Origin of the sequence: Leeuwenhoekiella sp. W20_SRS_FM14 (assembly GCF_052119605.1) — a bacterium.
Lineage (GTDB): Bacteria > Bacteroidota > Bacteroidia > Flavobacteriales > Flavobacteriaceae > Leeuwenhoekiella.
Window position 1 is genome coordinate 461,371 of record NZ_JBGQOK010000001.1, and the last position, 57,671, is coordinate 519,041.

Sequence of the window (57,671 nt, forward strand, 5' to 3'; positions counted from 1 at the left end):
GATCACCTGCGGAACCAATGCTGCGTAAAGACCAAAAACAGGCGGCAGACCTGCAATCATCGCATAGGCCATACCTTGAGGTATGAGCATTACACCTACAGTTATTCCGGCAAAAATATCACCAGATAAATAGGCCTTTTTATAGGCAGGTAACCAACTTAGAATGGGGAAGTACCTTTTCAATGTTTTATTTTAAGGCGTAAATATAAATGGGTTCAATAAATTTTGAAGTAACACGTGTTACAAAGCCTGGTATTAAAAGTACAATTTATGTTTTGCTTATTTTACTTAGATTGTTAATTCATATATGCAATCGCTATTATTTTAGAAACCAATTGATAAGGCGCGTTTCAACAAAGAAAGCCTAAGACATCTCAAAATATTTGAAAGCTGCTGCACGCTAAAATTGTATATTTGACTACTATGTTTCATGCCTTTTTAAAGCACATTACTGCCCGGTTTCCGTTTCTAAAAGAGCGTCCTGTTTTACTTGCTGTTAGCGGTGGGATTGACAGCGTCGTATTAGCACACCTATTAAAACGAGCAGAATTAGATTTTGAAATTGCGCATTGTAATTTTTCGCTACGCGGAAGTGAAAGTGATGCAGATGCAGTCTTTGTTAGGGAGTTGGCTCAACAACTCGATGTAAAATTTCACCTTCAGAAGTTTAATACTAAAGCATTTGCAGCTGCACACAAAGTATCTACACAAATGGCGGCTCGTGAGTTACGGTACGCCTGGTTTAATGAATTGTGTAATCAATTCAATTTAACGCATACCCTTACTGCGCATCACGCTCAGGATGATCTTGAGACGTTTTTAATAAATATAAATCGCGCCAGTGGTCTTGAAGGCTTAAAAGGTATGACCGAAGCGAGCGAACATATACTTAGACCTTTACTTCCTTTTAGCCGCGAAGAAATTCTGGCATACGCAAAAGAAAATAATATAGTCTGGCGTGAAGACAGCAGTAATGAGACTGATAATTACCTGCGCAATCATTTTAGACACCACGCTATACCGGCATTATCTCAAGCAGCACCAGATTTTTTAATTCAGTTTAAAAAAACGCAAAAACACTTACAGCAAGCTGCAGACTTATTAGAAGATTATACGGCTTTCTTATTCTCTAAGATTGTTACAGAATCGTTTCAAGGTTATGAGTTGAGCATAACCCAATTGCGCGAAGTACCTAATACTAAAGCGGTTTTGTATCAACTATTAAAAGGTTTTGGGTTTACGGCCTGGGATGATATTTATGATTTGTTACAGGCACAGTCTGGTAAACAAGTACTTTCAGAAAATTATCGGCTAATTAAAGATCGCGAAGTATTGATTTTAAGTGCACATAAATCACAGCCTAAAGATAAATACATCTTTGATAAGATAGATTCTGAAATTAAACTACCCAATTTTAAATTGCTAAAAGAATCAATTTCTAGCTTAGATATTTTAAAAAAGAACGAAGCCGTTTTTGATGAAGCGCAATTAAAATTTCCGCTTTATGTGCGCAAATGGGAGGAAGGCGATTCTTTTTATCCTTACGGTATGCGTGGTAAAAAGAAAGTGAGTAAATACTTTAAAGATTTAAAATACTCGGCACTAGATAAAGAGGCCGCGTGGTTATTGTGTTCGGGTACAGATATAATATGGATTGTAGGTGAGCGCACAGACAATCGGTACAAAATAAATTCGCAGGCGACTAAGCTTGTTAAAATTACAGCAGTGTATGATTAAATATGGTTTTCTTCTTGTACTTTTTTTATTTACAATTACAGGAAATGCTCAGGTATTCGGGCAATCAGATACAACTAAAAATCCCGTACAGTGGCAAGCCGAAGTACAAAAGCTTGACGATGCGACGTACGCTTTAATTCTTAATGCAGAAATCGAGAAAGACTGGCATGTATACTCTCAATTTACAGATCCTGATGGTTCATTACCTATTGAACTTGAATTTTTAAATACGGGTGAAGATTTTACACTTGAAGGTCCTACTACAGAAAGTGAAACCCATACGGAGTACAGTAATGTTTTTGAAGTTGATGAAACTTTTTTTATAGACAACGCTACGCTTACGCAAAATATTAAAACCACAAAAGAAGATTTAAGTGTGGTTAAATTGATACTCAAGTACCAGGTTTGTAAAGAGGTTTGTATCAACGAAGAAAAGTATATAGTTTTCGATCTTAAAGCGGGTAAGGGATTAGTCCTGGAGGACTTTAATGCATTTAAAGATTATAATACGACTGAAAGAAATATAGAAAAGATAACTCCTGTACAGGAAGAGATTAAACTTGAAGAAAAACAAGATTTATGGACGATTTTCTTTCTTGCTTTTGCTTCAGGATTTCTGGCGCTGTTAACACCTTGCGTTTTCCCAATGATCCCTATGACCGTAAGTTTTTTTACAAAACAGAGTAAAAATGCTGCTATCGGTCGACGCAACGCAATTTTATACGGTTTTTTTATCGTGATTATTTACGTCTTGCTGGGAACACTTGTTACGGCTATTTTTGGTGCAGATGCGTTGAATGCCTTATCAACAAACGTATGGTTTAATATTATTTTCTTCGTCTTACTGGTTGTATTTGCTATTTCTTTTTTTGGTGCTTTTGAAATTATGTTACCCAATTCCTGGGCAAATGCGGTAGATCGTAAAGCAGATAGAGGAGGCGTGGTTGGTATCTTTTTTATGGCATTAGCGCTTGCTATCGTATCCTTTAGTTGTACCGGCCCTATTGTAGGTACGTTATTGGTACAGGCAGCCTCAGAAGGTGGTCTCGCACCTATACTGGGAATGCTAGGATTCTCTCTTGCAATTGCAATTCCATTTGCTTTGTTTGCATTGTTCCCGGGCTTAATGAATTCGCTACCTAAGTCTGGTGGTTGGTTAAATTCGGTTAAAGTGGTTTTAGGATTTCTAGAGCTGGCTTTGGCATTTAAATTTCTTTCAAACGCAGACCTCGTATTGCAAGCGCATTTGTTAGAACGTGAAGTCTTTTTGGCTATTTGGATTGCTATTTTTGGAGCTTTGGCACTGTATTTATTGGGTAAAATACGATTGTCTCACGATACGCCTATAGATCATATTTCTTCGGGAAGATTGGTTTTCGGACTTTTTGTTTTGGCTTTTACAATTTATTTAATTCCCGGTTTATGGGGCGCGCCGCTTAAGTTAATTAGTGGTTTCCCTCCACCTATGAATTATAGCGAATCTCCCTATGGAGTAGGCTATATGAAGGGAGGTACAGGCGCTACAGCTTCTGAAATGCCTGAAGAAGCGGAGTTAGGACCATACCAACTCATAACATTTACAGACTATGATGCAGGTATGGCTTTCGCTAAAGCGAAAAATAAACCCGTACTATTAGATTTTACAGGTAAGGCTTGTGTGAATTGCCGTAAAATGGAGGAGCGCGTTTGGGGTGAACCTCAGGTTTTAAGTAAACTTCAGAATGATGTGGTTCTTATTTCATTGTTTGTAGATTTAAAAGAAAATCTACCCGAAGCAGCACAGTATGTAAGCGAAACCACCGGTAAACGTATTCAAACAGTAGGTAATAAATGGAGCGATTTTCAGATTGAAAAATACCAGATAAACGCTCAGCCTTATTACGTTTTACTTACACCAGACGGAAACGAATTAAATACCCCTGTAGGGTATACGCCAGAGGTTGAAGAATTTGAAGCCTGGCTCGAAGAAGGCATAACGGCCTTTAATAAATAAACTTTATTAAATTTAAAGAACATTAATATTTGCCTTAACACTAATTTAAATCCTAAATGAAACACTTTAAAATTGCCTTAGTTTGTTTGTTCTTGTTGCTGGTTTCCGGCTTACAGGCACAAACAGAAGAATACGTAAAAGAGCATTACGATAAACAGGAAGTGAAAATTAAAATGCGTGATGGTATTCTATTGCACACCACAATTTATTCTCCTAAAGACAAATCGCAGAAATACCCTATGCTAATGATGCGTACGCCATATAGCTGCGCTCCTTACGGAGAGGAAAATTTTAAAGGTAGAATAGGTCCTAATCAGTATCTGGTTGAAGAAGGCAATATTTTTGTACACCAGGATGTGCGTGGGCGCTGGAATAGTGAAGGGGTTTATGATAATATGCGGGCTTATATTCCGAATAAAAAGAAAAAACAGGTAGATGAAGCCAGTGATACCTATGATACGATAGACTGGCTTGTAAAAAATGTGGCTAATAATAACGGTAATGTAGGAACTTGGGGAATATCGTATCCCGGTTTTTATGCAACTTATTCCTTACTGAGCGAACATCCTGCGTTAAAAGCCGTTTCTCCTCAAGCCTGTATTTCAGATTTCTTCTTTGATGATTTTCACCATAATGGGGCTTTTTTAGAAAGTTACTGGAGAGCAATTTCGGTTTTTGGGTACATGAAAACCGAGCCTACAACAGAAGCATGGTATAAATTTCCCGAATTACCTTCAGAAGATCAATACCAGTTTTTCTTAGATCAAGGCCCTTTGACTAATCTAGATACGTATTATAAGGAAGATAATGTATTCTGGGAGCAGTTTAAAGAGCATCCTAACTACGACGAGTTTTGGAAAAGCCGCGGAATTCTTCAGCATTTAAAAAATATTAAACCGGCGGTTATGGTTGTAGGTGGTCTTTTTGACGCCGAAGATTTATACGGTCCGTTTAATACTTATAAGGAAATTGAGCAAAATAGTGACAATTACAATATTGTGGTTTTTGGTCCCTGGAGTCACGGCGACTGGGCCCGTCAAACAGAACGCCAGGCAATAGGGAATGTTTATTTTGGAGATAATTTATCACGTGATTTTCAAAAGAATTACGAGACGGTGTTTTTCAATCATTTCTTAAAAAATAATGGTAAAGGAGAACTTAATCTTCCCGAAGCTTCAATGTATGATAGTGGAGCTCGTGAATGGAATTCTTACACAAGCTGGCCGGCAAAAGAAGCGCAGCAAAAGAGTTTTTACTTAGGCGCAAATCAAAAGCTAACAGAAGTTGCAGCACCAGAATTAAAAAATACATTCATTAGTGATCCACAAAAACCGGTACCGTATTCTGAAGATATTAAAATGGTGTTTACACCTCGTAAATATATGACAGACGATCAGCGTTTTGCTGCGAGAAGACCAGACGTATTAGTTTATGAAACAGCTGTTTTAACCGAAGATATGACCTTAAGCGGCGAAATCCTGGCTAAGTTGCAAGTAGCAACAACAGGTACAGCTGCAGACTGGGTTGTAAAAGTGATCGATGTGTATCCTCCAGATGCACAAGATTATCCAGAAACACAGGCCTATCTTAAAATGGGTAATTATCATATGATGGTGCGTAGTGAGGTAATGCGTGGTCGTTTTCGCGACAGCTTCAGTGATCCTAAACCATTTGAAGCTAATACAAAAACCGAAGTAGATCTTACCTTACAGGGAATAAATCATACATTTTTAAAGGGACACAAACTTCAAATTCAAATACAAAGCACATGGTTTCCGTTTATAGATCGCAATCCGCAAACGTATGTGCCAAACATATACAAGGCAAAGGCCGAAGATTTTACTAAAGAAACCCATACCGTTTATGGCGATTCAGAAATTCAATTTACAGTTATAAAATAGGATATATGAAGATTAAATTGAGTCTGATACTTTTCAGCATCTTTATAATTACAAGTTCGTGTAAAAACGAAACTGATGAATCTTTTAGTGAGGCCCAAATAGCTGAAGCAAGCGCAGCGTTGAATACCTGGTTTGAAAAGCAGTTTGAAGCAGACGTAGCAATGTCTCCGCAATGGCAAACAGATTTAGGTTATAAAACGAATTATGATAAATGGGATGATATATCTTCAGACCAGATGCTCATAAATTTTAATAATGCAAAAGAGCGATTAAACTATTTAGAGCAGGAAGTGAATGTAGCAGCTTTAGACTCTGTAACAGCTATAAGTTACGCACTTTATAAACTGAATATGAAAAACGAAATCGAAGATTACGAGTATCGTTTTTACAATTACCCGGTTAATCAAATGTTTGGCTTACACGCAAGTGTTCCCGCATTTTTAATTAATAAGCATCGTATAGACAGCGTTGCAGATGCCGAAGCATATATTGCTCGCATACGTGGTGTAAAACCTTTATTTACTGAGCTGAGAAACCAGTTGGGTATTCGGGAGAGCAATCAGATTATCGCACCTAAATTTGTCTTAGATCGTGTTTTAGATGATAGTAGAAATATCTTAAAAGGAAGCCCTTTTGACGATTCTCAAGAACAAATGCCGATTTTAGCAGATTTTGAGTCGAAGCTTAATAAACTGAAATTAGATACAGCAGTACAAGAAAAATTAATGGCAGATGCTACAAAAGCCCTTGTAGATAGTTTACAACCTGCATACAATGAATTGATAAGTTTTGTTGAAAACCAAAAAATACGAGCTACAACAGACGATGGGGTGTGGAAATTTCCCAGAGGTGATGCTTTTTATGCTATTGCTTTAAATAGAGCGACCACAACTTCGATGACGGCAGAAGAGATTCACAAATTAGGCCTTAATGAAGTTGAACGTATTCACGGTGAGATGAAGGAGATTATGAAACAAGTAAAATTTGAAGGCAGTTTGCAAGACTTCTTTGAGTTTATGCGTGTTGATAATCAGTTTTATTATGAAGATTCTGATGAAGGTCGTGCTGCTTATATGAAAGAAGCTAAGGCTATTATAGATAATATGCGTGGTCATCTTGACGAACTTTTTATTACTAAGCCTAAAGCGGAAATTGTTGTTAAACAGGTTGAAGCTTTTAGAGAAAAAAGTGCCGGAAAGGCTTTTTATAATTCTCCGGCTCCAGATGGCTCTAGACCTGGTATTTATTATGCAAACTTGTTTGACATTAAGGCCATGCCAAAATATCAAATGCAGGCATTAGCTTATCATGAGGGAATACCCGGTCACCATATGCAACTTGCAATAGCTCAGGAACTAGACAGTTTACCCAAGTTTAGAAAATTTGGTGGTTACACTCCTTATATCGAGGGCTGGGGGTTGTATTGTGAGTATGTGCCTAAAGAAATGGGAATGTATAAAGACCCGTATTCAGACTTCGGAAGATTAGCAATGGAGCTTTGGCGTGCGTGTAGACTGGTTGTTGATACCGGTATTCACGATAAAAAATGGACACGCGAAGAGGGCGTTGCTTATTATAAAGAAAACACACCGAATGCCGAGAGTGATTGCATTAAAATGGTAGAACGACATATAGTAATGCCGGGGCAGGCAACAGCTTATAAAGTAGGTATGAATAAAATTTTAGAACTACGCGCCAAGGCAGAAACTGCATTAGGAGATAGCTTTGATATTAAAGAATTTCACGAGGTTATTTTAGGGCAGGGTGCTTTACCACTTTCCGTTTTAGAAGAACAGGTGAGCAATTATATTGCAGCTCAGAACAAATAACTACTTCGCCAGGTATCTAGAAAAGCAGACTTTTTAAGGTCTGCTTTTTTTATTTCAATAGATTCGTTTACGGTTAGCGAAGTGTTGCTTTGTACTTGGTATGGAATGAGTTATTGAATCTTATAAAGATATTTCGTGGATCTTAGGCTATTTAATAAAGTATAGTATGTATAAAATGGAGTGTTTAGTTATAAATCAATTTTCAATACGGAAGAGACATTTTTAATATTAAAAAAATTTTAGATTTATTTAGCTGAAACTTTCTGTCCTATCAGGCTTTAATTAGTAATTTTAGGGATTAATAGTCCGTATAAATTCCAAAAAATCTTGATTTACTTACGCATTCTTTTTATCGTATTACTACTCCTTGAATTACGATATCAAAAATTTAAATCAACTAAAGAATTGTTTATGTGGCTTTTTATAGTTGGTATTTTTAGCTGGCTGGGCTACCTTATTTTTTTACTATTTAGAAAGCGCGTCTTAATACGAAGAGATCGTTTTAATCTTGACTTCAAACAACCCAATAAAAACACTCTAGAATAAAAATTTGCTCTTCAAAACGTGCGAGATGTATTTGAAATGCATAGACTTTCAAGACTAAAAAGATTAAATTTTTTACATATTAAGAAGTTTTTACAGAGCTCTTTAAAAAAGAAAAACACCTTGCTTGCGCAAAGTGCCTTTCACCCCTAAATTATTAATGACAACGTAAATTTACGATTTAATTAACAATATTTCAGACAAAAATTGAAGTAAATCTAAATATTACCTTCATTTAATTACAGATATGTATAAAAAAGAAAAACACCTTGCTTTCGCAAAGTGCCTTTCACCCCTAAATCATTAATACATTTTAAATTTAATTCCCCTATTAATTAAATAAAAAACGGTATAAATCATTGATTAATACATAGTAAAACTATCCAAAAGTAGACTTACTCAAAAGGGGAAAAACACCTTTTTTTATCATAAGCCTAACTAAATAACTGATTTTCAGCATAAAAAACATTTTATATAATACAAGTATAATTATCAATTAACTATATCATAAGAGGATATATAATTACCAGGTTTCAATTTAGTTTCCGTGCAAAACTTTATTATTTAACAAGCAGTTTTAAAGTTTGAGAAGCTGTTCCTCTTCTCGTTTTTACAAGATATAAGCCCGTATTCAAATCGCTAACATCTACTTCCTGGTTATCAGAATCTTTAAAGATTAGCTTTTTAATGAGCGTACCATCAATTGAATAAACAGAAACTGAATCTACCCGTTGAGTTAATTTAAAATGCTGAGTGGCAGGATTAGGATATACGGTGAGTTGATTTTGAGTATCAAAAGATTTTAAAGAAAGATTAGCACTTTTGTTGGCAAAAATCCTGAAATCACCAGGCTCGAGACTTATAGGGGCTGTAGTACTACTTACTTCATAACTTTCATTATTCATTAAATTATACCACGTACCGGTCTCCTGAAAATCTGGAATCATAGTTTGTACTGTAAGTCCAAAATTTGCAAGTACAGTCACAAAATTAATTTCACCTTCAGCGGCTGTAGTGCTGGTAAGATGTATCTTTTTAGTAAGATTGGTTGCTCCTGCTTCAACCGTAAAAGTAGAGGTTTCAAAAATAGGCAGGTTCTTTTTAAGCTGAATCATTTGCATCCAACTATTATGTAATTCAAGACGCTGTGCATTATTTAATAAATCCCATCCGTCTGGTTTTGGACTTAGTTTGCAACTATCGTCACCGGGATTACTGCCGTCTTCACACGTAAATATACTGGTGTCATAACCCAGTTCTCCAAACTGACAGATCATTTTAGGCCCCGGAATCGTAAAAAATACTGCTCCGGCTGCTTTCATTCGGTTTAATGCGGTAGTTAAATCTTTAATAGAATAGGATCCGCTGGTATTGCCAAAGGCCAAATTCTTATACATTAAGCGTTCTTCATCGTGACTTTCCATATAGGTTACAGCAGCAGGATTGTCAAAACCTTTTTGTCTATAGGATGCCCCGTTAAAGTTTGATTCTGAGCTGTAGCCCATCGTGGTTTGGTTATACGCGTTTGTTTGTTTATTCCAAAGCATAATTCCTTTGCCCTCATTTAAACGGTAATCTGCCCATTGCTTTTCTTCGGCGATACCGCCTAAATGTTCAAAAATGATCATAAAATCAGGATCTGCTGCCCATTGCATATCTGCATATTCCTTAAGAACAGTTACTCGATCTTGTTGAAAAGCGTTTGTACAAGACTCATCAGCAGCGGTACAGTTTTGTGTAAAGCCTTTAGTTAGATCCCAACGGAAGCCATCAATTTTAAATTCATCTATCCAATATTCGACAGTGCGCTTTACGTAATTCTTAGTAGCTTCTTTATTGTGATTAAAATCATTAAAAACGCTATAAGAATGTGTAGCCGTTTGATTAAAAAACGGACTATCTGCACTTGCCTGACCACCGGTGCCGCCATTGCTGGTGTTGTACATGCGATAATAGGGATTTTGACCGCTGGCGTGGTTGTAAACTACATCTATAATGACAGCGATACCTTTGGCGTGTGCTGCATCTATTAGGGCTTTAAAAGCATTACGCGTACCGTAATATTTATCTAAAGCCATATGAAAAGCAGGGTTGTAACCCCAGCTTACATTACCATCAAATTCCTGAACGGGCATAAACTCAATAGTGTTAATTCCTAATTCTTGTAAATAATCCAGACGATCTATTACACTTTGAAAACTATGTGCATCATCAAAATCACGAATTAGTATTTCGTAGATTACTAAATCCTCACGTTTAGCCGGCTTAAAATTTGTAATCTTCCAATTATAATCACTTTCATTTAACTGAATATAAGAAATCGCATTAGAAGTCTTTCCCGAAGGATAAGGCGGTATGTTAGAAAAGGTAGCTGATTCAATATATTGATCATTAAACTCATCTAAAATGAGCGTAGAGTAGGGGTCTGCTACAGTTATCGCATATTCTACTACATATTGATACAGTAAATCTGTTTTTGGGGTATTTGTAAGATTTAATTTAATCCAGTGGCGGTCTGCAGCGGCATCATAATTCATTAAATACGTATTGTCAAGTGACCAGTTATTTGCATTAAAATTTCCGATAACGTGAATAAAATCTTTACCGGGTGCATATAACACTAAAGTCGCCTCATTAGGCTTTGTTTTATCGTAGTTAAAACCGTCTCTCATACCGGTGGGTACTGCTATAGTTGCTGGAGTAGGTTTAACTAAAGTTTTAAAACTACGCATAACCAGATTAGATGTTCCGGTTTGTATAGCTTCTAAGCGATAGTGGGTATTGAGATTAGGACTGGTCGTAAAAGAATAGGTCGTTTTATTATTTTGAGTATCTATTAGATTTCCATTTGCATATAACCTAAAGTCTGCATATACACTGGCATTAGCAGCAATATCAAAGACAGAGCCACCGGTTATACTGGTGCTTGTGGCAATAGGAGCCGTTAGGTTAAGATTAAATGCTCCTACATTTTTTATTAAATCACTACTTTGTTGCGATCCGTTTTTATTTTTTATTAGTAATCCGATACGGCTTATACCAGTATTGTTGTAAAATTCGGTAGGTTTTAAGGTATAGGAATACGTGCCGTTGCCGTTATCAGTAAAACGGGCACTTTCGGGAGAATTGCTAAAATCTGTTCCTACAGCTTCAGGATTGTTTATTTGAGTCTCAGTAGAATCATAATGCCAGGACCATAGGTAAACACCTGTTGTCCAGGGTACATTAGAGGCGGTAATTGTTATTGTTTCCGCTTCAGCAAAAGGATCTGGAGTAATGGTAATAGTTTGCGCTATAAATCTTATAGGCAAAGCGAGGAGAAAAAGTAGGAGTAGTTTTGTTTTCATTCTCAGATTTTAAAGATTAAAAAAGGCCGTGCGAGCACGGCCTTAGAGGTAATTGATGGTGTTTTATTCGTTAGGAATAAGAATATATCCTGCGGTTAAATCATTAAACCAAATATCATAGGTTCCTGCAGACACCGGGATATTAGATGAATCCCGAACTCCAAAACCACTGATTTCGGTAGTTCCTCCCCAGTTAACTCCCCAGGAGTCGTTTGCTCTAAATTTTAATTCGCCGTCAAATAAGGTTACCTTATTTGCATACCAGATATGCGGGTCAAAAGTAGATTGCGTAAGGTTTGCATCGGGCTCATTCCAGCCGTCACCATTACCGGTACGTGAAGATCCAATGTATCCTATAGTTGTGTAGCTTGGGGCAGCGCTCGCATCATATGGAGTTATGCTGTAAGCACCAGTTTTTGTATTTACATCAAGTTTGTAATAACCTGTAGTGGCTACGCTTAGAACACCCGGCTCCTGACCCAGTATTTCGTTATTCACAAAAACATTATTTGTAACTCCCCACTGCGGTTGCCATTGACCTCGTTTTTCTAACAATTTAAAAGCGAAATCGCCTCCTCCTAAAAATTTAGCAGTGTACGAGTACACATTCTTGTTATTAGGATCCCGAATGATAGGAGCATTATTGTTGTTGTTATTCCATTCTGCAGCTGTTGCACTACCCACTAAAAATAAATTAGTTACGGCAGTACTATAGGTAGTAACATTAAATGCAACCGGTGTAGAAAGACGTTCATCTACGCCGGTATCACTGGTAATAGTTGCCAGAATACGTGTCTCGAGAGTATAAGAAACTTCTTCTTCTGCGCCTAGTGTTAAGGCCAAAGCGTTAAGTTGTGAGTTTGTTATGGTGTATTCATTTAAGTCTGTTACCTGACCTACAGTCTGAAACGTTTCAAATTCATTTCCTGCTACGGCTAATTGTAAACTGTAAACTACAGAAACGGTAGTGCCTTCTGTAGAAAAATCGGTCCACATCATTTCAAGTGCAGCTGCATCAGGATTTTCGCCATCTAAAACTATACTTGAATTTGCAGCCGGATTTACAATTACGGGAGCATCAACAGCATAGGGCATCACATTATAGCTTAACGCAGAAGTTGCTTGAGTCCCATTATCGATGCGCACATAGATAGGAAACATTTTGTAAGGTTCTGCACCGGCATTTAATAACAGCTGATTTAAAGCAGCGACTGAAATTGTAAAATTAGTGTCATCACTGGTTCCTAGAGCTATTTCATTAGTAAACGCTTCATCAGTTGCCATAACAACTTCATAGGTTGAACCAGCATCCCGCTCATCTTTCCAGCTAATAGTAAGCGCAGCGTTTTCAGGAAACGAAGCGTTTAAAACCAGATTTGAAAAATTAGTGCTGTTTACATCAAAAGATGTTTGCGGCTCTTCTAGTATCAGATCTTCAGTATTATCACAAGCTGTTAGGGTAGCTAAAGCGAAAAGGCTAAAGATTGAATATTTTAATAGTGTGTTCATACTTTTTATTTAGAAAAGTTAAGAGGAATCATTGCGTAGTCGCCGGTGATATCATTAAACCAGATTTCGTAATCATCTTTTACCGGTATCGGAATGTTTCCGCCATCGACAGTAGCTACTCCTGAAAACTCTGTTGAGCCTCCATAAGTTGTACTTCCATTAGCTAAAAAAGAAATAGAACCCGCTTGTAACTGTGTAGAGCGCACATACCAGATGTGTGGGTCAAACGCCAGTGGAGTCAGCTCAACTGTACTACCGCTATCTCCTACAACAGAAACTGAAGAAAAAGCATCGCCAACTGCAGCAACATCTTCAAATGAGAATGCACCCGTTGCAAAATTTACAGTAAATTTTCGGTAACCGGCAGTTTCAGAAGTAATTACCGGAGGATCAGGATCGTCATCTGTAGCTCTTAAAACTAATGAACCACCATCCTGGCCGTATTGCGGAGCCCAGGCGCCACGGTTAATTAATATTTTAAAAGCATCTGCAAGAAATCTACCGGTATAGGTATATTCATTTTCATTAAATGCATTTCTAAATAAAAGCGGATTGTTGTTATCATTATTCCAATCTGCAGCTGTTGCAGCTCCTACCAGATAATAATCGTCATACGGGTAAGAGAAATACGGATTAATGTTAATTTCAATAGGTTCTGAATAACTCACATTTGAAGTTTGCGTGCCTATTGAAGACTTGATGCGTATATAGGCCTGTTGCCACTCAAAAGGAACAAACCCCAGTGCGTTTGCGGTATTGTTTAATGCACTTACAGATAAGGTCGCTTCGGTATTTGAAGTAGTTAACGCATTTACCGGATTTTCAAAAGAATCTTCAGTGGCAAACTCAACAACATACGTTACTAACGTAGGTAAACCATAGCTCGCTTTGTTCCAGCTGAAAGTTACTGCAGGATTCCCCGGGTTTGTCTGATCTAATGCAACACGGTTAATATCGAGTTGAGCAAGAAGCGGAGCATCTTCTACCGCTACGGTTAGTTTCTCATCTTCTTCACTGCAAGCGGCTGCCACAACCACTGCAATTAAGAATACAAACTGTTTAAATTTTGATATCATAGTTTTCGATTTTTAAATTCTAGTAACCTGCGTTTTGAGTCAGGTTAGCATTTGATGATAAACTTTGATTAGGTATAGGAAACAACTTTCTAAATTCAGGAATAGAAGTACCCGCTTGCGGACCACCTTTGTAAGACCATAAATAGTCGCTACCAGTGTATACTCCAAAACGTATAAGGTCTTGTCTTCTGTGACTTTCCCAATACAATTCTCTAGAACGCTCATCTAGTAAAAAGTCTAATGTAAGCTGTGCCTGAGTGATGTTTCCTGAGGTATTGCCAAAAGCGCGTTCTCTTAAATCGTTAACATACTCCAGAGCCAGAGCAGTAGAACCACCGCCACCACGTAGAGTTGCTTCAGCATACATAAGTAATACGTCTGCATATCTAAAAAGTGGGTAATCTGTATCTGTAAAAGTACGGTCACTACCAAAGCCTCCTGTAGAGGTACGGTTTGAGAATTTAGTTATTAAATACCCTTGTGCCGTGTTGCCCACATTATCTATTTCCATCGTACGATCTGCCGTAATTAAGGTATTACGTGCATCATTTTGATAAATAGGATTTGCAGTAAAAAGTCTTGAAAAATCTGGTCGTACTCTAAATAAACCACCAAAACCGGTAGCATTTACACCCAGGCTTTCACCGTTATTTTCTGGGACACCCACTTCTCCTTGAATGATGATTGTAGTACCACCGTAGTTTTGCGTATTAGTACCATCATTAGCAATGGGAAATATAATTTCGTTTTGCGCTCCGTTAGTGTCGTTATCTGCCATAAAATTGAACAGGTAATTAGAAGTCAAACTATAGCCACTGCTTATTAATGTTTCACATACCGAAACACAATCTGCATAACGCGGAGTACCGGTATATACTTCTGCATTTAAATACAGCTTTGCAAGTAACATATTAGCCACACCCTGATCTACACGGGCATATTCATTTTGTCTCGCAGCGATTAGATCGGGTAGTGCAGCAGTAAGTTCAGTTTCAATATAATTGAATAAATCTGCTCCTACTATTTCAGGAACCTGATCAAATCCTACAGCATCGTTTTCTGTTACTGAAGGTGCCTTACCAAACATATCTAACAAATGGTAGTTTGCTAATGCACGCAATACCCGTGCTTCTGCGCGGTACGTTTGTACGGTAGCAACAAGCTCTGTACTTTCGCCTCTTCCGCTTAAAGCCTCAGGAGTAGTTTGTCTTAAAAACTCATTAGCCAGTGCGATCTCATAAGATGCACGTGCAAATACTCCTAAAATTAGTGGGTTGTCTGAGCTCCAGCTGTTACGTTGCATTCCGCGTAAACCCGGGTCATTCTCATACGTCCAGATTACTTCATCTGTAGAAAGGTTTTGAAGATTGAATAACCCACGTATGTATTGACCTGTACCTGCATCAAGACCCGCAATGTTAGAACCTCCCGGATCATTGATACTGGTTAAACTTAAGTTTGCATAAACACCAGCAAGTGCTTGCTTATAGGCTCCTTCATTTTCAAAAAAGCCGTCTGCTAAAAGCTCATCATCATCTTCTGGAGTAACGTCCAGATCAGATTCGCAGGCAATGAATACTCCGCCCAGGAGTAGCATTAAAGCGAATGTTCTTAATTGTAGCATATTTTTAATATTAAAATCCATAATTCAGTCCGAATAAGAAAGTGCGTCCTCTTGGGAAAATTGTATCGTCCACACCATTATTAGTAATTTCAGGGTCAAGACCCGAGTAGTCAGTAATAACAAATACATTCTGAACGCCCGTCCAAAGTCTTAGCGTGCCTTTGCCCAGCTTATCAGCGTCAAAAGTGTAGCCTAAGGTAATGTTATCCATACGTAAGAAATCTGCATCTTCCAGATAATAATCAGATAAAATAACATCTGGTGTGTTTACAAAGTTGGTTTCTAAAACCTGTGTAGGTACGTTGTTTAAAACTGTTCTAAAAACATTACCGTATTGTGCGTTACCTGAATTTACGTTGTTGTAAATGTCATTTCCAAAACTTGCACGCAGGTTAAAACTGAAATCCCAATCTTTATAATTCATAGTAGATTGAAAACCCATTGTAACATCTGCGCGGCCATTACCTGCGATGTATTTATCTGCATCATTAAGAATACCATCACTATTTACATCTACATACGCACCTTCTATAGGAGCACCTGCAGTATCGTATAATTGTCTGTAAACAAAGAATGAGTTAGGAGCAAAACCTTCGCGTTGTACCTGTATTGTATTACCGGTACCACCAGATATACCTTGGGTTAAGATATCCTGACCAAAGGCCAAACGATTTATCTCACGGTCTATGTAAGTTGCATTGTAGTTTACATTCCAGTTAAAATTATCGTTAGAAACGACATTGTAGTCTATCACAAATTCGATACCCTGAGTTGTGAATTTTCCGATATTTTGAAAACCTTGATTGGAAAAGTTCACACCATCTGGCACAGGAGCCGACGAAAGTAAGTCATTAGATTCTTTACGGAAGAAATCAAGTGAACCATTAAGTTTTCCGTTGAAAAAACCATAGTCAAGACCTGCGTTGTATTCTGTAATTTCTTCCCATTTAATACCTGCATTTCTAAAGAAAGGCTGTCCTATCGTAAAAAACTGATTGCCAAACTGATATTGAGATCTGCTATCTCCTAAGCCATAACGAGATAAGTAGTCATATTGAGATGAGATATCCTGTTGACCGGTAATACCATAACCCAAACGTAATTTTAATAAACTTAACGTCTCAGATTCTTTTAAGAAATCTTCATCAGAAATCTGCCAGGCACCAGATACTGCAGGGAAATATCCAAAACGCTCTTCTGGTCCAAAACGAGAAGTACCATCACGACGTATAGAAGCACTTAAGAAATACTTACTCTTGTAATTGAAGTTACCGCGTAAAAAATAAGCTAATAAAACTACATCAGGATCTATGGTGTTTTCTGGAGGGGCCGCATTAGGGTCGCGTACGTTGTTTGTTGTAAAATTTTCATTCTCAAATATTTGGTACGAGTATCCTCCTGTAATTTCTGTGTTGAAATCTCCAAAAGCTTTGGTATGCACTAAATACGCATCAAATAAACGGTTAGAAGATTTAAAATCGGTATCAGAACGTTGTCCTAAGATTTCTCCTTCTTCAGCATTAGTACCTAATGCGCTGTTACGGTCTATTTCAAAGAAACGGTCTGATTGACTTTCATCTAAACCTAAATTTACTACAGCACGTAAAGGCTCATAGAATGGTAGTCTGTAATCAACTTTAAAGTTTCCGTAGTAACGACGCACACTAGCTACATTTTGCGTTTGCATTAATTGTGCAACCGGGTTACGGGGTACATTCCCTAAAATACGACCATTAGCACCTGTGTATTCGTAGAATCCGCCATATTGAGAGTTAGGATCGTAAATAGGTTGAGTAGGGTTAAACTGTAGTGCATTACTTTCTATTTCTGGTGCAAATTGATTACGCTCAAAGTTTAAGTTCGCATTAAAATCGATCTTTAAATCTCCGTCAAAAAAACGTGGGTTTAAAGAAAGAGAAGTAGTTGTACGTTCAAAAGAAGAAGTTTTACGTAAACCTTCCTGATCTGCATAGCCTACAGAAAGACGCGCTGGTAAATTCTCTGCAAGACTCCCACTTACTGATAGGTTGTGCTGTGAAGAAAATGCATCACGATAAATAGCATCTTGCCAGTCTGTATTTGCATTACCTAATAAACCTACACGATCTGGGAAACGCTCTGTAACTAAACTACGGAATTCTGATGCGCTAAAAACGTCAATCTTATCGGTTAGACGTGATACACTTGCCTGGCTGTCAAAGTTTACTTTTAAGCCTTGTTTTCCTTTTTTAGTAGTAATAATAATAACCCCATTTGCACCACGGTTACCATAAATAGCCGCTGCAGAAGCATCTTTTAAAACTGAAAACGATTCTATATCTGCCGGGTTAATCGAGGAAATGATAGATCGTGTACCGTTTGCAACATTGCTTACCGGCAAACCATCAATTACAATTAACGGATCATTAGAAGCATTTAATGATGCTCCTCCACGTATTCTAATTTCAGAGTTAGATCCCGGTGAACCTCCTGTATTTACCGTAAGACCAGCTACTCTACCGTTAAGTAAGTTTTCTGCCGTTACGTTATTACCTTTATTGAAATCATCTTCACCTATAAGAGCTACAGATCCCGTAAGATCTTTTTTAGTGGTAGTACCATACCCTACAACTACCACAGCATCAAGTTCTGAAGCATCCTCAGTAAGCGATACATCTATGGTACCCTGACCCGTAAACGGTATCGTTTGCGTTCTAAAACCCAAATACGAGAAGCTAATTTTGGATCCCTGGTTTACACCAGATAGGGTGAATTTACCATCAAAATCTGTTGTGGTACCATTTGTAGTGCCTTCTACAATGACATTTACACCGGGCACCGGTTGTTGCAGTGTTGCGTCAACTACAGTTCCACTTACTATAGATTGCGCAATCGTTGTAATGGGCAATAATAGTAAGAGAAAAAGTGTTCTTTTAAATAACATTTTCATAAAATTGTTTGAATTGATCTTTAGTTTTTTTGAATAGTGTCTGTTTTACTTTTATTATTTAACACGACAAACTTACCTAAAGTAGAATGTTAATATTGTTGTATGAAATGTTAATGCTGACTACTCTAACGTTTTCGTGTTGACAAGTTTTTTATGCCAAAAATGGTTAACTTTTATTCAGAATTTTAAATAAACCCCATATTTGGGCAGAAGTGATTCTAATATGAAAAGAAAAATAACCCTTAAAGATATTGCTAAAGAACTTGACATTTCTATCTCTACCGTATCAAAAGCGTTAAAAAATAGTTCTGAGATAGGGCAGGATACCCGAGATAAAGTACAGGCTTTTGCAAAACTTTATAATTACAAACCAAATAACATTGCAGTAAGTCTTCAAAATAGCAGAACCAAGCATATAGCTCTTTTTATACCCGAAATCGTACACGATTTTTTTACAACAGTGTTAAAAGGAGTCGAAGAGGTTGCTCATAAGAACGGCTATAATGTATTAGTATGTGTATCTAATGAGTCTTTTGAGAAAGAGGTATTGAGTATGGAAATGTTTGCTCGCGGCGGTATTGTTGACGGCTTTATCATTTCGTTATCTAAAGAAACGCAGCTGAAGGAAGATTACAATCACCTTATTGAAATTGAAAATCAAGGGATGCCGCTGGTTATGATCGATAGAATTACAGATAAAGTAATTTCAGATAAGGTAATTGTTGATGATATGCGGGGGTCGTATACTGCAATAAGTCATTTAATAAATCAAGGGCGTAAGAACATTGCCTTGATCACCACCGAAGATTATATAAGTGTTGGCTCTTTACGCACTAAAGGATATAAAAAAGCTTTGGCAGATCACGATATGGTTTTAGACGATAGTCTTATTTTAACCATAGAAAATATAGATGAAGCGGATACCGTAATTCAGAATTTTATAGACACTACTACATTTGATGCCGTACTTGGTGTCAACGAAATTTTTGCGGTAATTACTATGAAACTGTTACAGAATCAAGGTAAACGTATTCCCGAAGATGTAGCGATAATAGGTTTTTCTGACGGAAAATTATTGCAATATGCAACCCCGGCAATAACGGCGGTAAATCAGCACGGGGATGAGATGGGCAAGGCAGCAGCACAAATGCTTATAGATAGGCTGGAGTGTGATAAGGAGGCAGAAAATTATAAAACAACCGTAATTACAACCACATTAATTGAGCGAGAGTCTACCTAAATTGTAATAAGCTAGGTATTTTATACATAGAACACTCAAAAGAGCCAGACCCACACGCTAATTTCAGTAAAAATGAATTTAAATAGTAGATTATTCTAAAATGATTCGAAATTCACTACTTCTTATACTTATCTTGAACTTATTTTTTAGTTGTAAAACTGAAACTATCGTACAATCTGACGCAACCATGAAAACCCAAAGCACACCTCAAAAAGAAGTTGTTTATCACGTATTTACACGCCTTTTTGGAAATACCAATACCACAAACAAACCGTGGGGAACACTTGAAGAAAACGGGGTAGGGAAGTTTAATGATTTTGATACTAAAGCGCTTAATGAAATAAGGGATCTGGGGGCGACTTATATCTGGTACACCGGAGTACCGCATCACGCGGTAATTACAGATTATACGGCTTATGGTATTTCTAATGATGATCCTGATGTGGTTAAGGGTAGAGCAGGTTCACCTTATGCAGTAAAAGATTATTATCAGGTAGATCCTGATATGGCCGTAAATCCTTTAAAACGATTAGAAGAATTTGAAGCCCTTGTAAAACGTACGCATAAGGCCGGCTTAAAAGTTATCATCGATATCGTTCCCAATCACGTGGCCCGTAAGTACGAAAGTTTAAATACACCGGCCTATACATCAGCTTTTGGGTCTAACGATGATACTAGCATGTCTTACAAACGTGATAATGATTTTTATTATATACCCGGTGAAGATTTTAAAGTCCCTAACTGGCAGCATGGTTACTTGCCTTTAGGTGGCGAGCAACATAGTCTTGCAGATGGGAAATTTAAAGAATCTCCAGCAAAATGGACCGGTAACGGAAGCCGTGCTGCTCAACCCGATCAAAATGATTGGTATGAGACTGTAAAAATTAACTACGGAATTTGGCCCGATGGTGGAATCGATTTTGAACCGCTTCCTGAAGATGCAGGACACTGGGATATCGCTCAACATCAGGAATTCTGGAAAAATAAGGACGTACCTTCTAGCTGGGTTAAATTTAAAGAAATCGCACTTTTTTGGACTGAAAAAGGAATTGATGGGTTTCGGTTTGATATGGCCGAAATGGTACCTGTAGAATTCTGGAGCTATATGAATTCTGCAATAAAAACCAAAAACCCGGATGCATTTCTACTTGCTGAGGTTTATAATCCGTCCTTATACAGAGATTACATTTTTAAAGGAAAAATGGATTACCTCTATGATAAAGTAGAATTGTATGATACGATAAAGCATATTATGCAAGGTCACGGAAGTACAGATCATATTGCACCCATTTTAAATGAGCAGCAAGACATTGCTGTTAACATGTTGCACTTTCTTGAAAACCACGACGAGCAGCGTATTGCAAGTCCTGAGTTTGCAGGTAACGCAGAAAAGGGGAAGCCTGCAATGGTTGTTTCAGCATTGATTAGTACATCACCTACAATGATTTATTTTGGACAGGAACTGGGAGAACCAGCCGCAGAAAATCTAGGTTTTGGTGACCCTTCACGAACTTCAATTTTTGATTATGGAAGCGTACCTTCGGTAGTACGCTGGGTTAACAATAAAAAATTTGATGGTGGCCAATCTACAGATGATGAGCGCCAATTGCGTGATTTTTATAAGCGCCTATTGAATTTCAGTATAACTAATTCTGCTATAACAGGTGAATATGCAGATATTCACGCCCACAACAGACAATATACCGAATGGTACAATGATAGAGTGCATTCATTTGTACGCTGGTCTGATACTGATAAATTGGTTGTGGTAACCAATTTTGATGCTCATGCTAGCTTTGGGTTTGAGCTTCAGCTTCCGAAGTATATTATAGAAATCTGGGGATTAAATGAAGGCGAATATGAGATGACAGATCAACTGTACAGTACGCAAAAAGGGATTTTAAAAGTTACTAATGAGCGTGCAACAATGCGTGTTGATATAAAACCTTTAGAATCGTTTGTTTTTAAGCTAAATTAAAGGGTATTAGGTTGGTCATGTTTCATAATAGGATCAACTACTTTGCAAAAGAATAATGCTGCTGCAGTACTTCCTAAACAGGGAGCGAGTATGTAAACCCAAAAGAATCCAAAGGAATCATCGGGAAATGCTGCATTTCCCCATCCTGTTAAGTACGCTACCATTCGCGGCCCAAAATCACGGGCAGGATTAATTCCTGCTTGTGTTAAATGAGCAATAAGGCATATGATTATGGTAACGGTTAAACCTATAAAAACAGGGGCAAGGGTGTCGTGAGGTCTTCCTATATTTGAACCTTCAGTAAAACCGAATATAAATAACATCAGTAAAAAAGTTCCGAAGCCTTCTGTAAAAATTGCTAAGGGCATACTCACTGTAGCACCACCGGGAACACTATAAAATTCTCCAAACATCTTTGCAGTTTGCCAGCTTTCGGCACTGCCTCGCACAATCGTATTCGCCGCTTCAAAAGTCTCTATAGAGGGATTAAATAACAGAAACAAAACCCAACCTGCTGCAAAAGCACCTAAAACTTGAGCAATTACATAAGGAATAAGTTTTTTTGACGGCATACGCTTACTAATCACCATTGCCAGAGTTACCGCAGGATTTAAGTGCGCATTAGATAAATGTCTGGTTAAGTAAATTGCCAGCATTACTGAAATCCCCCAGGCGATGGCAATTTGTAATATACTTTGATACCCGTTAAAAAGAACAGCCACAGCTACAGACCCAATACCGAATAATACCATTACAAAAGTTCCTAAAACTTCGCCTAAAATTTCTCTTTTATTAATCATCTATTGGTTTGTTGGTTGTATGCAGTTCTAAGAGCTAATTTAATATTAGTTCTTTAAGTCATCGTTTTATTTACGAAAATAATTAGTTAATAGGTTTTTAATTACTTAAAATATTTGAAAATTATCTATAGAACTGAAAATTCTATAAATAATAGAAAAACGGGATTATTAGTAAAATCTTAGCATTAATGACCATTTTCTAGGCCCTAAACCGGTTGATAGTATTGTATTTTTAAGCAATTGCTTTTGCAATTGAAAAGAATTAATGATTTAAACATTTAGCGTGTCAAATATCAAAACTATTGCAATTATAGGAATAGGACCTCGCGGTCTTGCAGCACTTGAAGCCCTATATATTGATAAACAAGAGAAAGCTTTAAAAACTAAACTAAATGTTCTCTTGTTTGAGGAGGCTGCGTATCCCGGCGCCGGTAAAATTTGGAGTCCGCAGCAAGTAGTTACAAATTTATCGAATATAAGTGAAGGCCATCTTAGCGCCGGTTTACAGGGAAGACCAGAGATACGATTTGACAATTTATATATTGCGAGCTTTCCTGGTTATCAGGAATGGATTACCACTGATGCTGATGAAATTAAAACTGCTGCGGTAGATTACTTTCCACCACGTGCGAAGTTAGGTGCTTATTTAAACGCACGTTTTGAGTTGATTAAAAACGCGTTGTTGGGTGCAGATTGTGTCACACTAATCGCTAACAAAGTGACTCACGTAGAAACAACAATAACAGGTTGTTTGATTACCGATGAAACACATAAAAAATACCATGCAGATGAAGTTGTCTTAACTATAGGTCATCAGGCTACACAACTATCAGACCAACTCAATGCCTGGGAAAAGCATACCCAAGAATTTTCTCATTTGAAGTTATATAAAGATCCTTACCCCGTGGGCGCACTAGAAACCGAAACTATAACACCAGATGCGGTTGTAGCGCTTAGAGGTTTTGGGTTGTCTATGGTAGATCAGGTACGGGCATTAACTCTGGGTTTTGAAGGCACCTTTACAATTTCTGAAAATGGTTTGAAATTTAAATATCATCCTTCGGCAACGGCTCCTAAAAAGCTAATTGTATTTTCATTAGATGGATTACCACCGGCACCAAAACCGGTAAATTCTGCCATTGACAGTTGGTTTGAGCCCACTGTTGATGAATTTGCACGTTTTAGAGATGAATTAGATTCTGCCTTAAAAAAGCCAGAACTCATTAAAGATGCTACATTTTTAATAAAAGCTTTAGCAACGCTTACAGCTTCAGTATTTAAACGTTTGGCGCATAAAGCTCGACCTTGTAGTATTGATAAAATTCATTTAGAACAGCTGGTAGAAGCTGTTATACGAAAAACTGAAATTAGTCATTCACTTGTATTAGATCAAAATCTTCCTGTTCTTGATCAAATGGTAATGCTTGTGGAGATGGCTTTTGGTAAACAGAAAATAAGTCTCGATTATTGTTTGGGACAGGTTTGGCGTTATGCTCTAGGCATTTTGTATCACGATTATACGCATCTCGATATTTCTGATGTTGCGATGATAGACATTGTAAGCTATATAGAGGCTAGTAAACGCTATTCTTACGGCCCGCCGGTAGCAAGTTTGCAGCAACTTATAGCTGTGGCAGAGGCTGGAATTTTAGATTTAGATTTTGCAGAAAATCCTGAAATTAAATTGACTCCACAGGGATGGGAATTAATTAAAGATGGTAAAAAAACTACTGCAGGTGTAATGGTAAATTCGGTAATAGATCCACCACAATTAATTGCAGTTAATAGTCCCGTAGTACAACATTTACTAGATGATCATAAAGTAGACGCTGTAAGTTATAAATTAGGTTTGCACACACTTCAAGATGGCAGAATAATTAGTAGTGCAGGAAATTCAAATCAACATATCTCACTTTTAGGAAGACTTGCAAAAGGCAGTGTAATAGGAGTAGATGATCTAATTGAGTGTTTTGGCGAGCCGGCCAAAAAATGGGCTGAGGGCGTTCTAAATCGCACAGCAAAAAAAGAAAATTAAGTTAACAATTTAGATTAGGATTGGGATTGTGTTCTAAAGTTTCCCCATAATGCAAATACCAGTCTATAATCCTATTGGTGATGTAATCATAGGGTGCATCGTGTGTATAAGGAGCCTGGGCATTATTTAATAAATCTAACTCGGCATTGATTCCCTGTATTTTTTCCTCGGAAAAAAGAGTTGGGTCTGTTAATTTACTTCTTAAATAATCAACAAGCAAACCATGACATTGATTATTAAAATTTCCATTTCCGTTGCGCTGTGCTTCATCTCGAAGTTTTTCTATGGCTCGTAATAACTCCCCCTGTACAAATTTTGCCTGCCCCGATTGCGGTACATAATGTTCCCATATGTATTTTCCTTTTTCTGCATACTCAGCTTCTGTTAGTTGTTGCCCATTGCCAGAAAAACTAGAAAAAAGCGAGAATAAAATAAGTGTCGTGAATGTGGCAGGTTGAGTCATTAGAGAAGGCTTTTGGTTAAATTATATATGCTAGTTGGCGAATTCTTAAGATACGTAAAAGTCTTTAATTGTCGTTGATAACTTTATGTATAATAGATTAATGAATTTATAATGTAATTATGAGTTTTATTTCTTTTTTAATTATGCTGAATATTACATAAACTTTATAATTCAGATTTTATTTTGTTGAAAATTAGGTTGGTATAGTTAAAAATTATGTTGTTTCTTTAGAAAACCAACTTAAAGTTATGCTTACAAAGGTTTATGGATCAGCAGTTTTCGGCGTAGAAGCGACAACAATAACGGTCGAGGTACACATAGATAAAGGAATAGGTTATCATCTGGTAGGACTTCCCGATAATGCGATTAAAGAGAGTAATTACCGAATCGCCGCAGCGCTGCAAAACAATAATCTCAAAATTCCCGGAAAGAAAATCACACTCAATATGGCTCCTGCAGATATGCGGAAGGAGGGAAGTGCTTACGATCTTACGTTAGCCATAGGTATTCTTGCGGCCAGCGGACAAATTAATGCTGAACATCTGGATGAATACATTATTATGGGAGAGCTGTCATTAGACGGAAGCTTACAACCCATACGTGGAGCCTTGCCTATTGCGATTAAAGCACAGGAAGAAGGTTTTAAAAAATTTCTTTTACCCAGCCAGAATGCCCGTGAGGCCGCTATCGTTAAAGATCTTGAGGTTTATGGCATCGATTCTATTTCTCAGGTAATAGACCATTTTGATACGGGTGCAGAACTTGAGCGCACTATCGTAGATACCCGCAATGAATTTTTTAATGCCTTAGAACATCCTGACTTTGACTTTGCCGATGTGAAAGGTCAGGAATCAATTAAACGCTGTATGGAAATTGCTGCTGCCGGAGGACATAATATAATTTTAATAGGTCCGCCGGGAGCAGGTAAAACGATGTTGGCAAAACGTTTGCCATCCATATTACCGCCTATGACTTTAAGGGAAGCATTAGAAACAACAAAAATTCATAGCGTTTCCGGAAGAATGCGGGAAAATGTAGGACTTATGGCACAACGGCCGTTTCGCAGTCCGCATCATACGATTTCAGATGTCGCATTAGTAGGTGGTGGAGCCTACCCGCAACCCGGCGAAATTTCCTTATCGCATAATGGTGTTTTGTTTCTTGACGAGTTACCCGAATTTAAACGCACCGTTCTTGAGGTAATGCGACAACCTCTTGAAGACCGTGAAGTCACGATTTCAAGAGCAAAATTTACCGTAACCTATCCCAGTAGTTTTATGCTGGTAGCGAGTATGAACCCAAGTCCGGGAGGGTATTTTAATGATCCCAGTGCACCGGTAACCAGTACTCCCGCAGAAATGCAGCGCTATTTAAGTAAAGTAAGCGGTCCGCTTTTAGACCGTATAGATATTCATATAGAAGTAACACCCGTACCTTTTGATAAACTTTCAGACGAGCGTAGAGCAGAAAGTAGTGTAGATATTAGAAAACGGGTAACCGCAGCACGCGAGTTGCAAACAAAACGGTTTAAAGAGAATAGTAGTGTACATTACAACGCACAAATGAGCGTTAAACAAATAAGAACCTACTGTGCACTTGATGAAAACTCCAAAAATTTACTGAAATCGGCTATGGAAAAACTCAATCTTTCGGCTCGCGCTTATGACCGTATTTTAAAAGTGTCTAGAACAATAGCAGATTTAGAAGCTTCAGAAAATATTGAAAGCCACCATATTAGTGAAGCGATTCAATACAGAAGTTTGGATCGTGAAGGTTGGTTAGGCTAGCAAAAACAGGTTTTTAATTTATCAAAACAAAGTTGTTTTCTCAACCGGTTGTATAGCTTTCGCTACATTGGCATCAATATTCTTTTGATATATCATATTACTTACCGGGTAGGCATCAAATTTTGTTCTGGTAAAGCCATCATTTAATAAATCCTTCAGTGTTTTTTCGTTGTGAGAATCACTTAACCAATCGGTATATAATTCAGAATCTAGCACTAGAGGCATTCTTTTTTTCTTATTGTGTACTTCAGCAAAAAAATCATTCGCTTCAGTTGTCAGGATGGTGCAGCTATAAGAATCATCATCGATTTCAGCATATAGCCCGGCAAACAAGAATAATTTTCGGCCATCATCACCCTCTTCATCAGAGGGTTGATAACAAAAATAGGGAGTAGGCTTTCCGTTAATATGATGAGGTTCAAAAAAACCATCAGCCAGTATTAAACAGCGTTTTTCTAATAGAGAATGTTTGAAGGTATTTGATTTAAATATTGATTCGCTTCTCGCATTAAGCGTATTGTATTTTTTCTGAAATTCAGGGATATTATTTAAACCGTAAGCCGGAATTAAACCCCACATTGCCGGATAAATTTTTTCCTTTTCATCCATCTTAATTATTTGAAGGTTTCCATGACTAAAGCCATTTAAATGATAATAAGGTTGATATTCTAAGGGTATTTCAAATGTTTTATCTAAAACCTCTTCAATACGTTTCTTGGTTTTGGTTAATGCCGAAGCGTTACACATATCACAATATTTTAATCATTTAACGTTTTTAATTGATACAAGTAAATTACAAATCATATAGCAACTTTTAAGATTAAATTTTTTGAATTTAATGATTTAAAGCTCCCATTTTCGCTCAGGAATAATGTATTCTTGCGGCAGACGTCTATAGTTTGATTTTTAAGATTGCCAGAAGGATTAATTGATTAGGAACTTAATATAACAAAGCAATTTAAAAGTACTTTGATGATGAGGCAAGAATAGCGCCGGCAATATGGTTTTGATTTTACATAAAATTTAGTCTTTTTGATACTTTGTTATAAATAGTTTAAGGATTTTGTAACTTAACATCGTTAAATGCGTCATTTATAACAAATTAAAATGATCTCTTTAAATTTTATTAATCAAAAACGAATATCTATGATCAAAACTAAATGGACACCGATAGCATTAATGTTGTCTTTGTTTGTGGTTTCACTTGTTTCCTGCGATGATAAAGCAGAAAAAAATGAGGATATCGCAGAGGCGAAGTTATCTATCGATTATGAGAAGTACGAACTTGAAAATGGCTTAAATGTTGTTTTACATCAAGACACCAGTGATCCCATTGTTTCTGTAGCAATTCAATATGGTGTGGGGTCTAACCGTGAGAAAAAAGGGCGTACCGGTTTTGCTCATTTATTTGAGCATATGCTTTTTCAAGAGTCAGAAAATGTACCTCAGGATCAATTCTTTAAAACTATACAAGATGCCGGAGGTACCCTAAATGGGGGTACCTGGCAAGATGGTACGATTTATTATGAAGTTGTTCCTAACAATGCCTTAGAAACCGTTTTATGGTTAGAATCAGATCGTATGGGATTCTTAATTAATACCGTTACAGAATCTGCATTTGCAAACCAGCAGGAAGTGGTTCAAAACGAAAAGCGTCAGCGCGTTGATAATAACCCCTACGGTCATACGAGTTGGGTAATTGATAAAAATTTATTTCCAGACGGCCACCCATACAGTTGGCAGGTTATTGGTGAACTAGAAGATTTACAAAATGCTACCGTAGCAGATGTTAAAGAGTTTTACGATAAGTATTACGGTCCTAATAATGCCACTTTGGTAATTGCAGGAGATTTTGACAATGCTAAAGCAAAAGAGCTTGTAGAAAAGTATTTTGGGGAAATTAAAAAACGCCAGGAAGTTGCACCTCTAGAAGTTCAAAATGTTTCATTAGCCGTTACAAAACGTTTATATCATGAAGATAATTTTGCAACGGCACCTCAGCTTAATATGGTGTGGCCGGCAGTTGAGCAGTATACAGATGATGCATATGCGCTTGATTTTTTAGGCGAAATATTATCAGACGGAAAAAACGCACCCTTATATCGTGTTTTGGTAGAAGATATGGAGGTGACCTCACAACCTTATGCCTGGAATGGAGCAGACCAAATTGCCGGAAAGTTTAGAATTTCAGTAACTGCTAATTCTAGTGTTGACCTGGATAGTGTAGAAACCGGTATCAATAAAGCTTTTGCTCTGTTTGAAAAAGAAGGAGTTAAAGAAAGTGATATTGAGCGAATTAAAGCAGGGCAGGAAACCGAATTTTATAACGGTATTAGTAGTGTACTGGGTAAATCATTTCAGCTTGCTCAATATGATGTTTTTGCAGGTGATCCTAACTTTATCGAACAAGACATTCAGAATATTAAAGAGGTTACTGCAGCAGATGTAATGCGTGTTTATGAGAAATATATAAAAGGTAAACCATTTATTTTAACCAGTTTTGTTCCTAAAGGCCAACTAGAGCTCATTGCTGAGAATTCTGAAAAAGCTGAAGTTGTCGAGGAAGAAATTACTGAAAATGTAAAGACAGAAATCGTAGAATCTGATAAAGTTATTGAAAAAACACCTTCAAAATTTGATCGATCTGTACCACCGGCAATGGGTGAAACTCCAAAATTAAATATCCCAGATTCCTGGACCGCTAATTTGCCAAACCAGATGGAAGTGTATGGTATTGTTCAAAATGAGTTGCCTCTAGTAAATTTCAGTCTTGTAATAGATGGTGGACACTTACTGGACGATCCTCAAAAGAATGGTGTAGCAAACCTTATGACCGATATTTTAATGGAAGGTACTGCTACTAAAACGCCACTTGAATTAGAAGAAGCGATAGATCGCCTGGGGGCTAGTATTTATATGTACACGACTAATGAATCTATTGTTATACGCGGAAATACATTAGCTCGTAATTATGAGAAAACGATGGCGCTCGTAGAAGAGATTTTATTACAGCCCCGTTGGGATGAGAAAGAATTTGAGCGTATTAAAACAAGCACTATTAATGGGATTAAACGTTCTGATGCAAATCCTGAAGTAATTGCTAACCGTGTATATAATAAAATGCTTTATGGTGAAAATCACCCATTAGCACAACCTACCTCAGGAACAGTGGCATCTGTTGAAACGATTACTATTCAGGATCTTAAGAATTACTATAATGCCTATTTCTCACCTTCGGTTAGTAAATTTCATATTGTAGGTGATATTTCAGAAAATAAGGCACTAGCAGCGCTTGACGGACTTAAGAAAAATTGGGAAGCAAAAGAGGTTACAATTCCAGAATTTCCTATTGCTAATAACAGAGATAAAGCCTCTCTTTATTTTGTAGACGTACCTAATGCTAAGCAATCTGTTATAAATATAGGATACATCACAATGCCGCGTACAGATGCAGATTTTTATGCTGCTGAGGTTATGAATTATAAGCTGGGAGGCTCCTTTTCTGGTAATGTGAACCTTGTTTTACGTGAAGAGAAAGGATACACCTATGGAGCACGTTCGGGCTTTAGCGGAACGAAAATACCGGGAACCTTTACTGCATCATCAAGTGTACGTACTAATACCACCGGAGAGTCTGTAGGTATTTTTAAAGATGAGATTGCCAAGTATAAATCTGGTATTTCTCAAGAAGATCTTGATTTTACTAAAAATGCCCTGATTAAGTCAAATGCGCGTCGTTTTGAAACTCAAGGTTCATTATTAGGAATGTTACAAGAGCGCAGTGCTTATGGTCTAGATGCTAATTATATTGAGAAAGAAGAGTCAACTATTAACAATATGACTTTAGAGCAGCACAAACAATTGGCCAATAAATATCTGGATGAGTCTAAAATGGCTTATCTGGTTGTAGGTGATGCAGCAACACAATACCAGCAATTTAAGAATATGGGTTTTGATGAAGTTGTACTACTTGATAAAGATGGTAAAGAAGTTAAACTTGAAGAAATTAAAAAATAAAAGATCAAAACAGTCTCAACTAAAAACCCGCTAAACAATAAGTTTAGCGGGTTTTTTATGTTTTAAAATCAGATTATCCCTGAGGCCATTCTACGGTAAACTTAATTTCAAGATCTATAGAATCATCCTTAAGTGTAATGACTTTGGGTCGTGTTGTAGCATAGGTTTTAAGATCTACAATCCGATAATCCGGGAAATCAGGAATTAAAGATTGCGCGATATTTCCGCCATCGTCATCAGCAAGACCTATCCTAATTTCTTTATTTAAATCGATGTACAAATTTTCTTCAGTTAAATCAAAAAACAGATTAGATTGATTTTGACGGGATTCTGAAATGTACCACCGGTACATTGTGTAGTCTGTACCTCCAAAGCGGTCGTTAAGTTTTGATTTTAAAAGACCAATCCCTACATCTGCAAGTCTGTTTACATCTGTATCTGCAAACTCTGGGTCCCAGGTTTGATCTTTTTTATAAAACGAAATCACTTCCGCAGAAAGAATACGTACTGCATTGCCACGGGTTACGGTTATGGTTTCACTAAACGGCACCACCTGACCGTAAATGTCTGTGACTTTAAACTCTAATTTACGGGTTCCCAGAGTGGCATAACTGAAATATAATTTTACCTGAGTACCCTGTCCTTCTGGTTCACTAGTTTCTCTTGCCGTATACGAAGCTCCTCCATCATCTGTAACTTCAACTTCTTTGATAGAATTAGAGGTTGTAATTTCAGCTTCGAGTATATAATCTATAAATGGAGTAGCGGTATTAGTAGTTATTTGCACACGGAGTGCAGGATTTTGCGTTTCAGGATTTTCATCATCAGAGCTTGCAGTATCACAGGATGTGATCGCCAAAGGAAGTAAAACAAGAAAATACAATGCTTTTAGGTTCATAATAAGAGGTCTTAAATTTTAGACGAAAAGTACTATTTAAATGCATTCTCTTTTCAGTAGGCATAAAATTTTAAGTTTTATTTGTCACCCATTAAAGCTTCTCCCTTAACCAGCCAGCTAAAGCCAAAGCATTCTACCGCAAGAGCTTCCATCCAGAAGGTAAGTTTATAATTATCGTAAAATTCCTCATTAATTAAATTTAATGTGCCTAGCAAAATAACCACTATAGCTGCCAGCATTAGAATTCCGCAGATGCGATAAACACGGTTGCGACGTACTTTTTCAATACAGCGTTTTCCTTTTGGTGTATCAGATTTTACAAATAGAAATAGCGACATAAAGGCCAGGGAAAGTAAAAAAACAGCAGCAGAAAAATAATGAAACAGGGAGCGCCAGCCTTCGGTCTGTTCTTCAAAATACGTTACTGCATAAGGTATAGTGACATCACAACAGGTTGTTGCCAGGTTTGTAGTAGGAAAAAATGCAACACAGAGTGCAAAAAAACCTGCTATATTAGAAACCCAGAAGTCTATACGCTCTTCACCGCTATAAACGATTAAGAAAATACCTATAAGGCTTACTATTACTGTAAACAGGGTAGAAGCTCTGGTAAAATAATAATGACTAATAGATTCTAAAGGACCGTGAAGTTCAAAAAAGGTTAAGGATATAGCTAGTAATAAAATGGGAAGAAGCATTCCTGCGGTGCCTACAATTTTACGCAAGGTTTTGCCTTGATGCAGCCAGACTCCATTATCAGTATTGTAATTTAAATGGAGTGATTTGTATATTTTATTCGGTTTTCTGGAGTTCATGACGGTATAAATATTAGCTTAACACCTCTAAATTAAGATTTTAATCATTTTAGTTACGCGTATTCTTCAATCTGTTTTTATATCTGTATCGTTTCTTGTAACGCAGCATTATTTTTATATTTAAAACTTACGATTCATTTATGCGAAATCCTTTTAAAAATATAGGACCCGGAGCCTTAATTGCCGCTGCCTTTATAGGTCCCGGTACGGTAACCGTTTGTACACTTGCCGGAGTGCAATTTGGGTTTACGTTATTGTGGGCGATGACGCTTTCTATTGTAGCAACCGTGATCTTGCAGGAAACCGCAGCGCGTATAGGTCTAGTTTCTCAAATGGGACTTTCTCAGGTATTACGTACACAATTACCAGACGGTATACTGCGTAAATTTATTTTAGGTCTCGTATTAGCAGCAATTGTATTAGGTAATGCAGCCTACGAAGGCGGTAATATAAGCGGCGGAGTTTTGGGTTTACAAGCTTTAGGAAAAAGCGGAGTATTTGTTTTAAAAGGAATTTCGGTAAACGGGTATAGTTTTTTAATAGGGGGTATTGCATTTATTTTATTGTATATAGGCAATTATAAAATGCTTGAAAAGGTATTTCTGATATTGGTAATTTTAATGAGCTTATCGTTTGTGATTACTGCAGTTTTAACTAAACCAGACGTTTTTGAATTACTAAAAAATAGTTTTGTTCCTTCATTTCCTGATGGAAGCATTTTAATGATCGTCGCTTTAGTAGGTACTACTGTTGTACCGTATAATTTATTTCTGCACGCCTCGCTGGTAAATCAAAAATGGAAAAGCAAGGCAGACCTTCCTGCAGCCAGAAGAGATACAATAGTAGCTGTAATTTTGGGAGGCTTGGTATCTATGTGCGTGATAATAGCAGCCAGTTCCTTAAGCGGTGAAAATGTAAACAGCGCCACAGGTCTTGCTCAAAGTCTAGAACCTCTTTACGGAAGTGCTGCCCGCTACTGTATTGGATTAGGACTCTTTGCTGCAGGAATCACTTCTGCAATCACTGCACCACTTGCAGCAGCATATGTTGCACAAGGGTGTTTAAACCTGGAAGAAGGGCTTAAATCGCGGTATTTTAGAATAACGTGGATGATTATTTTGATTCTTGGAGTCACTCTGGCCGCATTTGGTATTAAACCCATACAAATCATACAATTTGCACAAATCGCTAATGGTATCTTATTACCCGTAATTGCCGGTATTCTAATCTGGTTGGCAAATCGAAGTGAATTACTGGGATCTTACCGAAATTCAAAATTTAAAAATGCTGTAAGTCTTGTTATACTCTTAATTACTGTCATTTTAGGAACGCGTGCAATTTTAAGTGTCTTCGGAATTTTATGAAATTAGAAACTCATTTTATAGATATTAATTGCGATCTGGGTGAGGGCATAGGTAATGAGGCTGCGTTGATGCCTTATATAAGTTCGTGCAATCTTGCCTGTGGTGCACATGCGGGAGATGTAGAAACCATAAATCGCGTAGTTGCACTTGCAAAAAAGCATAAGGTTGGAGTAGGGGCGCATCCTTCTTTTCCTGATCGGGCTAATTTTGGGAGAACAATTATGCCAATATCTTTTGAAGAATTAGGCATTTCACTACGGAAACAAATAGATAAGGTTGCGATATCTTGCAAAGAACAGGACGTAGCATTGCATCATATCAAAACCCACGGCGCACTTTATAATTTATGTGCAAAAGATAAACGTTATGCTGAATTGGTAACAGATTTAATCGAAGAATTGTACCCTTCAATTCCGGTTTATGCACCTTTTAATTCTATGATTAGTCGCGTTGCAGAAGGAAGAATTAAAGTGATTTATGAAGCTTTTGCAGATCGTAATTATGAGCCCGATGGAAGTCTGGTTTCGAGGTTAAAAAATGATGCTATTATTACAGCAAAAATCGATGTTGTAGAACACGTTTTAAATATGGTTTTAAACCATAAAATAAGAACGTTTTCTGGAGAATTTATAAGCGCAAAGATTGATACTATTTGCGTACACGGTGATACGCCAAAAGCCGTAGAAATCGTAAAGCTTTTAAACGAAGAATTAAATAGGAATGCTATTAAAATACAAACCGTAATTTGAATTTAAAACCTAAAATAAACAGATTTGGAGAGCGTAGTATTTTGCTGCAATGGGATTTTAAAATAGCTCCTGAAAACTTGTTTTGGCTCCTGGGAGTAAAAGATTATTTGGTTGAAAACGTAATTAAATCAACGGTTTATATAAATAATACATATAACTCATTGTTAGTAACTTATGATAATTCAATAGAATATGTCTATGATGATTTAAAAGCGCTGCAGACTTTTAATTTTAGCAGCGTTGAGTCTAAAGTTTATAAAGGAAATTTATATAAAATACCGGTATGTTATGATCTCGAATTTGGCCTTGATCTGGAGGCTTTGTCAGCTCTAAAATCGCTAACAGTAAACGAAGTAATTCAGTTGCATACAGCACCTATTTATACACTCTATTTTATGGGATTTTTGCCCGGTTTTTTATACCTGGGCGGAATGGATAACCGACTCGCTACCTCGCGAAAAAATGAACCTCGAAAAGCGGTATTGAAAGGAGCTGTTGGTATAGCTGAAAATCAAACCGGAATATACCCTAATAGCAGCCCTGCAGGATGGCAAATTATAGGCAATTCACCCATTAATTTATTCGATACAAAAGCTGAAAAGCCAAGCATTTTTGAAGCTGGTGATCGCATTCAGTTTTATGCCATTTCAAAACCGGAATATCACCACATAAAAGATGCAATACGAAGTGGAAACTTTCAGTTAAAATGTGAGATCGATGAATGAAGTACGCGTAATCAAACCGGGATTTTACACGAGTATTCAAGATTTAGGTAGGCGAGGCTTTTCACATTATGGCGTTCCCGTAAGTGGAGTTATGGATAGTCTTTCTGCAGCTCGGGCAAATTTATTGCTCAATAATTCTAAAGATGCGGCAGTTTTAGAAATCACGATGACCGGTCCCGAACTTCACTTTAAAGAGGCAACACAGATTTGTATTTGTGGAGCAGAGTTTGAAGTTTATCTTGAAAATAAGCCTATTTCTAATGCTAAACCATATTATGTGTCAAAGAATGCAATATTAAGTTTTAAGGCTCTTAAAAAAGGCTTTAGAGCGTATTTAGCAGTATGGGGAGGCTTCAAGTCTAAGAAAGTATTAGGAAGTCGTAGCTTTTATGCTGGGATTACAAATACTTCACGTTTGCAAAAAGATGATTTATTGCTATTATCTGCAGCAACTTCAAAAGATAGTGCTGGTGCTCGTGTTGTAGTTGATAGCGAGCAGCTTTTTTCTAAGGAGATACCGGTTTATAAGGGACCGGAATTTGATTTACTTCCTCAAGCTCTACAAGAGCGTTTGCTAACCGAAGATTATACTTTGACTCCTGCCGGTAATAGAATGGCAATTCCATTTAAAGAGCGCCTACCAAATACCTTAAAAGGCATACTTACAGGTCCTGTTCTGCCTGGAACAATTCAACTAACTCCCGGAGGTAACCTTATAGCATTAATGCGAGATTGTCAGGTTACAGGAGGTTACCCCAGAGTCCTACAAATTCAGGAAATAGGTTTATGTAGACTTTCACAGAAAACTCCGGGAATGGGTGTGCGCTTTACGTTAACTTCAGAGTAGCAAAAAATTTTATTATTATTTTAAATTATACTTGTATAATATTTAAAATATTTCTATCACAAGCTAATTTTGCTATAAAGCCCTCATTTTAAGGGGGAATTTCCCCCTATTTACTTTCTTTTTATTTATGTGAGCTTTTAAAGACATACTTTAGAAGTAGGTATTAAAATTATAAATAATGAGAAAGCAGCTATTTAAAATAGGTTTACCAATTACATTTTTATTAGCAATGTATTCAAGTTGCTCAGATAATTCCATGAGTATAGTAAAACCGCCTAGCGGGGTAATTTCAATTGAAGAGGCAAAACTGCTTGATAAAACCTATACCGAAACGCGACAGCGTGTGCTTGAAAATGCTTTAGGGATGGAAGAAAGCAGATCGAGCTGGTGGTCTATAGAAGATATAGAAGCCTATATCGCTTATGCAAAATCTCAGGCTAATGAGAAAGGTATGACAGTACAGGGTTTGCGTATATATCAGGGTGCATATCCTAGTAATTATGGTGATAGAAATCGAGCAGGTTTAGGCACGCTATTTATAGTTCCCACAGGAACGAGTTCGGCAAAAGAAGGAACAATTTTAATAAATCTGGTACCTATACAAGGTGGAGATGATTTAGAAATTGCTCCTCTCAATATGGGCCACGCAAGAACTCCACCGGCATCAAATTACTAAACTAGAATTTGTATGGATGAGTTGGGCTCTTATTCGCAATACCTAGAACTTATAGCTGTAGCTATAGGTATTGTGAAGTACAAAGAATTTAAAAATTTTCAGTTTAAGTATATCTTGTATTTTTTAATTTATGTGGTTTTAAATGAATTTGTAGCAGGCATATCTTATGAGTTCTTTAAAATACCTAATATTCTTTTGTATAATATTTATGTGCTCATACACTTCGCATTTTTCTTAGGTTGGTATCATTATTTATTGATTTCTAAACGCAGGAGGCAAATTGTAAAAGTATTTTTTATCGTTTATGTATTTTTTTGGATCGTTGATGTATCTGTTCTCGAGGGATTGGTTTTAATAAATGCGACTTATTCTTTTGCCTTAGGAACCTTTTTATTAATCATTACCGTGGCATTTTATTTTATAGAATTGCTAAATCGTGAAGTAGTGCTGCATATAACCTTATCGCCTTATTTCTGGGTATCATTCGGTATTCTGGTGTACTGCATTACGTATTTACCATTTTACATCGCACTATTATTTTTGTCTAAGGAAAATCCTATAATACTTAGTGTTATGTTATTTTTAATTAATTGTATACAGTATTGTTGTTTTTCTATCGCTTTTATACGTGCAGACCGAAATGCTATAGAGCATCCAATATCTAAAGAAGGCCATTAAAATATATTGAGACCACCTAAGTTTAGGTTTATTGAATTTTTACTTCAAAAGTCTCATTTGAAGTTGTTTATTTATTTTTACTGGCTTTTTTATTTCTAAATTTATTTCATTTTACGATTGAGTCACTTAATGTAAATCTAATGCAAGTTTTTGAGCAAGAGCAATTTCGCGAGTCCTTTGAAGTACTTATAATTGTGTGCTCTGCCGTATTACTTACACTGTTTATTCTTGTAATTATCCTATTTACATTATTTCAAAAACGAAAAATTAAACTCATTACAGAACGTAATAAAGCCGAATTACAATATCTCGAAGAAGTTGCTCGTACCCAGCTTGAAATTCAAGAAATGACACTTAAAAATGTTAGTTGGGAACTTCACGATAATATAGGACAATTACTATCTGTAGCGAACCTTGAGCTTAATGTATTACTCAAAAAACAGGAGCCAGAAGAGACAGCAATCGTTTCAGAAATACAAAGTTTGGTCGCAAAATCATTACAAGAGATTCGGGAACTTTCACGTAGTCTCAATAAAGAAGTAATTAACCAATTGGGTATTATTAAAAGCACCGAAAACGAACTTACACGCCTTGAAAAATTAGGTATTCTTAAAACCAGCCTCGAAGTTACTGGTGAATGCTGGGATTTACCGCAAGACGATAATTTAATTCTTTTTAGAATTATACAGGAGTTTACAACTAATGTTATTAAACATGCTAAGGCAGACAGTCTAAAATTTATATTTAAATATTTACCGAGTGAGTTACACGTGCAGGCATCAGATAACGGGGTAGGTTTTGATTTGGCAGAAGGGCACACCAGTTCGGGATTAATAAATATGAAAAGCAGAGCAGCTTTACTAAACGCACATTTTGATTTATTTTCAGAAAAAGGAAGTGGTACGATTCTCAATATCAGGTACCTAAAAAAATAATATTCATTTTATTTGCTTAATTTTAAAATTGAAAATTTAACCTATCATATTCCTAAAATTATGAATAACTGTATAGTGGGAGTTGTAGATGACCATATACTTTTTGCCCAATCGCTTCAGGGGTTGATAAATAGTTTTGAAGGTTTTAGCGTTTCTTTTATGGCGCGTAATGGTAATGACCTCATTAATAAACTCGATACGGCAACACAAGATCCAGATATCATATTACTTGATATTAATATGCCGGTAATGAATGGATTTGAAACAATAAATTGGCTTAATGAACATAAACCGAATATCAAGACCATCGCTTTATCTATGGATGATGATGAGGAAACCATCATAAAAATGTTAAAGGCTGGGAGTAAAGGTTATTTGTTAAAAGACATACACCCAGATACGTTGAATCATGCATTAACTGAAGTGGCTAAAAAGGGGCATTATTATACAGATAATGTGACCACAGCGCTCTTAAAAGGATATTCTAACAAGCAAAACGATGATGATCACATTAATTTCTCTGAACGCGAATTGGAGTTTATGATTTTGGCTTGCTCTGATAAAACCTATAAAGAAATCGCGAGTGATATGTGTTTAAGTCCCAAAACCATTGATAATTATCGAGATACTTTATTTAAAAAATTAGAAGTGCGCAGTAGAATAGGGCTTGTCTTATATGCTCTAAAAAACAAAATTGTTAATAATTAAATCCAGTTATTTAATTTCTTGATCCATTTTGTTTTGCCCAAATACGGCGCATACCGAAAGGGTATATCTAACCAGGTACCCCGGGTTACTATAGATTTTTTATGTGAAAAAGTTTCAAATGATCGATATCCGTGATAAGCACCTATACCGCTTTTGCCCACGCCTCCAAAGGGTAATCTGTCGTTTGTAAATTGTATGACTACATCATTTACAGCACCACCTCCAAAAGAGTATGATGTTAAAATATGATTTAGTAATTGATTGTTTTTTGAAAAAATGTAGAGTGCCAGCGGCTTTTCAAATTTTTCAATCCAATCATTAAGCTCTGAAATATTAGAATACCCTATTACAGGCAGCACAGGTCCAAAAATCTCATCTTGCATCGCATTAGGCAGGTCCTGAAGATCTTGATTACTTATTTTTTTACTAAAATCTAAGACGGTAGGCGCAATAAACAAATCTGTTTTATCAACATAGCCACCATGTACAATACAGTCTTTATCTATCAGTTTTTCGAGACGCTCAAAATTAGATTTATTTATTATACGTGGAAAATCTGGAGATTCCTGTGCGTTTTGTCCGTAGGCACGTATGATTTCATCTTTGAGATAGGTTAGAAATTCAGCTTTTACCGTTTCATTTACGAGTAGATAATCTGGAGCTATACACGTTTGACCAGCATTTACAAATTTTCCCCAAACGATACGCTTTGCAGCCAATTTTAAGGGAGTAGTATTATCTACAATACACGGATTTTTACCGCCCAATTCTAAAGTTACAGGAGTGAGGTATTTTGCAGCAGCTTCATACACAATTTGACCCACTTTAGGACTTCCGGTAAAAAAGATATAGTCCCATCTTAGACTCAAAAGTTTTTGAGATTGCTCAACACCACCTTGTACTACAGCCACATATTTGGACTCGAAAACTTCAGAAATTAGTTGAGCTACCAGTTTTGACGTGTTCGGAGTAAGTTCGCTAGGCTTTAAGGTAACCGTATTCCCAGCCGCTACAGCAGCTATTAATGGTGCCATAATAAGTTGAAATGGATAATTCCACGGAGCGATTATGAGTGTATTTCCATAAGGGTCAAAAATAATTTTAGAACGAGATGGAAAGTTTACAATACTTGAGCGAACACGTTTTGGCTTTGTCCAGGTATTGAGCTTATCTAGTGCACGTTTAACTTCACGCAACACTAAAATATATTCGGTTATCTGACTTTCAAATAAAGGCTTCTTAAAGTCTGCATAGAGCGCATCGCAAATTTCAACTTCATATTTTAATAAAATCTCCTTAAGCAATTGCAGTTTCCCACGCCGGGTAGCTATAGAAAGAGTAGACTTAGTCTTATAAAAAAGTTGCTGTGCTTTATGAATTTCTTCAATTTGCTCAACTGAGGTAGGGAACTCGGTTTTAGATATCAAGAATTACGATTTAACAGGGTTATTTAACTGAAAATACGAAATTCTTTATGAATTGGTTTTATTTTATTAAAAGAGAATAATGAGTATAAAACAATGCTACTTACTTTAAAGTTTTTAAAATACTTGTTGTTACCAATAATTGGCCTAAATGCCTTTGGCTGTGTTCTGCAGCGTGAAAAAGAAGACCTAACACTGTTGATGGAAGTTCTTTGCGGCCTACACTTCGCTTTTGAAGTAAATCAACCTCTTTTAATGTACTAAAGTATAAGAATGCCTCATCTAACTTATTAGAATATGCAGCTTTAAGTTGGGATATGGTAACATTGTAATTTTGAATTCCTTCCTGTTTTAAATAGTCAAATTGTACTTGAGATAACTTTTGTGCTTTTGAATAGGTTATCATACGGTCTAAAACACCGGTAATGTGTTGCAAATGAAATCCTACACTTGCTCTACCCACCGGATTTTCCCAGAGGTGTATATCTTCAAAATCTGTTAACCAATAGTCGAGATCTTCCTCAGTTTGTTTTAAAGCATGTGCTGCCGGTTGTAAATAAGGCGGAATATTTTTTAAAGGCCCTCGCAGCCAAACTTCAGGTTGCTGTAGTTTTTTCATTACACACTTATTTAGCAGCCGCATTCCCCATAAATAGAAGAGGTAAATACCGCACCGTCTGGTGCTAATACTGTAAGTACTCCTTCTCTATGGTACAATTCCTGATCTAACTGAATCTCCTGTTCAATGTCAATTTTAATTTGATAATTTTTAGGATCTTTATTTTTAGGGTCTACGGCTATTAGATTTCCATTTACATTAATCATCCCGGGTTCTTCACCATATTTATCAATATAAATAAATTTTTGTGCAGAAAAATCTTCTTCGCTCATTGCATAATAGCAACTACAGCCTATAATTTGAGAAGGAAAACCTTCTATTTTTGAGAGTTTTAATTTTTTGTCTGCTGTGCAACTCAGAACGCCTAGCGATATGCAAAATAATAAAAAGAAGCGCATAAATTTAACGGTTTTACAGAATCTAAATTACAAAGAAATCTGTTCTAAAAACTGAGACCAAAAACAAAAGCTCCTTTTTGATTAGGACCACTAAAAGAGCGCACATAATCAACACGCAGAAACTTTAATTTTCCGAAGCCAAGGTTATCAACACCTATATTAAACTCAGTATAAGGTTTATTTTCTTGTGTTAATAAGGAATGTACACCGGTAACTAGATTGAGATTTAAGGCTCTTATTCCGGGAATTTTTCCTAGAATAAAGCCTTTAAAATTGTGTTCTACATGCGCTTCAAAGAAACTTTCTTTAGTGCTATAATCGTAGTAGGGTAGATTATTAAAACCAGTAAGACGCAGATTTCTAAAATTAACAAAGGTTTGATTTCCATTAAAATGCTGATAGTCTACAAAACTGATGTTGTCTCCATTCAAAAAAGTTCCTCCTGTAAAGCCATATCCAAAGTTTCCTTTATTACCCAAAGTAAGTTCCTGACGCAGTTCTGCATTAAGTTCTGTAAAATTGTAATTAGCATCACTAGCTGCAAAGGTTTGTTCGGCAGTTACATAAAGTGTTGGATATTTAGAATCATCAACTTTAAACTTTCCGTCAGGATAGCTCATATATTTCTGATCAAAATTAATCATTGCCTGTACATTTACTTTTCCCAGATTGTGAGTTTGTATTGCTGCAGTATTAAAATCCTGAGGGTTTAAAGGATTGTTAGAAGTGTAAGCAAAATCTCTATTAAATAGCGTTTGATCTGTGGTATTAAATAGCGGCATTCGTTTCTCATAACCCGCCTGTGCAGTTAGCTGAAACCCATTAAATAGTTCTTGCGAGAACGTCGCTCGCGCAAAATTTAATTCATAGTATTTAGCAAAGTTTTTTTTCCATACGAGAGTTGCCAAGCTGTTTATTATACCAGAAATAGGTTCTTCAGAATTAAATTGCTGCATTTTAGAGCCTCCTTCCAGAATGACTGTTGTATTTTTTATACGGTCAAATCGTTTTGCAATTCTTCCTGTAAAACGTAAACGCTCATCGTCAATCCCATAATTTGCTTTTAAGCTCAGTGTTGTTGCCTGTATATAATCTTCGGTCCATTTAGAATAACTTACTCCTGCCGTTGCATTGAAGCCTTGAACTGTATTATAGGAGATCGTAGGTAAAATTGCATCATAGCTTAAGCGCCACTTATCATAGGTATTTTGATAACTGTATCCCATAAGTACGTCTGTAAATTTAAATGTATTACGTGCATTATCTACTGAATCTTTATAGGGTTTAGAGTCCCGAATTTCTTGTAAACTGTCTTTTCTAATATAATCTGTACGTTCTTCAATAGTAAGCGGAATTGGGCGTATTTGCTGCCAAAACAAACTGTCTTTTTTATTAGCTTCGGGTTTAAAACTTAATACTTCATTTGAAAAACTCTTACGATCAAATTGAGGTTTAAAATCATAATTGCTATACACTGCAGAAAACCTTCCATTACCACCAAAACCAAATAGCTTAAAGCTAAAGTCGATACTTTGAGAAATTTTAACCCAAAGTTTTTGTGTAGCATTGTATTTAAAACTGTGTTTAAATACTAATGAATCTACAAAAGGTACTTGTATCGCAGCACCACTTGTATTTAAATCTGCGCCATAAAGCTGCCAGTCGTCTTCAACAATATATAGTATACCACTAAAAACACGATCATTTTTACGTTTAGGTGTTACCTGTATTTTATTGATGAGTTTATCACCTTCTTTAAACGTACCCACTAATTTATAAGTGTAGTAATTGAAGGCATTATCTGCAATAGGCGAAACAACTTGCGCCTGTATTTCTAAGGTATTATTATAGAATGAAAAATCTGCTTCCTGCGCACTGTTAAAGCTAAATCCATTGCTGTCACCACTAACCTTACTTGCTGTAATAATTTCGTTAAAATCATTAGGTTCCTGATAGGCAATTTTAGAAATCGTCTCACTTAGATATACAATACCGGTTCGAGTAGAATCAAGACCTCCACCTAAATCTCCCAGTTCCTGCCCAAAAAACTTTTCAGGAGCGTTTTCTACACGCCATAAGCCACGAGAATAAAAATCTGCGGTATATGCTTTTTGTTTAGATAAAGTTTGTGGTTTTTCCTTAAGAACTTCTCGTATAATTCGGTCTGCGGGATTTATTTTAGAATCTAAAACCACCTCGTCTAGTGATGTTGTTTCTTCTTCTAAAACAGCATTTAATGTAAATGGAAACTCGGTAATTGTAACTTCTACATTCTTTGTAGTATAACCTAAAAACTGAAAAGTTACCGTATAGGTACCGGTCTTATTAAAATTAAGACTATACAGGCCGTCACCATTTGTAGTCGTGCCGGTTGCTGCATTTTTTAAATAGATATTTACATAGGGTAATGGCTCATTTTGCGCATTAGTAACCGAGCCTGTAATCTGACTCTGTACCTGGATGCAAACCAATACGATAACAGTGAAGAGTATTTTTTTTAGCATGTGGTATAATTTAATTTAAAAGACTTAAATTATTTTCTACCTGTTGCACTAATTATTAAATGCCTTCTTAATTTGTCCTAAACTTTTTTTAGAATCCCGGTCTTTAATAACCTCTCGTTTGTCGTATAATTTTTTACCTTTTGCCAGCGCGATCTGCATTTTTGCCAGTCCTCTCTCATTAATAAATAATCTAAGAGGTACAATAGTTAGACCGCTGTTTTTGACTTCCTTTAAAAGCTTATTGAGTTCTCTACGATTAAGTAATAGCTTGCGACTACTCTTAGGCTGATGGTTAAAATAGGTAGCGTGTGAATATTCTTGAATGGTCATATTTATCACAAAAAGCTCATTACCCTCAAACTCACAAAAACTTTCTGCAATAGATGCTTTTCCTTCGCGTATAGATTTAATTTCGGTACCCGCCAGTTTAATACCGGCTATATATTTATCAAGAATCTCATATTCAAAACGAGCCTTCTTATTTTTAATATTAATTGTATTTTCTTGTTTCATAAGATTGCAAAAGTACTAATTTATCAAATGGACTGCTATTGCCTGTAATTACTTTAATTTTGCAGTTCCTAAATGCTAGATAATGAAAAAAATAGTGCTACTTACATTCCTTTTAATTTGTTTAACAGGATGTAAGAAAGAAATCAAAATTCTCGACTCACAAGCCATTATAGCTCAAGCCATAGCACGTGCTGGCGGTTCAACTATAGATACATCAACAATCACATTTACCTTTAGAGATAAATTTTATCAAGCATCACGTAATTACGGAAATTTCAGTCTGGAACGTTGTTCTGACAAGCCTTGTAAAGATACTTTAGATCAATTAACAAACTCAGATTTTAAACGATTTGTAAAGGGTAAAATCATCAATCTGGAAGATTCTTTGATAAGTAATCTTGCAGGAGGTGTAAACTCGGTACATTATTTTTCGGTGTTGCCGTATGGTTTAAATGCGGAAGCAGTAAAATCTAAAAGGATTGGAGAAGCTACTATTAAAGGAAAAACCTATTATAAGATTGAAGTGCAATTTGCTGAAGAAGGTGGGGGTGAAGATTTTGAAGACAATTATATGTACTGGATCGATACCGAAGATTTTACAGTAGATTATTTAGCATACAATTACCACGTAAATGAAGGCGGTACGCGTTTTAGAGAAGCCTATAATGTTAGAGAGGTAAATGGTGTTCGCTTTGTTGATTATAACAATTATGAGCCTTTAGAGCAGTTTCCACCTTTGCAAAGTCTTGATAGTCTTTTTGAAAATGGCAAACTTAAGTTGTTATCTAAAATTGAATTAGAAAATATTAAAGTTACTGCTTGCTCCAGCTGTTAAAATCTTTTAATTCGGCTTCTGCAACACCATCTTTTACCCGTACAATGTAAAGATTTCCGAAAGTAGAATCATCTATTTCATTGTATTTTTGCTCCCCTAGAACAGCATTAACAAAGGCAGGTATGGTATTACTATGTCCCACTACCAATACATTTTTGCCCACATGATTATCTTTAAAGTTAACATAGAAATCTTCAGAAGGTTCGTAAATTTTAATTTCTAGTTTATTCTGTTTTGCAGTGGGCAGCGCTGTACTGCGCGTTCGCTTAAAATTTGTACTGTAAACGGCGTCAAAATCAACATCTTTTAATTGTTTTGCCCAGAATTTAGCACGAGCCTTACCGTTGGCGTTTAGTGGCGGGTTATCTCCTACATTTGGACCACGTACTTTATCTGCGTGTCTCACAAAATAGTAAGTAGCATCAGTAACACGTGGGGCATCTGCACTTGCCAGAGTTTTAGATTTGTTATTACACGCACTAAAAATGATTAATATAAATAGGGAAAATAGAAGTTTCTGCATTGTTATAAATTTTAAGTAAAATTAACGCTTGCCTTTTAAAGATTAGCGTTTTGTTGGGGTAAATAGTTTATTCTTAGCAGTAATTTTAAATATTACTAATAATCAAAAATCCAAAATTATGAATAATGATCAGATAGAAGGAAAGTGGAAACAAGTTAAAGGTAAATTTAAAGAGGAATATGGTGATCTTACAGATGACGATACCACTCACGCAGAAGGTAAATTTGACCAAATGCTTGGAAAACTTCAAGAAAAAACCGGAAAAACCAAAGAAGAGATTAAAGACTGGATCGATAAACAATAGTTTATCTCTAAATTTATTGAAAACCGTCGATTTTATTGACGGTTTTTTTATGTGCTAAACTGTAATTTTACAAATCTATGCGCATCATAAAATCAAAATCAATTCCAGATAAAACAAATCTCCTAAAGCATTTGTTAGATTGGGCAAAGCCAGATTCTACGAGTTGTTTGCTAACCTCTAATGGGCATACAGATCCTTATGGAAAGTTTGATATTTTGTTAGGTGTAGGTGCCAAAACATCAATTCATATAAAATCAAACCATGCATTTTCTGAACTTTCTAAGTACAGAGCTCAAGTACAGGACTGGTTACTGGGTTTTATGACCTATGATTTAAAAAATGAAGTTGAAAATCTTCAGTCTGCAAACCTTGATGGGTTAGATTTTCCTGATTTGTATTTCTTTCAGCCTTTAAAACTGATACGCATTATAGGTAATACTATAGAATTTTTATACCTCCCTGAAATAGCAGCAGATATTGAGAAGGATTTTGAGTTGATATTTAATTCTTCCGAAGAAAAAATAGTAGTTGAAAACTATACTACACCTAAGGTAAAGGTTCGTTTTAATAAAGATGCGTATTGCGATCAGGTAGATAAAATGCTCGATCACATTCACCGCGGCGATATTTATGAGGCTAATTTTTGCCAGGAATTTTATGCGGAATCTAAAATTGATCCTTTAAAGAGTTTTCTACATTTAAATGAGATTTCAAAAGCTCCGTTTGCAGCATTTTTAAAAATAGGTCCTAAATATGCGCTGTGTTCTTCTCCAGAACGGTATTTGTGTAAGCGGAATACAAAATTGATTAGTCAGCCTATAAAAGGCACAGCCCGCAGAAGCAATAATACTATTGAAGATTTAAAACTTGCCCGGGAACTTGCTCAGGATCCTAAAGAACGCTCAGAAAATATCATGATTACAGACCTCGTGCGTAATGATCTTTCTAAGCTGGCGCTAAAAGGAAGTGTGCAAGTAGAAGAACTATGCAAGGTGTATTCTTTTAAACAGGTACACCAGATGATTTCTACGATTACAGCTAGTGTTGAACCCGATACAGACCCTATATCCTGTATCAAAAATACATATCCTATGGGAAGTATGACTGGGGCGCCAAAGCTTTCAGCAATGCAGATTATTGAAGATTTAGAAAATTCTAAACGCGGTTTGTATAGCGGCTCAATAGGTTATTTTGAACCTAACGGTGATTTTGATTTTAATGTTGTTATACGCAGTTTATTGTATGATGCAGAAAAACCCTATGTGTCTTTTACGGTAGGGAGCGCTATAACAGCTCAGGCGATCCCAGAAAAAGAATATGAAGAATGTTTACTTAAAGCAAAAGCTATGCGAGAAACACTTGAAGCTTAAATTAAATTGAGTAATTCTATTTTATTACGTAAAATCTTAATACGACCTTCTAATTCTAGCTTTTTAAGCAATCTTGAAATAACAACACGAGAGGTATGCATCTCATAGGCAATTTCCTGATGCGTACTTTGAAGTTCGTTGCTTTGAGTAAGTTTTTGCTTATCTCTCAAATACTTGAGCAAACGCTCATCCATACGCATAAAAGCAATGCTATCTAGCGTATCAAGCATTTCCTGTAGTCTATTTTGATAGCTGTCAAAAATAAAATTTCTCCAGGATTTATAGGTTGAGCTCCATTCTTCCATTTTTTGTATGGGAATCATAATGAGAACGGTATCGAGCTCTGCGATGGCACGTATTTCACTTTTACGTTGACCCCGATTAAAAGATAAGGTAAGTGCACAGGTATCTCCTTTTTCTAAAAAATAGAGTAGGAGTTCATTACCTTCAGAATCTTCACGTAATATTTTAATAGCTCCGGAAATAAGTAAGGGCATAGCCGTTATATACTGGCCAATTTCCATAAGTTTATCACCTTCCTTTACTTCTTTTAGAATACCTATTTCTGAAATTTCTTTTAGTAATTCCGCTTCAAAAAGGTGACCGTAGTTTAAGTTTAACAATTCGTTCATAATTCAAAATTAAACTTTAACTACTCAAACAGGTTGATCATTATTTAGATTATTTTGAATATGAATTCGAGATTTAGATAAATGCTGACCGCTATCTACTGTACTTATGTAAGCAATTAATTTTTCCCGAAGTGTACAGTGTAAATCCCAGGTAGAGGAAGCATCTTTGGCACTACATAAAGCGCGTACCTGCATCGTTTTCTCACTCATGTCTACTACCTGTACAACCGGCGAATGATTTTTGTCCCAATTTTCTTCTTGTTCCAGTAATTCGCTAAACTTTTGGCGTATTAAATTAACATCAGTTTGATAATCTACGTGTAAAGTTATGGGTCTTATTTGATGAGCACTGGTCATAGACCAGTTTTCAAAGGTTTTAGATATAATTTCTTTTAAGGGTACGATTAAACGTCGCTCATCCCAGGTGCGTACTACCATATAGGTAAACCGTATATCTTCAACATATCCCCAGTCATCATCAATAATTACGGTGTCTCCTATACGTGCAGGTCTGGTTAAAGCGATTTGAATACCTGCGATAATATTACCCAAAGTACTTTGAGCGGCAACACCCAGAACCACAGTAGCGAGACCGGCAGAGGCTATTAAAGATATTCCTAACTTCTCTAATGATCTAAACTGAGATAGGATTACTGAAAAACCTACTATGATGACTATAAATGTTATAACCCGTCTTGCAACAGAGATATATGTTAACATCATGCGAGCCTCATTATTTTCTTCGGGATTGGTGTCTCCTATTTTTGTTTCGGCAACATAGACCATAAATGAATCTATAAATCGCATAATAAACCACGTAATTGTACCTATAACTGCAATTAATAAGATTGCATAAAGTGTACTTGCAAATGTTCCGCCAAAGGAAATAAGTTTATTCAAAGAGATGTAAAAAAACAATACGCCTATTGCCCAACCCGCAGGGGTTGCTAGCCGTTTTGCTATCGTGTTTACCCAGATTTTATCAGATTTTTTGAATATTTTTCTAAAGAGGTATAAACTGAGTTTTCCTAAAAGATAACTGATAAGGATAAGGAGAAGGGTCCCGATAAATTTCCAAATAGGCATATTTAAAAACTGAATACGTGCCCAATCTGGCATCATTCTATCGAGTTCACGGGGCCCGTAAACCTCATATAGACTATCAATATTTTCTACGGTATTTGCTGAAATAAGCCAAAATGCTCCATAATCTTTGTATTTAATACGTTGCATTCTTAAGACAATATCCCTACCGTCAAGATCTATTTCACCAAAAACGACGCTGCGCATAGGTTTGCCTGCAATTGCCTGATTTGTGCTTGTACTCATGTCAATTTGACCATCTGGCCGGTCTGACAAGCCGCTCCAATCAATTTTTATACGTTGATTTAAAACGAAAAATAATTTTTCTGCAAGGGTAGCGGCCTGTTCTTGAGTAATATCATCAGGCAAGAGATTAAAGTTTAAGGCATAGCTGGCATTTTTAAAATCACCACTACGCGCATTATAGACAAAATGCTCTAAGGTAGCTTGTGGAGATTGAAAATTAAACTCATTTGGTGGCAAGCCGGTAGAGGTATTAAGTCTGCTTAATATGTAGTAAGCTTCGTTATATTCCCGAATTGCATTCGGCATAAAATCGCCGTCTTCTGGAACTGAAGAGTTACTTTCGGGTAAAGAATCGCCTGCCTTACTGGTTGTTAAATCCTGGCAATATACTTGAGTTAAAGTTAATAGAATTACCAGGCTAAAAATGGTGGAGAAGTGGTTAAATCGCATAATTTGAAAAATACGCTCAATAGTTAAGTTTCATTATTATAAAAGCGTTAAATCTGTCCTTAGCAGTTTAATTTTAAGAACTTTTATGAATTTTAAGTGACTCGGAGTTTATTAAACTAACACATCAGATTTATTGAATTATCAATTGTAAATCAAATAATTATATATTATTAAAAATTAAAGGTTCTCTATTATTTGATGCTGAGTTAATGTAGGGTTAATATGAAAAGCAATATTTTTAAATCCCAGTATTAAGCAAATTATGTGTTTAATATCTATCATAAATTTAATTCGGTTTTAAATATTATTTAAGACAATACTATAAATGAAATAGTAATTTGGTTATTTAAAAAGTGAGGTTGTACAGCCTTAGAGTTCACGATATAAAAAGGTTTGATTTAATGATCTCAAACCATTGTTAATTAGAGATGAAAAATTTTTTATTTGTTTCCGCAGAAAATGATGCAATTGCTCATTGTAAAGCAGGGGGAATGGCAGATGTGGTTCGAGATGTGCCAAGACAATTAGCAGCAAATGGTGATCACATTCACGTGATAGTACCCGCTTACAACAGGTTGCATTTAGGGGGAACTTTTATAAGTGATCTAAAAATAAATATACGAGGAGAGGATTCTGTTGCTTATTTATATGAAGTACAGCCTAAAAAACATTTTGAAGGTATTTCGCATTATGTAATTCACCATCCTGAAATTATTGAAGGTAATATTGCTCATATTTATAATGATGATCCTACTGAGCCTTTTTTTACTGATGCTGTAAAGTACTTTATTTTTAATACAGCTGTTGCTCAAGCTATTAAACAAAATTTATTTGATCATGTAGATGTAGTGCATTTACACGATTGGCACACAGCACTTTTGTTGTTTCATAAACAATTTAATCCTGAATACCAGATATTAAGAGAAAGTTGGTTTGTGTATAGTATACACAATCTGAGCTTACAGGGTATCAGACCTTTAAATAATAACTTTGCTTCCGTAAACAATTTTTTCCCCCAATTGGGATATGATTATGAGATGGTCAAAGACGATCGTTATGAAGATTGTATTAATCTAATGGCTTTGGGAATTCGATTAGCAGATCGCGTGCACACCGTGAGTCCGTCATACAAATTAGATATTCTTAAACCCAGTCATAAACCGGAATTTATAGGAGGCGAAAGCTTAGAAGGAGACCTCAATAAAGCCAATGATGCCGGGCGTCTTTTTGGTATTCTTAACGGGGTTAATTACAAAAATATTCGGGTTGCAGAGAAGGGTAATTTATATCCTAATGTATTAAGACAATTGTTTAAATGGATTCAGGAAGAATCTAAAAAATACAAATCAGATATACTCGCCTACACCGGTGAGAAAGTGGTGTGTTTGCTTGAAAACCCACCCAGTTTTGTTGCTTCTAGTGTAGCTCGAATGACCGAGCAGAAATTCTATTTCTTTAAACGAAATCCGCAGGCGCTCAAAGCTATATTACAGAAACTGGAAGCGCGAAATGGTATTTTTATATTACTAGGTACCGGCGAGCCTGAGTACGAGGCGCTAATGCGGGATATTAGCTATGAGCATCCTAATTTTATTTTTATTAACGGCCAGTCTGAAGATATAATAGACTCTATTTATCTGGAGTCAGATTTATATTTTATGCCCAGTTTATTTGAGCCTTGCGGTATTAGTCAAATGCTTGCAATGCGCAATGGGGTATTGTGCCTGGTACACCATACCGGTGGCCTTATAGATACAGTAAAGGCTGGTGTAAATGGTTTTGCTTTTGATGGAACTACCGTTGATGATAAAATTGAAAATATGGTACTTGCATTTGACACTACCTTAGACACTTTTTTCAACGATAAATCAAAATGGAAAAAAATGAGTAAAAAGGCAAAAGCAGCTCGTTTTTCCTGGGAAAATGCTGTGAAAGAGTATTACAAGTATCTCTATACTTACTCTTAACCTTGCAAAACTTATGTTTTAGTACCAAAATTAGATGTCTAAACAGTGTTAATAGTTTATATTAGATTTTAAGAAGAATATTTTTGAAATTCTATAAACAGCCTAGTAACCAATTTCTAAATTTTGGATAAAAAAATAAAGACTCCTTTTAATAAAGTTATCGCAGCTATAGATGCGCTAAATGCACAGGATCCAAATTACGTAATCGTAGATGGAGAGCAATTTCCAAAAGAACTATTGTATTCTCAGCGTATGACGAGACAGTTAGAACGTTTTGAAAACGAAGCTTCTCAAGAACTTAAAATCGCTGCACGTGCACAACATATTTGCAGATGGAAAAGCCCTCGTGAAGATTACCCAATGAATCGTGTAGGCTATTTAAAATGGCGTGAAGACTTAAAAAAAATGCACGCCGAACTCACGGGAACAATTTTAAAAGAATTTCATTACACCGAAACCTTTATAGATCGTGTTCAGTTTTTAATTAAGAAAAAGCTTATTAAAAAAGATTCAGAATCTCAAACGCTGGAAGATGTGATTTGCCTTGTGTTTTTAGAGTTTTATTTTGAAGATTTTGCAGCAAAGCACGAAGAGGAAAAAGTGATAGATATTGTTCAAAAAACCTGGGCTAAGATGTCTGATAAAGGGCACGATGCCGCTTTGACACTTCCTCTTAGCGATACTTCGTTAGAACTTATTAATAAAGCGCTGGCATAAAAATGTTTTAGTTTATAGGGTTGTTTACTTTATTAAAGAAAATAGTTATTTTAGGGGCTTCAAACCGGCTTTCTGAAGCCTTAATTCTCAAGAATGGTAATTTACGGCTGGAAGAATGTCTTCTTAAAATCTATTAAATCAAATAAGGTTATATGTCCTAATTGTTCAGAAAAAGCAACCACACTTTTTAGTGTGTCAAGTCAGCACGCACACGTTTTCTGGATTCCATTATTTCCGTATCGAAAACCCATTTACTCCCTTTGCGAAAATTGCAATCACGCATTGAAGTTTAGAAAAATGCCTGAAGAATTTAAACAGGAGGGAAGGTTGCTTAAAACTGAAGTAAAAGCGCCTATTTGGCAATATAGTGGTTTAGGACTTATCGCTATTTTAATTAGTTGGTTAATCTATTCAGGACAAGAAAATAAGCGTCTTAATTTAGATTACATAACTACTCCACAAGCCGGCGATATCTACGAGTTTAAAACACAATCCAATTTTTATTCTACATTAATGCTGACAGAAATCACTAAAGACTCTGTCATTTTTAGACTGAATGATTATGAAACTCAAAAGATAAGCGGAATACGCGACATTGAAAAAACCGAGAATTACTCCCTTGATGAATACAGCCTATCCCGTGAGGAGATTAAGCGCATGTATGATCAGGGAGAAATAATTGATGTTAACAGGGAGTAAAATACCTGCTACTTATTTTACCCGCCAATAGCAATCATACTGCGGTTGTTGTTATGTAAATCGGGATTGGTAAGTTGGTCAAAATCGCTCATACCAGCGCGTACTGCTTTTTTCTTATTTAAAGCAGCATCAATTAAATCTTCAAGATTTGCACCAGAACGATATCCGGTTAACAGATTTGTTTCCTCATTTGAGAATAGACAATTTTTGAGTTTTCCGTCTGCGGTAAGTCGTACCCGGTTGCAACTGTCGCAAAAGGGGTTTGTAACCGAACTGATGATTCCGAAACTTCCTTTAAATCCTTCAATTCTAAAATTACGCGCTGTAAAATTCGTTTCATTTAGTAGGGGTTTTAACGCTTCAACTCCAAAATGATCAGTAACCCGGTTTAAAATTTCAGCCTGACTTACGAGTTTATTTTTATTCCACTCATTGCCGTCAAAAGGCATAAACTCGATAAAACGTACATTAATATTTTGATCTTTAGTGAGATTTATGAAGTCTGATATTTCATCTTCATTAAAACCTTTCATCAAAACCGCATTAATTTTTACATTAAAGCCTTCAGCGATGAGTTGGTTGATATTATCAAACGCCAGTTTAAACTGATCTCTGCGGGTGATAAACTTAAATTTTTCGGCATCAAGACTGTCTAGACTTACATTAATATCGTGTAAGCCAGACCTTTTGAAATCATCAATAAAACGGTGGGTGAGCAGCGCATTTGTAGTGATGGAGAGCTTAACGGGAAGTTTAGCAAGTTTCTCTAGAATTAAGCTAAAATCTTTACGTACCAGAGGTTCGCCGCCGGTTAACCGTATTTTATCTACGCCATTCTTAACAAATATGGTGGCAATAGCATCAATCTCATCTGCGGTCATTAAATGCGCTCTGGGACTAAGCGCGATTCCGTCGTGAGGCATACAGTAGGTACACCTTAAATTGCATTTTTCACTGAGTGAAATACGCAAATAGTTGTGTTTGCGCTGGTGAGAATCGGTTAATATGTTTGTGACTTTAGTCATTAGCATTGTGTTGAGCGCCTCTTAATATTTTAAAAACGTGTAGTAAATGCGGAAAAACAGCATCTACAGACTCTTTAGCGCCATTTGTAGAACCTGGTAAGGCAAGTATTAGGCAATTGCCTAATGTACCGGCTAAGCTGCGCGAAAGCATTGCGTACGGCATTCGATCCTGACCATAATTGCGTATGGCTTCTTCAACCCCAGGGATGCGACGTTCTAGAATGGGTTCTAGCGCTTCGGGAGTCACATCGCGCATACTGAGTCCGGTTCCTCCGGTATAAATTAAAAGATTTACAGTATCAGACAATTCAAAAGCCTTACTGCGTATAGTTTCCAGATCGTCTGGTATAATCTCGTAACCCTGAATTTGAACATCAAATCCCTGAAGTTTTTCTATAATAGCTTTACCCGCCAGATCTTCTTTTTTTCCTTCGGAAATAGAATCAGAGCATACGATGATATGCGCACTCAATCTCGACGGATTCTGATCTTTAAAACTGCTTTTACCGCCTTTTTTGTTGACTAATTTTACGTTGTTAATCTCAATACCTTTGTCTATAGGTTTAAGCATATCGTACATGGTCAATGCAATCACCGAAGCTCCATGCATCGCCTCAACTTCAACGCCGGTTTTGTAAACCGTTTTTACGGTAATTGCTATATGAACTGAAAGACCATCTATCGTGTACTCTACAGCAGTATATTCGATAGGTAACGGGTGACAATCTGGTATTGTGGTATGTGTGTTTTTTACAGCAAATAGGCCTGCTGTTTTTGCCATTTCAAAAACGTTTCCTTTGGGTACGGTGTTTTTTTGCAATGCCTCAATAGTTTCGGACTTACTCACGGTAACCGTCGCCTGAGCTGTTGCTGTACGTAAGGTTGTTATTTTATGTGTTATATCTACCATATTTAGTATAGGTATTACTTGTATTTATTTAAGACTGAAACCGCCTAACTTAGATTTAAAACTCAATTAACTATTCACTTTCCACTGATGGCTGTCATCTTCAAAAATCTCTTTTCCAAAAATAGGAGTGCGGTCTTTTACCTGATTAACAATCCATTCTGTAGCGGCGTAAACTTCTTTTCTGCGCTTAGCCGAAACAAATACAAAAAAGCAAACTTCGCCAACTTTAATCGTGCCCAAACTGTGGTAAATATGCATACATATTAAATCGAATTTCTCAAAAGCCTCTTCGCGTATTTCATTTAATTTCTCATTAGCTAACTCCTCATAGCAGGTATATTCAATAGCTGTGACCACTTTAGAATCAACTTCATCTGCACGTACCTGACCTAAAAATATATTGTGAGCACCTATGCTTGTTTTGCTTTGATGTTTTGCGATAGCGGTTCCTATAAATTCGCTGCTTATGGGGCCTTCTATAAATACTTTTTTCATTGATTTTTTATTTAGAAACTACGATTTGTTCGATTTTTTTTAAATCCTCAGCTCCTTCCTCGATTGCGCAACTATTTAAAAAACCCAGATTTTTTAATAGTTCTGCCGCAAGTTGAGCACGTTTGCCACTTTGACAAAACAGATAGTAAGTACCTGTCTTATCAAGTTCATCAGATTGTTCTTCTAATTCAGAAAGTGGTATTTCTTTTAAATTCTGAATGTCTAATCTGGGTTGTTCATTCCATTCACGAACGTCTATAAACACGCCGCTTTTAAGCATTTCCCTGTTGAAGGATTCTGTTTTGATTTTAGGTTTTAGATGTGTTTCTTGGTAAAATGTATGCGTTATCACTATGGTTTCATTTTTTTTAAACTGAAACTTTTGCTGACTTGCGGTAAGCGTATTGTTAATAAGTAATTCTCCAGAAAGTACATCACCAATTTCTAAAATCATTTTAATCACTTCCTGCGCCTGCAGCATACCTATAACACCTACGCTGGTTCCTAAAACACCAGCTTCTGCACAACTAGGTACTTCAGTAGCTTTAGGAAACAAACAGCGATAGGTAGGTCCGTTTTTATAATTAAATACAGAAACCTGACCTTCAAAGCGGTGAATACTACCATACACGAAAGGCTTACCAGTTAATACAGCAGCGTCATTAATCAAATACCTAACGTCAATACGGTCTGTAGCATCAACAATTATATCGTAATTCTTAAATAATGAAACTGCATTTGAACCTTTTAAATATTCAGGATAACTATTGATTTGAGCATCGGGTTGCTGCTTATTTAAAAAATCTTGAGTAGCATCTACTTTAAATTTCCCTACAGCATCTGGCGTATATAAAATTTGCCGGTGCAGATTACTTTCTTCAATACGATCACCATCAACAATGCCTAGAGTTCCAATGCCGGAAGCTGTTAGGTAGGGCAGAAGTGCACAGCCCAAACCACCGGCTCCTATTACAAGAACGCGGGCATTTGCCAGTCTTTGCTGACCACTTTCTCCTATTTGAGGTAAAATTATTTGACGTTGATATCTGCTCATAAGTATCAATTAACCTCCTGCAAAAGGAGGGAGTAAAGCGACTACATCACCTTCATTTAGGCTAACGGCTTCATCAGCATCAATTAATTTTTGATTAACTGCTAATTGAAACGGGATATGGCTAATTGCGTGGGTTTCTTTTAAATGTTTTAAAAGCTGCGCCGAATCTTTAAATGAGGTAGTTTGGGTTTCCTCATGAGCGCCTATAACGTCAACAAGTTGGCCAAAATATTTAAGCGTTATTTCCATAATATTTTAAACTGTTTTCGAGTTCTGCCAAAGCTTCGGGTGTATTAATATTTACAAGTGACCGTGCATTTGCAATGGCGATTTGTTTATAATTATGATCTTTTATAAAATCAGTGAGTTTCAGTCTATTTTTTAGTAAAGCATGTTCTATATCTGGTAATAGTGTTCTAGAATAAATTCCTATTAAAGGGTGCCATCTACCTTCTGCAGATGCAAACGTTATCTCATAATTTGTAAAATCGCTGCTTAAAATAGTTTTTAAAGTTTCCAAAGAAAGTAGCGGAATATCACAACTCAGAATTAAAATTTGAGCAGCATTGGTGTCTTTTAGTGCTGCATAAATCCCTCCTAAAGGACCCTTTTCTTTATAGATATCGGGCAGCGTAGGAATATCTAAATAGGTATATGAAGGATTTTCTGTTACTAGAAAAATAGATAATTTTATTTTTTG

Annotated in this window: 48 protein-coding genes (2 of these 48 only partly in view); 23 read left to right on the forward strand and 25 right to left on the reverse strand. The window is 36.4% G+C overall.

What is annotated here, in order from left to right:
* Positions 1-183: the 5' end (the start) of a SulP family inorganic anion transporter gene (locus tag ACEN25_RS01860; RefSeq protein ID WP_441801384.1), read on the reverse strand. 1,533 nt of this gene lie to the left of the window's left edge; only the first 183 of its 1,716 coding nucleotides appear in the window; its start codon is at positions 181-183; the stop codon falls past the left edge of the window.
* Positions 184-423: 240 nt separating this feature from the next.
* On the opposite strand from ACEN25_RS01860, the gene tilS reads away from it, so the two are divergent.
* Genes tilS through ACEN25_RS01880 form a run of 4 tightly spaced genes read left to right on the forward strand, consistent with a single transcriptional unit; the run spans position 424 to position 7,460 of the window.
* Entirely contained in the window at positions 424-1,737 is a 1,314-nt protein-coding gene (gene tilS, locus ACEN25_RS01865) for a tRNA lysidine(34) synthetase TilS (protein WP_441801704.1), read from the forward strand.
* Positions 1,730-3,730: a cytochrome c biogenesis protein CcdA gene (locus ACEN25_RS01870; protein WP_441801385.1), complete on the forward strand. Its 2,001-nt coding sequence runs from the start codon at positions 1,730-1,732 to the stop codon at positions 3,728-3,730. The genes tilS and ACEN25_RS01870 overlap by 8 nt, the downstream gene beginning before the upstream one ends.
* Before the next feature lie 56 nt (positions 3,731-3,786).
* The gene (locus ACEN25_RS01875; protein ID WP_441801386.1) at positions 3,787-5,631 is read left to right on the forward strand and encodes a CocE/NonD family hydrolase; all 1,845 of its coding nucleotides are present in this window, start codon (positions 3,787-3,789) and stop codon (positions 5,629-5,631) included.
* Between the two features lie 5 nt (positions 5,632-5,636).
* Entirely contained in the window at positions 5,637-7,460 is a 1,824-nt protein-coding gene (locus ACEN25_RS01880) for a DUF885 domain-containing protein (protein WP_441801387.1), read from the forward strand.
* A 1,103-nt stretch (positions 7,461-8,563) separates the two neighbouring features.
* On the opposite strand, the gene ACEN25_RS01885 is transcribed toward ACEN25_RS01880, so the two are convergent.
* From ACEN25_RS01885 to ACEN25_RS01905, 5 genes are all read right to left on the reverse strand, one after another.
* Positions 8,564-11,350 carry an alpha-amylase family glycosyl hydrolase gene (locus ACEN25_RS01885; RefSeq protein ID WP_441801388.1) on the reverse strand — a complete coding sequence of 929 codons (2,787 nt, stop codon included), beginning with the start codon at positions 11,348-11,350 and terminating at the stop codon, positions 8,564-8,566.
* A gap of 63 nt (positions 11,351-11,413) precedes the next feature.
* A complete protein-coding gene (locus ACEN25_RS01890; protein ID WP_441801389.1) occupies positions 11,414-12,859 on the reverse strand; it encodes a SusE domain-containing protein in 1,446 nt (481 codons plus the stop codon).
* A gap of 5 nt (positions 12,860-12,864) precedes the next feature.
* Positions 12,865-13,935 (reverse strand): SusE domain-containing protein, encoded by a 1,071-nt coding sequence (locus ACEN25_RS01895; protein WP_441801390.1) that lies wholly within the window; start codon positions 13,933-13,935, stop codon positions 12,865-12,867.
* Positions 13,936-13,954: 19 nt separating this feature from the next.
* A complete protein-coding gene (locus ACEN25_RS01900; RefSeq protein WP_441801391.1) occupies positions 13,955-15,559 on the reverse strand; it encodes a RagB/SusD family nutrient uptake outer membrane protein in 1,605 nt (534 codons plus the stop codon).
* A gap of 10 nt (positions 15,560-15,569) precedes the next feature.
* A complete protein-coding gene (locus ACEN25_RS01905; protein ID WP_441801392.1) occupies positions 15,570-18,488 on the reverse strand; it encodes a SusC/RagA family TonB-linked outer membrane protein in 2,919 nt (972 codons plus the stop codon).
* A gap of 223 nt (positions 18,489-18,711) precedes the next feature.
* Between ACEN25_RS01905 and ACEN25_RS01910 the strand changes: the two genes are divergently transcribed.
* Both ACEN25_RS01910 and ACEN25_RS01915 read left to right on the forward strand, forming a co-directional pair.
* Positions 18,712-19,728: a LacI family DNA-binding transcriptional regulator gene (locus tag ACEN25_RS01910; protein ID WP_441801393.1), complete on the forward strand. Its 1,017-nt coding sequence runs from the start codon at positions 18,712-18,714 to the stop codon at positions 19,726-19,728.
* Between the two features lie 100 nt (positions 19,729-19,828).
* Positions 19,829-21,706, forward strand: coding sequence for an alpha-amylase family protein (locus tag ACEN25_RS01915; RefSeq protein WP_441801394.1), 1,878 nt, complete (start codon positions 19,829-19,831; stop codon positions 21,704-21,706).
* On the opposite strand, the gene ACEN25_RS01920 is transcribed toward ACEN25_RS01915, so the two are convergent.
* Positions 21,703-22,506 carry an MIP/aquaporin family protein gene (locus ACEN25_RS01920; protein WP_441801395.1) on the reverse strand — a complete coding sequence of 268 codons (804 nt, stop codon included), beginning with the start codon at positions 22,504-22,506 and terminating at the stop codon, positions 21,703-21,705. The genes ACEN25_RS01915 and ACEN25_RS01920 overlap by 4 nt on opposite strands.
* A 283-nt stretch (positions 22,507-22,789) precedes the next feature.
* On the opposite strand from ACEN25_RS01920, the gene ACEN25_RS01925 reads away from it, so the two are divergent.
* Positions 22,790-24,541 carry an FAD/NAD(P)-binding protein gene (locus ACEN25_RS01925; protein WP_441801396.1) on the forward strand — a complete coding sequence of 584 codons (1,752 nt, stop codon included), beginning with the start codon at positions 22,790-22,792 and terminating at the stop codon, positions 24,539-24,541.
* A gap of 1 nt (position 24,542) precedes the next feature.
* On the opposite strand, the gene ACEN25_RS01930 is transcribed toward ACEN25_RS01925, so the two are convergent.
* The gene (locus ACEN25_RS01930) at positions 24,543-25,004 is read right to left on the reverse strand and encodes a hypothetical protein (protein ID WP_441801397.1); all 462 of its coding nucleotides are present in this window, start codon (positions 25,002-25,004) and stop codon (positions 24,543-24,545) included.
* Between the two features lie 248 nt (positions 25,005-25,252).
* Here ACEN25_RS01930 and ACEN25_RS01935 point away from each other — a divergent pair, with 248 nt between their 5' ends.
* On the forward strand, positions 25,253-26,791 hold the full coding sequence (locus tag ACEN25_RS01935; RefSeq protein ID WP_441801398.1) for a YifB family Mg chelatase-like AAA ATPase: 1,539 nt from the start codon (positions 25,253-25,255) through the stop codon (positions 26,789-26,791).
* Between the two features lie 21 nt (positions 26,792-26,812).
* On the opposite strand, the gene ACEN25_RS01940 is transcribed toward ACEN25_RS01935, so the two are convergent.
* Positions 26,813-27,538 carry an SOS response-associated peptidase gene (locus ACEN25_RS01940; protein ID WP_441801399.1) on the reverse strand — a complete coding sequence of 242 codons (726 nt, stop codon included), beginning with the start codon at positions 27,536-27,538 and terminating at the stop codon, positions 26,813-26,815.
* A 399-nt stretch (positions 27,539-27,937) separates the two neighbouring features.
* Here ACEN25_RS01940 and ACEN25_RS01945 point away from each other — a divergent pair, with 399 nt between their 5' ends.
* Positions 27,938-30,808: a M16 family metallopeptidase gene (locus ACEN25_RS01945; protein WP_441801400.1), complete on the forward strand. Its 2,871-nt coding sequence runs from the start codon at positions 27,938-27,940 to the stop codon at positions 30,806-30,808.
* Between the two features lie 73 nt (positions 30,809-30,881).
* On the opposite strand, the gene ACEN25_RS01950 is transcribed toward ACEN25_RS01945, so the two are convergent.
* Both ACEN25_RS01950 and ACEN25_RS01955 read right to left on the reverse strand, forming a co-directional pair.
* A complete protein-coding gene (locus ACEN25_RS01950; protein WP_441801401.1) occupies positions 30,882-31,706 on the reverse strand; it encodes a hypothetical protein in 825 nt (274 codons plus the stop codon).
* Between the two features lie 77 nt (positions 31,707-31,783).
* Positions 31,784-32,521 (reverse strand): hypothetical protein, encoded by a 738-nt coding sequence (locus ACEN25_RS01955; RefSeq protein WP_441801402.1) that lies wholly within the window; start codon positions 32,519-32,521, stop codon positions 31,784-31,786.
* Positions 32,522-32,661: 140 nt separating this feature from the next.
* Between ACEN25_RS01955 and ACEN25_RS01960 the strand changes: the two genes are divergently transcribed.
* From ACEN25_RS01960 to ACEN25_RS01995, 8 genes are all read left to right on the forward strand, one after another.
* Positions 32,662-33,885, forward strand: coding sequence for an Nramp family divalent metal transporter (locus ACEN25_RS01960; protein WP_441801403.1), 1,224 nt, complete (start codon positions 32,662-32,664; stop codon positions 33,883-33,885).
* A complete protein-coding gene (gene pxpA / locus ACEN25_RS01965) occupies positions 33,882-34,634 on the forward strand; it encodes a 5-oxoprolinase subunit PxpA (protein WP_441801404.1) in 753 nt (250 codons plus the stop codon). Before ACEN25_RS01960 ends, pxpA begins: the two co-directional genes overlap by 4 nt.
* Complete coding sequence (gene pxpB, locus ACEN25_RS01970) at positions 34,631-35,359, forward strand: 5-oxoprolinase subunit PxpB (protein ID WP_441801405.1); 729 nt, start codon at positions 34,631-34,633, stop codon at positions 35,357-35,359. Before pxpA ends, pxpB begins: the two co-directional genes overlap by 4 nt.
* Entirely contained in the window at positions 35,352-36,206 is an 855-nt protein-coding gene (locus tag ACEN25_RS01975) for a biotin-dependent carboxyltransferase family protein (protein WP_441801406.1), read from the forward strand. The genes pxpB and ACEN25_RS01975 overlap by 8 nt, the downstream gene beginning before the upstream one ends.
* A gap of 178 nt (positions 36,207-36,384) precedes the next feature.
* Positions 36,385-36,882, forward strand: coding sequence for a hypothetical protein (locus ACEN25_RS01980; protein WP_441801407.1), 498 nt, complete (start codon positions 36,385-36,387; stop codon positions 36,880-36,882).
* A 12-nt stretch (positions 36,883-36,894) separates the two neighbouring features.
* Positions 36,895-37,560, forward strand: a complete 666-nt coding sequence (locus ACEN25_RS01985) for a hypothetical protein (protein WP_441801408.1) — start codon at positions 36,895-36,897, stop codon at positions 37,558-37,560.
* 140 nt (positions 37,561-37,700) lie between these two features.
* Positions 37,701-38,495, forward strand: coding sequence for a sensor histidine kinase (locus ACEN25_RS01990; RefSeq protein WP_441801409.1), 795 nt, complete (start codon positions 37,701-37,703; stop codon positions 38,493-38,495).
* Positions 38,496-38,555: 60 nt separating this feature from the next.
* A complete protein-coding gene (locus ACEN25_RS01995) occupies positions 38,556-39,203 on the forward strand; it encodes a response regulator transcription factor (RefSeq protein WP_441801410.1) in 648 nt (215 codons plus the stop codon).
* Here ACEN25_RS01995 and ACEN25_RS02000 read toward each other — a convergent pair.
* The 5 genes from ACEN25_RS02000 to smpB all read right to left on the reverse strand — a co-directional run bounded on the left by ACEN25_RS02000 (position 39,200) and on the right by smpB (position 44,661).
* Complete coding sequence (locus ACEN25_RS02000) at positions 39,200-40,630, reverse strand: aldehyde dehydrogenase (RefSeq protein ID WP_441801411.1); 1,431 nt, start codon at positions 40,628-40,630, stop codon at positions 39,200-39,202. The two genes, ACEN25_RS01995 and ACEN25_RS02000, sit on opposite strands and share 4 nt — an antisense overlap.
* Positions 40,631-40,730: 100 nt before the next feature.
* Positions 40,731-41,246 (reverse strand): DinB family protein, encoded by a 516-nt coding sequence (locus tag ACEN25_RS02005; RefSeq protein ID WP_441801412.1) that lies wholly within the window; start codon positions 41,244-41,246, stop codon positions 40,731-40,733.
* Between the two features lie 11 nt (positions 41,247-41,257).
* A complete protein-coding gene (locus tag ACEN25_RS02010) occupies positions 41,258-41,644 on the reverse strand; it encodes a hypothetical protein (protein ID WP_441801413.1) in 387 nt (128 codons plus the stop codon).
* A 44-nt stretch (positions 41,645-41,688) separates the two neighbouring features.
* Entirely contained in the window at positions 41,689-44,148 is a 2,460-nt protein-coding gene (locus ACEN25_RS02015) for a DUF5686 and carboxypeptidase regulatory-like domain-containing protein (protein WP_441801414.1), read from the reverse strand.
* A gap of 48 nt (positions 44,149-44,196) precedes the next feature.
* Positions 44,197-44,661 (reverse strand): SsrA-binding protein SmpB, encoded by a 465-nt coding sequence (smpB, locus tag ACEN25_RS02020; RefSeq protein WP_441801415.1) that lies wholly within the window; start codon positions 44,659-44,661, stop codon positions 44,197-44,199.
* An 82-nt stretch (positions 44,662-44,743) separates the two neighbouring features.
* On the opposite strand from smpB, the gene ACEN25_RS02025 reads away from it, so the two are divergent.
* Positions 44,744-45,496: a DUF6503 family protein gene (locus ACEN25_RS02025; protein ID WP_441801416.1), complete on the forward strand. Its 753-nt coding sequence runs from the start codon at positions 44,744-44,746 to the stop codon at positions 45,494-45,496.
* Here the strand turns inward: ACEN25_RS02025 and ACEN25_RS02030 are convergent.
* A complete protein-coding gene (locus tag ACEN25_RS02030) occupies positions 45,474-46,019 on the reverse strand; it encodes a histidine phosphatase family protein (protein ID WP_441801417.1) in 546 nt (181 codons plus the stop codon). The two genes, ACEN25_RS02025 and ACEN25_RS02030, sit on opposite strands and share 23 nt — an antisense overlap.
* A 118-nt stretch (positions 46,020-46,137) precedes the next feature.
* Here ACEN25_RS02030 and ACEN25_RS02035 point away from each other — a divergent pair, with 118 nt between their 5' ends.
* Together ACEN25_RS02035 and ACEN25_RS02040 are read left to right on the forward strand one after the other, a co-directional pair.
* Entirely contained in the window at positions 46,138-46,323 is a 186-nt protein-coding gene (locus ACEN25_RS02035) for a CsbD family protein (protein WP_028375474.1), read from the forward strand.
* 77 nt (positions 46,324-46,400) lie between these two features.
* Positions 46,401-47,693, forward strand: a complete 1,293-nt coding sequence (locus ACEN25_RS02040; RefSeq protein ID WP_441801418.1) for an anthranilate synthase component I family protein — start codon at positions 46,401-46,403, stop codon at positions 47,691-47,693.
* Here the strand turns inward: ACEN25_RS02040 and ACEN25_RS02045 are convergent.
* Together ACEN25_RS02045 and ACEN25_RS02050 are read right to left on the reverse strand one after the other, a co-directional pair.
* Positions 47,690-48,325, reverse strand: coding sequence for a Crp/Fnr family transcriptional regulator (locus ACEN25_RS02045; RefSeq protein ID WP_028375472.1), 636 nt, complete (start codon positions 48,323-48,325; stop codon positions 47,690-47,692). The two genes, ACEN25_RS02040 and ACEN25_RS02045, sit on opposite strands and share 4 nt — an antisense overlap.
* 24 nt (positions 48,326-48,349) lie before the next feature.
* Positions 48,350-50,104 (reverse strand): mechanosensitive ion channel family protein, encoded by a 1,755-nt coding sequence (locus ACEN25_RS02050; RefSeq protein ID WP_441801419.1) that lies wholly within the window; start codon positions 50,102-50,104, stop codon positions 48,350-48,352.
* 428 nt (positions 50,105-50,532) lie between these two features.
* Here ACEN25_RS02050 and ACEN25_RS02055 point away from each other — a divergent pair, with 428 nt between their 5' ends.
* The 3 genes from ACEN25_RS02055 (at position 50,533) to ACEN25_RS02065 (ending at position 53,487) form a co-directional block, all read left to right on the forward strand.
* The gene (locus ACEN25_RS02055; RefSeq protein ID WP_441801420.1) at positions 50,533-52,071 is read left to right on the forward strand and encodes a glycogen synthase; all 1,539 of its coding nucleotides are present in this window, start codon (positions 50,533-50,535) and stop codon (positions 52,069-52,071) included.
* 123 nt (positions 52,072-52,194) lie between these two features.
* Positions 52,195-52,788 (forward strand): DUF4202 domain-containing protein, encoded by a 594-nt coding sequence (locus tag ACEN25_RS02060; protein ID WP_441801421.1) that lies wholly within the window; start codon positions 52,195-52,197, stop codon positions 52,786-52,788.
* 93 nt (positions 52,789-52,881) lie between these two features.
* Positions 52,882-53,487 (forward strand): hypothetical protein, encoded by a 606-nt coding sequence (locus ACEN25_RS02065; protein ID WP_441801422.1) that lies wholly within the window; start codon positions 52,882-52,884, stop codon positions 53,485-53,487.
* A gap of 17 nt (positions 53,488-53,504) precedes the next feature.
* Here the strand turns inward: ACEN25_RS02065 and moaA are convergent, their stop codons facing one another.
* The 6 genes from moaA to ACEN25_RS02095 form a co-directional block, all read right to left on the reverse strand.
* Complete coding sequence (moaA, locus tag ACEN25_RS02070; protein WP_441801423.1) at positions 53,505-54,512, reverse strand: GTP 3',8-cyclase MoaA; 1,008 nt, start codon at positions 54,510-54,512, stop codon at positions 53,505-53,507.
* A complete protein-coding gene (gene moaCB / locus ACEN25_RS02075) occupies positions 54,505-55,422 on the reverse strand; it encodes a bifunctional molybdenum cofactor biosynthesis protein MoaC/MoaB (RefSeq protein WP_441801424.1) in 918 nt (305 codons plus the stop codon). The genes moaA and moaCB overlap by 8 nt, the downstream gene beginning before the upstream one ends.
* A gap of 66 nt (positions 55,423-55,488) precedes the next feature.
* Positions 55,489-55,917, reverse strand: a complete 429-nt coding sequence (locus ACEN25_RS02080) for a molybdenum cofactor biosynthesis protein MoaE (RefSeq protein ID WP_441801425.1) — start codon at positions 55,915-55,917, stop codon at positions 55,489-55,491.
* Between the two features lie 7 nt (positions 55,918-55,924).
* A complete protein-coding gene (locus ACEN25_RS02085; RefSeq protein ID WP_441801426.1) occupies positions 55,925-56,971 on the reverse strand; it encodes a ThiF family adenylyltransferase in 1,047 nt (348 codons plus the stop codon).
* Between the two features lie 9 nt (positions 56,972-56,980).
* On the reverse strand, positions 56,981-57,220 hold the full coding sequence (locus ACEN25_RS02090; protein WP_441801427.1) for a MoaD/ThiS family protein: 240 nt from the start codon (positions 57,218-57,220) through the stop codon (positions 56,981-56,983).
* Positions 57,204-57,671: the 3' portion of a molybdenum cofactor guanylyltransferase gene (locus ACEN25_RS02095; RefSeq protein ID WP_441801428.1), read on the reverse strand. 126 nt of this gene lie beyond the right edge of the window; 468 of the gene's 594 nt are visible here — the last part of the coding sequence; its start codon lies beyond the right edge, outside the window; its stop codon occupies positions 57,204-57,206. Before ACEN25_RS02095 ends, ACEN25_RS02090 begins: the two co-directional genes overlap by 17 nt.

Bases quoted from the DNA above. Each gene is read 5' to 3' on its own strand.
- ACEN25_RS02040 (WP_441801418.1), top strand. From the start codon at position 46,401: ATGCGCATCATAAAATCAAAATCAATTCCAGATAAAACAAATCTCCTA.
- ACEN25_RS01955 (WP_441801402.1), bottom strand. From the start codon at position 32,521: ATGAACTCCAGAAAACCGAATAAAATATACAAATCACTCCATTTAAAT.
- ACEN25_RS02045 (WP_028375472.1), bottom strand. From the start codon at position 48,325: ATGAACGAATTGTTAAACTTAAACTACGGTCACCTTTTTGAAGCGGAA.
- ACEN25_RS01875 (WP_441801386.1), top strand. From the start codon at position 3,787: ATGAAACACTTTAAAATTGCCTTAGTTTGTTTGTTCTTGTTGCTGGTT.
- moaCB (WP_441801424.1), bottom strand. From the start codon at position 55,422: ATGGTAGATATAACACATAAAATAACAACCTTACGTACAGCAACAGCT.
- ACEN25_RS01915 (WP_441801394.1), top strand. From the start codon at position 19,829: ATGATTCGAAATTCACTACTTCTTATACTTATCTTGAACTTATTTTTT.
- ACEN25_RS01905 (WP_441801392.1), bottom strand. From the start codon at position 18,488: ATGAAAATGTTATTTAAAAGAACACTTTTTCTCTTACTATTATTGCCC.
- ACEN25_RS01930 (WP_441801397.1), bottom strand. From the start codon at position 25,004: ATGACTCAACCTGCCACATTCACGACACTTATTTTATTCTCGCTTTTT.
- ACEN25_RS01895 (WP_441801390.1), bottom strand. From the start codon at position 13,935: ATGATATCAAAATTTAAACAGTTTGTATTCTTAATTGCAGTGGTTGTG.
- ACEN25_RS01985 (WP_441801408.1), top strand. From the start codon at position 36,895: ATGGATGAGTTGGGCTCTTATTCGCAATACCTAGAACTTATAGCTGTA.
- ACEN25_RS01890 (WP_441801389.1), bottom strand. From the start codon at position 12,859: ATGAACACACTATTAAAATATTCAATCTTTAGCCTTTTCGCTTTAGCT.
- ACEN25_RS01945 (WP_441801400.1), top strand. From the start codon at position 27,938: ATGATCAAAACTAAATGGACACCGATAGCATTAATGTTGTCTTTGTTT.
- ACEN25_RS01940 (WP_441801399.1), bottom strand. From the start codon at position 27,538: ATGTGTAACGCTTCGGCATTAACCAAAACCAAGAAACGTATTGAAGAG.
- tilS (WP_441801704.1), top strand. From the start codon at position 424: ATGTTTCATGCCTTTTTAAAGCACATTACTGCCCGGTTTCCGTTTCTA.
- ACEN25_RS02050 (WP_441801419.1), bottom strand. From the start codon at position 50,104: ATGCGATTTAACCACTTCTCCACCATTTTTAGCCTGGTAATTCTATTA.
- pxpA (WP_441801404.1), top strand. From the start codon at position 33,882: ATGAAATTAGAAACTCATTTTATAGATATTAATTGCGATCTGGGTGAG.
- ACEN25_RS01870 (WP_441801385.1), top strand. From the start codon at position 1,730: ATGATTAAATATGGTTTTCTTCTTGTACTTTTTTTATTTACAATTACA.
- ACEN25_RS01910 (WP_441801393.1), top strand. From the start codon at position 18,712: ATGAAAAGAAAAATAACCCTTAAAGATATTGCTAAAGAACTTGACATT.
- ACEN25_RS01935 (WP_441801398.1), top strand. From the start codon at position 25,253: ATGCTTACAAAGGTTTATGGATCAGCAGTTTTCGGCGTAGAAGCGACA.
- ACEN25_RS01920 (WP_441801395.1), bottom strand. From the start codon at position 22,506: ATGATTAATAAAAGAGAAATTTTAGGCGAAGTTTTAGGAACTTTTGTA.
- ACEN25_RS02080 (WP_441801425.1), bottom strand. From the start codon at position 55,917: ATGAAAAAAGTATTTATAGAAGGCCCCATAAGCAGCGAATTTATAGGA.
- smpB (WP_441801415.1), bottom strand. From the start codon at position 44,661: ATGAAACAAGAAAATACAATTAATATTAAAAATAAGAAGGCTCGTTTT.
- ACEN25_RS02005 (WP_441801412.1), bottom strand. From the start codon at position 41,246: ATGAAAAAACTACAGCAACCTGAAGTTTGGCTGCGAGGGCCTTTAAAA.
- ACEN25_RS02090 (WP_441801427.1), bottom strand. From the start codon at position 57,220: ATGGAAATAACGCTTAAATATTTTGGCCAACTTGTTGACGTTATAGGC.
- ACEN25_RS02010 (WP_441801413.1), bottom strand. From the start codon at position 41,644: ATGCGCTTCTTTTTATTATTTTGCATATCGCTAGGCGTTCTGAGTTGC.
- ACEN25_RS01960 (WP_441801403.1), top strand. From the start codon at position 32,662: ATGCGAAATCCTTTTAAAAATATAGGACCCGGAGCCTTAATTGCCGCT.
- ACEN25_RS01885 (WP_441801388.1), bottom strand. From the start codon at position 11,350: ATGAAAACAAAACTACTCCTACTTTTTCTCCTCGCTTTGCCTATAAGA.
- ACEN25_RS01950 (WP_441801401.1), bottom strand. From the start codon at position 31,706: ATGAACCTAAAAGCATTGTATTTTCTTGTTTTACTTCCTTTGGCGATC.
- ACEN25_RS02055 (WP_441801420.1), top strand. From the start codon at position 50,533: ATGAAAAATTTTTTATTTGTTTCCGCAGAAAATGATGCAATTGCTCAT.
- ACEN25_RS01975 (WP_441801406.1), top strand. From the start codon at position 35,352: ATGAATGAAGTACGCGTAATCAAACCGGGATTTTACACGAGTATTCAA.
- moaA (WP_441801423.1), bottom strand. From the start codon at position 54,512: ATGACTAAAGTCACAAACATATTAACCGATTCTCACCAGCGCAAACAC.
- ACEN25_RS01880 (WP_441801387.1), top strand. From the start codon at position 5,637: ATGAAGATTAAATTGAGTCTGATACTTTTCAGCATCTTTATAATTACA.
- ACEN25_RS01995 (WP_441801410.1), top strand. From the start codon at position 38,556: ATGAATAACTGTATAGTGGGAGTTGTAGATGACCATATACTTTTTGCC.
- ACEN25_RS01990 (WP_441801409.1), top strand. From the start codon at position 37,701: ATGCAAGTTTTTGAGCAAGAGCAATTTCGCGAGTCCTTTGAAGTACTT.
- ACEN25_RS02025 (WP_441801416.1), top strand. From the start codon at position 44,744: ATGAAAAAAATAGTGCTACTTACATTCCTTTTAATTTGTTTAACAGGA.
- ACEN25_RS02085 (WP_441801426.1), bottom strand. From the start codon at position 56,971: ATGAGCAGATATCAACGTCAAATAATTTTACCTCAAATAGGAGAAAGT.
- ACEN25_RS01900 (WP_441801391.1), bottom strand. From the start codon at position 15,559: ATGCTACAATTAAGAACATTCGCTTTAATGCTACTCCTGGGCGGAGTA.
- ACEN25_RS02030 (WP_441801417.1), bottom strand. From the start codon at position 46,019: ATGCAGAAACTTCTATTTTCCCTATTTATATTAATCATTTTTAGTGCG.
- ACEN25_RS02035 (WP_028375474.1), top strand. From the start codon at position 46,138: ATGAATAATGATCAGATAGAAGGAAAGTGGAAACAAGTTAAAGGTAAA.
- ACEN25_RS01980 (WP_441801407.1), top strand. From the start codon at position 36,385: ATGAGAAAGCAGCTATTTAAAATAGGTTTACCAATTACATTTTTATTA.
- ACEN25_RS02065 (WP_441801422.1), top strand. From the start codon at position 52,882: ATGGTAATTTACGGCTGGAAGAATGTCTTCTTAAAATCTATTAAATCA.
- ACEN25_RS02015 (WP_441801414.1), bottom strand. From the start codon at position 44,148: ATGCTAAAAAAAATACTCTTCACTGTTATCGTATTGGTTTGCATCCAG.